47 protein-coding genes (1 of these 47 cut by a window edge) are annotated in these 57,671 nt (G+C 62.7%); 22 read left to right on the forward strand and 25 right to left on the reverse strand.

Features of this window, described 5'->3' with window-relative positions; genetic code table 11:
- Nucleotides 1-121 precede the first annotated feature (121 nt).
- Nucleotides 122-790, reverse strand: coding sequence for a DUF1080 domain-containing protein (locus JSS27_05915; GenBank protein MBS0208473.1), 669 nt, complete (start codon nt 788-790; stop codon nt 122-124).
- 141 nt (nt 791-931) lie between these two features.
- Between JSS27_05915 and gmhB the strand changes: the two genes are divergently transcribed.
- Nucleotides 932-1,486 carry a D-glycero-beta-D-manno-heptose 1,7-bisphosphate 7-phosphatase gene (gmhB, locus tag JSS27_05920; protein ID MBS0208474.1) on the forward strand — a complete coding sequence of 185 codons (555 nt, stop codon included), beginning with the start codon at nt 932-934 and terminating at the stop codon, nt 1,484-1,486.
- Nucleotides 1,487-1,653: 167 nt separating this feature from the next.
- Here the strand turns inward: gmhB and JSS27_05925 are convergent, their stop codons facing one another.
- From JSS27_05925 to mraZ, 3 genes are all read right to left on the reverse strand, one after another.
- Entirely contained in the window at nt 1,654-3,564 is a 1,911-nt protein-coding gene (locus tag JSS27_05925) for a LysM peptidoglycan-binding domain-containing protein (GenBank protein ID MBS0208475.1), read from the reverse strand.
- A gap of 115 nt (nt 3,565-3,679) precedes the next feature.
- Entirely contained in the window at nt 3,680-4,582 is a 903-nt protein-coding gene (gene rsmH / locus JSS27_05930) for a 16S rRNA (cytosine(1402)-N(4))-methyltransferase RsmH (protein MBS0208476.1), read from the reverse strand.
- 738 nt (nt 4,583-5,320) lie between these two features.
- Entirely contained in the window at nt 5,321-5,782 is a 462-nt protein-coding gene (mraZ, locus tag JSS27_05935) for a division/cell wall cluster transcriptional repressor MraZ (protein ID MBS0208477.1), read from the reverse strand.
- A 494-nt stretch (nt 5,783-6,276) separates the two neighbouring features.
- Here mraZ and queA point away from each other — a divergent pair, with 494 nt between their 5' ends.
- Together queA and JSS27_05945 are read left to right on the forward strand one after the other, a co-directional pair.
- Nucleotides 6,277-7,338, forward strand: a complete 1,062-nt coding sequence (gene queA, locus JSS27_05940; GenBank protein MBS0208478.1) for a tRNA preQ1(34) S-adenosylmethionine ribosyltransferase-isomerase QueA — start codon at nt 6,277-6,279, stop codon at nt 7,336-7,338.
- 157 nt (nt 7,339-7,495) lie between these two features.
- A complete protein-coding gene (locus JSS27_05945) occupies nt 7,496-8,131 on the forward strand; it encodes a phosphoesterase (protein ID MBS0208479.1) in 636 nt (211 codons plus the stop codon).
- Between the two features lie 41 nt (nt 8,132-8,172).
- On the opposite strand, the gene JSS27_05950 is transcribed toward JSS27_05945, so the two are convergent.
- On the reverse strand, nt 8,173-8,565 hold the full coding sequence (locus JSS27_05950; protein ID MBS0208480.1) for an acyl-CoA thioesterase: 393 nt from the start codon (nt 8,563-8,565) through the stop codon (nt 8,173-8,175).
- Between the two features lie 260 nt (nt 8,566-8,825).
- A complete protein-coding gene (locus JSS27_05955; protein ID MBS0208481.1) occupies nt 8,826-9,575 on the reverse strand; it encodes a DUF4142 domain-containing protein in 750 nt (249 codons plus the stop codon).
- Nucleotides 9,576-10,062: 487 nt separating this feature from the next.
- On the opposite strand from JSS27_05955, the gene JSS27_05960 reads away from it, so the two are divergent.
- The 4 genes from JSS27_05960 to JSS27_05975 all read left to right on the forward strand — a co-directional run bounded on the left by JSS27_05960 (nt 10,063) and on the right by JSS27_05975 (nt 15,237).
- The gene (locus JSS27_05960; GenBank protein ID MBS0208482.1) at nt 10,063-10,641 is read left to right on the forward strand and encodes a hypothetical protein; all 579 of its coding nucleotides are present in this window, start codon (nt 10,063-10,065) and stop codon (nt 10,639-10,641) included.
- Nucleotides 10,642-10,888: 247 nt separating this feature from the next.
- On the forward strand, nt 10,889-11,821 hold the full coding sequence (locus JSS27_05965; GenBank protein ID MBS0208483.1) for an alpha/beta hydrolase: 933 nt from the start codon (nt 10,889-10,891) through the stop codon (nt 11,819-11,821).
- Nucleotides 11,822-11,882: 61 nt separating this feature from the next.
- Complete coding sequence (locus JSS27_05970) at nt 11,883-13,286, forward strand: magnesium chelatase (GenBank protein MBS0208484.1); 1,404 nt, start codon at nt 11,883-11,885, stop codon at nt 13,284-13,286.
- A 235-nt stretch (nt 13,287-13,521) separates the two neighbouring features.
- Nucleotides 13,522-15,237: a hypothetical protein gene (locus JSS27_05975; GenBank protein ID MBS0208485.1), complete on the forward strand. Its 1,716-nt coding sequence runs from the start codon at nt 13,522-13,524 to the stop codon at nt 15,235-15,237.
- Between the two features lie 94 nt (nt 15,238-15,331).
- Here JSS27_05975 and JSS27_05980 read toward each other — a convergent pair whose 3' ends face one another.
- The 6 genes from JSS27_05980 to mutM form a co-directional block, all read right to left on the reverse strand.
- Nucleotides 15,332-16,363 carry a tetratricopeptide repeat protein gene (locus JSS27_05980; GenBank protein MBS0208486.1) on the reverse strand — a complete coding sequence of 344 codons (1,032 nt, stop codon included), beginning with the start codon at nt 16,361-16,363 and terminating at the stop codon, nt 15,332-15,334.
- A 108-nt stretch (nt 16,364-16,471) separates the two neighbouring features.
- Nucleotides 16,472-17,809 (reverse strand): hypothetical protein, encoded by a 1,338-nt coding sequence (locus JSS27_05985; GenBank protein ID MBS0208487.1) that lies wholly within the window; start codon nt 17,807-17,809, stop codon nt 16,472-16,474.
- A gap of 18 nt (nt 17,810-17,827) precedes the next feature.
- Entirely contained in the window at nt 17,828-18,499 is a 672-nt protein-coding gene (locus JSS27_05990; protein ID MBS0208488.1) for a twin-arginine translocation signal domain-containing protein, read from the reverse strand.
- A gap of 232 nt (nt 18,500-18,731) precedes the next feature.
- Complete coding sequence (locus tag JSS27_05995; protein ID MBS0208489.1) at nt 18,732-19,904, reverse strand: hypothetical protein; 1,173 nt, start codon at nt 19,902-19,904, stop codon at nt 18,732-18,734.
- 303 nt (nt 19,905-20,207) lie between these two features.
- On the reverse strand, nt 20,208-20,588 hold the full coding sequence (locus JSS27_06000) for a (deoxy)nucleoside triphosphate pyrophosphohydrolase (GenBank protein MBS0208490.1): 381 nt from the start codon (nt 20,586-20,588) through the stop codon (nt 20,208-20,210).
- 1 nt (nt 20,589) lies between these two features.
- Nucleotides 20,590-21,450, reverse strand: coding sequence for a bifunctional DNA-formamidopyrimidine glycosylase/DNA-(apurinic or apyrimidinic site) lyase (mutM, locus tag JSS27_06005; protein ID MBS0208491.1), 861 nt, complete (start codon nt 21,448-21,450; stop codon nt 20,590-20,592).
- Nucleotides 21,451-21,765: 315 nt separating this feature from the next.
- Here mutM and trpB point away from each other — a divergent pair, with 315 nt between their 5' ends.
- Entirely contained in the window at nt 21,766-23,007 is a 1,242-nt protein-coding gene (gene trpB, locus JSS27_06010; protein MBS0208492.1) for a tryptophan synthase subunit beta, read from the forward strand.
- A gap of 221 nt (nt 23,008-23,228) precedes the next feature.
- Here the strand turns inward: trpB and accC are convergent, their stop codons facing one another.
- Nucleotides 23,229-24,572 carry an acetyl-CoA carboxylase biotin carboxylase subunit gene (gene accC / locus JSS27_06015; protein ID MBS0208493.1) on the reverse strand — a complete coding sequence of 448 codons (1,344 nt, stop codon included), beginning with the start codon at nt 24,570-24,572 and terminating at the stop codon, nt 23,229-23,231.
- 155 nt (nt 24,573-24,727) lie between these two features.
- Nucleotides 24,728-25,216: an acetyl-CoA carboxylase biotin carboxyl carrier protein gene (gene accB, locus JSS27_06020; protein MBS0208494.1), complete on the reverse strand. Its 489-nt coding sequence runs from the start codon at nt 25,214-25,216 to the stop codon at nt 24,728-24,730.
- A 339-nt stretch (nt 25,217-25,555) separates the two neighbouring features.
- Between accB and larB the strand changes: the two genes are divergently transcribed.
- The 9 genes from larB (at nt 25,556) to JSS27_06065 (ending at nt 35,590) form a co-directional block, all read left to right on the forward strand.
- Nucleotides 25,556-26,269 (forward strand): nickel pincer cofactor biosynthesis protein LarB, encoded by a 714-nt coding sequence (gene larB / locus JSS27_06025; GenBank protein ID MBS0208495.1) that lies wholly within the window; start codon nt 25,556-25,558, stop codon nt 26,267-26,269.
- Nucleotides 26,270-26,373: 104 nt separating this feature from the next.
- Complete coding sequence (locus tag JSS27_06030; protein ID MBS0208496.1) at nt 26,374-27,039, forward strand: phosphatase PAP2 family protein; 666 nt, start codon at nt 26,374-26,376, stop codon at nt 27,037-27,039.
- 63 nt (nt 27,040-27,102) lie between these two features.
- On the forward strand, nt 27,103-28,941 hold the full coding sequence (mnmG, locus tag JSS27_06035; protein MBS0208497.1) for a tRNA uridine-5-carboxymethylaminomethyl(34) synthesis enzyme MnmG: 1,839 nt from the start codon (nt 27,103-27,105) through the stop codon (nt 28,939-28,941).
- A 469-nt stretch (nt 28,942-29,410) separates the two neighbouring features.
- The gene (locus JSS27_06040) at nt 29,411-29,992 is read left to right on the forward strand and encodes a response regulator (protein MBS0208498.1); all 582 of its coding nucleotides are present in this window, start codon (nt 29,411-29,413) and stop codon (nt 29,990-29,992) included.
- Nucleotides 29,993-30,093: 101 nt separating this feature from the next.
- On the forward strand, nt 30,094-30,789 hold the full coding sequence (locus tag JSS27_06045; GenBank protein ID MBS0208499.1) for a HAMP domain-containing histidine kinase: 696 nt from the start codon (nt 30,094-30,096) through the stop codon (nt 30,787-30,789).
- Between the two features lie 108 nt (nt 30,790-30,897).
- Nucleotides 30,898-32,169 (forward strand): efflux RND transporter periplasmic adaptor subunit, encoded by a 1,272-nt coding sequence (locus JSS27_06050; GenBank protein ID MBS0208500.1) that lies wholly within the window; start codon nt 30,898-30,900, stop codon nt 32,167-32,169.
- A 21-nt stretch (nt 32,170-32,190) separates the two neighbouring features.
- Nucleotides 32,191-32,886, forward strand: a complete 696-nt coding sequence (locus JSS27_06055) for an ABC transporter ATP-binding protein (GenBank protein MBS0208501.1) — start codon at nt 32,191-32,193, stop codon at nt 32,884-32,886.
- Between the two features lie 7 nt (nt 32,887-32,893).
- Nucleotides 32,894-34,141 (forward strand): ABC transporter permease, encoded by a 1,248-nt coding sequence (locus tag JSS27_06060; GenBank protein MBS0208502.1) that lies wholly within the window; start codon nt 32,894-32,896, stop codon nt 34,139-34,141.
- An 84-nt stretch (nt 34,142-34,225) separates the two neighbouring features.
- Nucleotides 34,226-35,590 (forward strand): ABC transporter permease, encoded by a 1,365-nt coding sequence (locus JSS27_06065; protein ID MBS0208503.1) that lies wholly within the window; start codon nt 34,226-34,228, stop codon nt 35,588-35,590.
- A 44-nt stretch (nt 35,591-35,634) separates the two neighbouring features.
- On the opposite strand, the gene JSS27_06070 is transcribed toward JSS27_06065, so the two are convergent.
- From JSS27_06070 to JSS27_06080, 3 genes are all read right to left on the reverse strand, one after another.
- Nucleotides 35,635-35,940, reverse strand: a complete 306-nt coding sequence (locus JSS27_06070) for a virulence factor (GenBank protein ID MBS0208504.1) — start codon at nt 35,938-35,940, stop codon at nt 35,635-35,637.
- 223 nt (nt 35,941-36,163) lie between these two features.
- Nucleotides 36,164-37,510: a hypothetical protein gene (locus JSS27_06075; protein MBS0208505.1), complete on the reverse strand. Its 1,347-nt coding sequence runs from the start codon at nt 37,508-37,510 to the stop codon at nt 36,164-36,166.
- 64 nt (nt 37,511-37,574) lie between these two features.
- On the reverse strand, nt 37,575-39,566 hold the full coding sequence (locus JSS27_06080; GenBank protein ID MBS0208506.1) for a PPC domain-containing protein: 1,992 nt from the start codon (nt 39,564-39,566) through the stop codon (nt 37,575-37,577).
- Nucleotides 39,567-40,493: 927 nt separating this feature from the next.
- Here JSS27_06080 and JSS27_06085 point away from each other — a divergent pair.
- The 4 genes from JSS27_06085 to JSS27_06100 all read left to right on the forward strand — a co-directional run bounded on the left by JSS27_06085 (nt 40,494) and on the right by JSS27_06100 (nt 44,136).
- Nucleotides 40,494-41,159 carry an RNA polymerase sigma factor gene (locus JSS27_06085; protein ID MBS0208507.1) on the forward strand — a complete coding sequence of 222 codons (666 nt, stop codon included), beginning with the start codon at nt 40,494-40,496 and terminating at the stop codon, nt 41,157-41,159.
- Nucleotides 41,160-41,168: 9 nt separating this feature from the next.
- Entirely contained in the window at nt 41,169-42,134 is a 966-nt protein-coding gene (locus tag JSS27_06090) for a hypothetical protein (GenBank protein MBS0208508.1), read from the forward strand.
- Between the two features lie 299 nt (nt 42,135-42,433).
- Nucleotides 42,434-43,267 carry a hypothetical protein gene (locus JSS27_06095; GenBank protein MBS0208509.1) on the forward strand — a complete coding sequence of 278 codons (834 nt, stop codon included), beginning with the start codon at nt 42,434-42,436 and terminating at the stop codon, nt 43,265-43,267.
- Nucleotides 43,268-43,446: 179 nt separating this feature from the next.
- Complete coding sequence (locus JSS27_06100) at nt 43,447-44,136, forward strand: class I SAM-dependent methyltransferase (GenBank protein MBS0208510.1); 690 nt, start codon at nt 43,447-43,449, stop codon at nt 44,134-44,136.
- Nucleotides 44,137-44,149: 13 nt separating this feature from the next.
- Here the strand turns inward: JSS27_06100 and JSS27_06105 are convergent, their stop codons facing one another.
- The 5 genes from JSS27_06105 to JSS27_06125 all read right to left on the reverse strand — a co-directional run bounded on the left by JSS27_06105 (nt 44,150) and on the right by JSS27_06125 (nt 52,255).
- Nucleotides 44,150-45,367: a tetratricopeptide repeat protein gene (locus tag JSS27_06105; GenBank protein ID MBS0208511.1), complete on the reverse strand. Its 1,218-nt coding sequence runs from the start codon at nt 45,365-45,367 to the stop codon at nt 44,150-44,152.
- Between the two features lie 219 nt (nt 45,368-45,586).
- Nucleotides 45,587-46,837 (reverse strand): hypothetical protein, encoded by a 1,251-nt coding sequence (locus tag JSS27_06110; GenBank protein MBS0208512.1) that lies wholly within the window; start codon nt 46,835-46,837, stop codon nt 45,587-45,589.
- A gap of 338 nt (nt 46,838-47,175) precedes the next feature.
- Nucleotides 47,176-48,525: a PQQ-like beta-propeller repeat protein gene (locus JSS27_06115; protein ID MBS0208513.1), complete on the reverse strand. Its 1,350-nt coding sequence runs from the start codon at nt 48,523-48,525 to the stop codon at nt 47,176-47,178.
- 165 nt (nt 48,526-48,690) lie between these two features.
- Nucleotides 48,691-49,974 carry a PQQ-like beta-propeller repeat protein gene (locus JSS27_06120; protein ID MBS0208514.1) on the reverse strand — a complete coding sequence of 428 codons (1,284 nt, stop codon included), beginning with the start codon at nt 49,972-49,974 and terminating at the stop codon, nt 48,691-48,693.
- A gap of 25 nt (nt 49,975-49,999) precedes the next feature.
- Nucleotides 50,000-52,255, reverse strand: a complete 2,256-nt coding sequence (locus JSS27_06125) for a DUF1549 domain-containing protein (protein ID MBS0208515.1) — start codon at nt 52,253-52,255, stop codon at nt 50,000-50,002.
- Nucleotides 52,256-52,409: 154 nt separating this feature from the next.
- Here JSS27_06125 and JSS27_06130 point away from each other — a divergent pair, with 154 nt between their 5' ends.
- Nucleotides 52,410-53,492, forward strand: coding sequence for a hypothetical protein (locus JSS27_06130; protein MBS0208516.1), 1,083 nt, complete (start codon nt 52,410-52,412; stop codon nt 53,490-53,492).
- 15 nt (nt 53,493-53,507) lie between these two features.
- Here JSS27_06130 and recJ read toward each other — a convergent pair whose 3' ends face one another.
- The 3 genes from recJ to lepA form a co-directional block, all read right to left on the reverse strand.
- Nucleotides 53,508-55,271 (reverse strand): single-stranded-DNA-specific exonuclease RecJ, encoded by a 1,764-nt coding sequence (recJ, locus tag JSS27_06135; GenBank protein MBS0208517.1) that lies wholly within the window; start codon nt 55,269-55,271, stop codon nt 53,508-53,510.
- A gap of 139 nt (nt 55,272-55,410) precedes the next feature.
- Nucleotides 55,411-55,575, reverse strand: coding sequence for a 50S ribosomal protein L33 (gene rpmG / locus JSS27_06140; GenBank protein ID MBS0208518.1), 165 nt, complete (start codon nt 55,573-55,575; stop codon nt 55,411-55,413).
- Nucleotides 55,576-55,909: 334 nt separating this feature from the next.
- Nucleotides 55,910-57,671 carry the 3' portion of an elongation factor 4 gene (lepA, locus tag JSS27_06145; GenBank protein MBS0208519.1) on the reverse strand. Its footprint extends 47 nt past the window's final position, so only the last 1,762 of its 1,809 coding nucleotides appear in the window; the start codon falls outside the window, past its right edge; its stop codon occupies nt 55,910-55,912.

Raw genomic sequence — 57,671 nt, forward strand, 5'->3', positions numbered from 1 at the left:
ATTCCCGCCTGCGCAGGAATGACGCTCAATCCTCGAATGCCGCTGACTGACGGGCTCGCTACGTCACCAGGATGTCGCCCGTGTGCAACTGACCACGGGCCGTTGACAACTGACAAGAACATCAGCCCTTCCCGGCGGCGACCTTCCGCACGCGGAAGTTACGAATCGCGGCGGTTGTGTTGTACGTGGCCAGGCCCAGCGGGCGGGAGCGTTCCATTTCCAGCCGGACCGAGACGGTGCGATCCTCGGTGTTGACGTTCACCACCTTTTCGTCGTCGATCCAGGCCTCGATCGACTTGTCCAGCACCACCAGCCGAATCTTGTACCAGCGTCCCGAGTCGAAGCGGTGATGGGTCGTCGTTTCGTTCTCCGAGGCGTCCTGCCCTTCCAGGCTTGACAGCCCCACCACCCCGCCCCCCCAGCCGCCCACGACCAGCGAGCACGGGTCATCGCCGACCGGGAACGTCAGCCCGCAGAAAAAGTCGCTGCCGGCGACCCGCTTGGCTTCCAGGGTCAACTCGTAGTTGATCTTGGGCAGCTTCTCGGCGGCCGCTTTGGACAAGGTGATGCCGGTCATCGGCTCACCCTGCTCGAGGATCAGCTCGCCGTTCTCGACGGTTACTTCGCGCTGACCGCCAAAGCCGCTCAGCGTCCAGCCGTCGAGCGACTTGCCGTCGAACAGCGCGATCCACGGCTCGTTCGATTTCTTCTCGGGCTCGGCAGCGAAGTGCGTACCGGCGATCGCCAGACAGGCCAAGGACACGGCGGACCAAACGAGCGTGTGACGCATTGCAGGTGCTCCAAGTAGGCAAAGCCGCGCGAAGTTCGATTCGCCCCAGGTGATTGTGACCTCAAGCCTACAAGCATTTCCGCCGCGAGCAACTATTTCGCTCCCCTTGCCGGCCGCCGGGCGTTGGCCGATGATTTGGCGATGGGACGACCTTGGATACTGCTCGACCGAGATGGGACGCTGATTGTCGAGCGGCACTATCTCGCCGATCCGGCCGAGGTTGAGTTGGTGGCCGGGGCGGGCGACGCCTTGCGCCGGTTGCGCGAGTTGGGGTGCGGCATCGTCCTGGTGACCAATCAGTCGGGCGTCGGCCGCGGCCGGTTCTCGCTCGCACAACTGGCCGCCGTCCACCAGCGGCTTGAGTCATTGCTGGCGGCCGAAGGGGCCGCGCTCGATGGCGTTTTCTTTTGCCCCCACGTGAGCGAAGATCGTTGCACGTGCCGCAAGCCAGCGCCCGGCCTGGCCCGACAAGCCGCCGAGAGATTTCAGATCGACCTGGCCGCCAGCTTCGTCATTGGCGACAAGGCCCTCGACATCGAGTTTGGTCAGGGGATTGGCGCGACGACGGTGTTGGTCCGCACCGGCTACGGCGCGGAAACCGAGCGCGAGGGCGCGGCTCGGCCCGACGTCGTCGTTGATGACCTGCCGGCGGCCGTCGTAGAGATCGAGCGAGTTCTCGCCGCGCGCGGCAAGTAACTCGGGTGACATTTCCCGGGTGGCCCAGCCGCTTGTCGGCTGGGTCGCGCAGCGACAGGAAGAAGCAAGTGGCAGCGAACTCGTACGTTTTTCTTGTTGCTTCGCAACACGGCCGACAAGCGGCCGTGCCACCCCACCGTTAGAACGAAGCAACATTCAACGATTCGTTATCGCTGCAAGCCTGCCGGCGAGCGGGTGGTGAGTGGCGCCCGCTCCTTCGGCCCCGAGTGGCCGTTGATGGTCGAGTTGTTCGGCAGCAGCAGTTCGGTGCCCGGCGTCAGGAAGTCGAAATCGTCGCCCAGCCGGTCACGATTCAGCTCGTAAATCTCGGACCAGCGCGACGCCTTGCCCAGCTCATAGCGGGCGATGTCGAACAACGTGTCCCCTTGGCGCACCTTGTAAACGCGGCCGGCGTGTTCGCTGTTCCGCGCGCTGACCGGCACGGTGAGCGACGGCTGAGCGGGCGGGTTGCGACGCTTGGGGGTCAGGTCGGCGTATTGGCGTTCCAGGGTCTCGATCGACGGCGTGGCAACCTGATCGCCGACGCGCAACTTGCCCGAGTTCGGCACCCGCTCGCGGTTGTGCTCTTCCAGAGCTTTGAAGTACTTGCCGCTGCCGTAGACTCGCTCGGCAATGGTCCAGTAGCTGTCGTTCGGCTGCACGGTATAAGCCTCGCCCGAGTGCGAACCGTGGTGATGTCCGAGATCGGCCTGAGAACCAAAGCCGGGCATGTCGCTGGGAATGCCCGTCGCGTTGGATTGCTGCTGCGGCAAGGCGTCATAGCTGCGGGCTCGCGACGGATCGGCCTCGGGCTGGATGTCACGGCCATAAGCGTCGTAGTGCGGATGGAGCGGCCTGTTGCCTGTTGCCGGCGCGGTGGGCTGCGCGGGCGTCGCGTGCTGATGGTGCGGCAATTGATACGGCGAATGGGCCGGCGGCTGATGCGGGTTGGCCGGGGCGCTTTGCTGTTGAGCGCTTTGTTGTTGAGTACTGTGTTGGTGCGTGCCGTGCGGCGGCTGTTGTTGTTGATAGGTCGAGTCGGCGGCCGGGGCGCTGGGGTGATACGGTCCATTCATCGGCAACGTCGTGCCCGGGTATGTTGGTTCCTGCGAAGCCGCGACGCCGGCGCCACCCTGGTCGGCCGAAGCCGCGCCGTAGGGGGTAGCCGTGGCGGTCGGAGGCGGCAGTGGTTGACTGTAGCTGTTCGCGCCCGCGCTACCGTAGGCCGACGTGTCGTACTGGTTGCCGCCAAAGCGGTTGGTGGCCTCGGCGGTCGGCGCGATGGGGGCATCGGTTGCGGCGGCTGTCGCTGGGTTGGCCGAGGCGGTGTCCGTGCCGTGCGGGAAGTTGTAGTGATGATGGGGTTTGCGGGCCGGTTCCTCGTGCGCCGTCGGTTGGGCGTTCGCGGCAGCGGCCAGCGGTTGCGGCTCGGTGAGCGCGGCGGTTGGAGCGGTTGGTGGCGCTGGCGCGTTCGTGGCTGCCGCAGCTTCGGTAACCACTGTCGGCGGCATCAGCGTGGCCGACGCATCGCCGGTCGGTTGTGGCGAAAGCTGAACCGCCTCGGGCGCTCGCTGCAACCGCCCGTCGACCTGGTCCGGCACGGTCGCGGTGGCGGCGACCGGTGCCGTGGTGGCCGCGACTTGCGCGAACGGATCGGCGGCGGGTGTGGACGTCGGCGTGTCGCTGGCCATTGCAGGCACAGCAACCGGCGTTGGTGGCGTCGGCACGGCAAAGGTCATTTCGGCCGGAGGATTCGGCACGCGCCGCGATGAAACGGCCGTTTCGCGGTTGAGCTTGAAATCGACGCTGGACGGAACTTGGGAGTCGTCGTGGCCTCCCAGCAGCGGCGATGATGGTTGTTCACCGCTGGTGGTGCGTTCGAGCAGGCTCGGCTTACGGGTGCTGGCCGTTTGGGCGGGCGTGCCAGAAGGATTGTCGGCGGACGCCGGCAGGCCGCTGATGTCAATGGCCGGATAGGCGAGCGAGCGCTCGTTGCGCAACCGCCAGACAGCGACCGAGACCATTGTCATGGCCAGGACGCCGAGGACCGACAGACCGACGATCTTTTCCTTGCCCATCGAAACTTCCTCCCTGAAGTTCGTTGTGGCCGCCGACGCATCATCGGGAGCCAAAGCGTATTGTCGCGCGGCCCCCGGTCATTGACCGGGGGCTAATGTCGTGGTGGTTGGCTGATTACGATTGGTTCTCGTTGGCGCGGGCCGCCACGCGCAATTTGGCGCTGCGCGAGCGGGGGTTGCGACGTTGTTCGTCGTCGCCGGGCACGATTGGTTTGCGAGTCAGGACGGTGTATCGCGGATCGTCGCGAAAGGCGTACTTCACACGGCGATCTTCCAGCGAATGAAAGCTGATAATCGCCAGCCGGCCCCCCGGCTTCAAACAATCGGGAAAGCTGGCGAGCGCTTTGTCCAAGCTGCCTAGCTCGTTGTTCACCGCGATCCTGAGCGCCTGGAACGTGCGCGTGGCCGGGTGGATCTGCTCGCCCCGGGCGTGGCGCGGCGGGTAGCAGCGACGGACAATCTCGGCCAACTGGCCGGCCGTGGTGATCGGTTGACGCTCGCGCTCATCGACAATGCGACGGGCAATGCGACGGCTGAGGCGTTCTTCGCCCAATTCGTAGATCAGATTGGCCAGCGGCTCGGCCGGCAGCCGGTTGACCAGTTCGCTGGCCGGCTGCCCCTGGCTGGTGTCGAAGCGCAGATCGAGCGAACCATCGGCGTCGAAGCTGAAGCCTCGGTCGCGGTCGGCGAGCTGATCGCTCGAAAGTCCCAGGTCGAGCACGATGCCGTCTACCTGTGCGATTGGTAAGTGGTCGAGGACGTCACGTAAGTCGCAATAGTTGGCGTTCACCGCCGTCACGGGCAATTCGCCCAGCGTTTCCCGCGCGCGGGCCACCGGCAACGGGTCACGGTCGAGCCCGATCACGCGGCCGCTCGGACCTACCCGTTCTGCCAAAGCCCGGGTGTGGCCGGCTCCGCCCAGGGTGCCGTCGACCAGAATCATGCCTGGCGTCGGCGCCAGCCACTGGACGATTTCATCCAGCAGAACGGGGACATGCTGCGAGGCGGGGGACGACACGGCGGTTCCGGTACTACGGCGCGGAGGGGGACTATACGCAGCGGGCTAGTGCGCTGCCAGATCAGGTTGGCAGAGTCGCGGCGTGCTAGCAAGGGCTCTAGCTTACAGGCCGAGGGTGGAAAAGACAGGAATCGACCACGACGGCACGACGAACACGACGCCGGAAAATGCCAGCGGGAGGAGTTGAACCGCAAAGACGCGAAGGACGCAAAGGGGAAATGTCGAATGACAAACACTAACGCCTACTGCGACTCCGTGACCTATTCCCTGATGGGAACTTGATTTCTTACGTCTTCTTTGCGTCTTTGCGGTTCCCACCCTCCTAATGCTGCTGCTCTCCGACGTCGTGACCGTCGTGGTCGAATTCCCTCGGATTCTGTAACGAGAGATAAGCAGCGGCAGAGTTGCCGTGCGGCAAGATAAAGTCGTTCGACGTCCGCATAACCACCCGCCGAGGGCGTCATCCATGACGCCCAGGTTCGGGGGTGACGAGCTCGCCACGCCTCGTGCAGGCGGGCGACTCGCTGATTTCGCAACCGGTGCATCCTGACATCCGATCCGTACAAGCTCCTGTCGAACGAGACAGGCGGGCGACGATTGGTGGCCGCTAACCGTCTTCCCTAGCCGGTACGCAATGGCGAAACGGACGGACGACTCCTGTAATTTGTTGAAAAGATTGAGCCAGCGTTGCCCAGCCGCAAGGTGCCCGATCGAGAACTGCCCGTGAATCTGCCGCGATTAGCCCTGCCGCGAAGCCGCCCCTTGTTCAAACGCTCGCTGTGCCAGTTGATCGAAGTTGGGTGAAATCCGCGCCGAGTAGTCTTCCCAGGCTTGCTTGTCCCACAACTCGACATGGTCGCCAACGCCGATCATCACCAGTTCCTTGGTTAATCGCGCCAGTTGAGCCAGTGCCGGTGGAATGCGAAACCGCCCCTGCGAATCGACTTCCACGCGTTCCGTCTGCGAGTAGAAAAGGCGACTGAAGTTGTGAACGTCTTGTTGCACGGGCGAGGCCGGCGTCAGTCGCTGGGCCATCGCCGTCAGTCCTTCTTCCGTGTACAGGCTCAGCGAAGCGTCGGTGTTGCGAGTGATGAACAGGTCACGCCCCGTGTTGCTGACCATGTCGTCGCGAAGCCGTTTAGGGAGGGCCACCCGGAGCTTTTCGTCGATCGAACGGACGAATGTCCCCGTCAGAATCATTCCGTGGTCACCACTTTTCCCCACTGCTCACCACTGGTCGCCAAAGATAACCATTTCGTGAGTCTCGTCAAATCTTTTTCTCCACGAGACGCTCGTGTGACACCCAGCCAGCGCGCGAAGTGTGTTCACAGTGAACCACTTCCGTCGACATAATTTTTTTTCAAAAAAAGGTGAGCGACCGCGACGCGACGTTCGTATTTCGCGCCCCGAGGTATGAGACTCGCTTTTCTCCGCTTGGGTAATGGTAAATCCCACCTGATGTGAGTTGTTGTAAGTCGCTTGTGTTTATTGGTTTGCGATGGCATCCTCGACGGCAGAGCCGTGGCGCGTATACTGGTCGCTTCGACCTGCGGGCGGCTAGAATTCCAGCGGAGAAACTCGGCCTTGGCCGACACGTTTTCGGCCCGTTTTTCAGTCCCCACCGTTCACCACTGCTGACCAATCAACGCCGGGCGCAAAAGCAGGTTTGCCCCGGTCAACACGGACGTTTAGACGTGAAATCCGCGACCCACACCGAGCTGGCCCATTACGACTATTCGCTGCCGCGCGAACTGGTCGCCCAGACGCCGCTGGCCGCGCGCAGCGACGCTCGACTGTTGGTCGTCAAGCGGCAGGAACAGGCGATCCTGCACCGTCACGTTCGCGATCTGCCCGACCTGCTCGATCCGCGCGACTGCCTGGTAATCAACGACACGCGCGTGGTGCCGGCCCGGCTGGTGGGCCGACGCACCCAGACCGGCGGCCACTGGGAAGGTTTGTTCCTCTCGGCCGATGAACACGGCTTGTGGCAATTGCTGGGCAAGACACGCGGCCGCCTGAGCCCCGGCGAGACGATCACCTTGATGGACGTCGAAGGGCGCGACGCGCTCGAACTGCAACTGATTGAAAAGCGCCCCGGTGGCGTGTGGATTGCCAAGCCGAACAGCGAACGACCTACGAATGATCTGCTCGACCAGGCCGGCCGCGTTCCCCTGCCCCATTACATTCGCCACGGCGAGATGACCGACGAAGATCGCGCCCGGTATCAGACCGTTTTCGCGCGTAATCCCGGCTCGGTCGCGGCGCCTACGGCCGGGCTGCACTTTACCAACGAACTGCTTGGACAATTGGTCGACCGCGGGGTGACGATCTGTCGGGTGACGCTGCACGTCGGGCTGGGGACGTTCCGGCCGATCAAAACCGCGTCGCTCGCCGAACACGCCATGCACCGCGAGGCCGGTGCCATCGACGCCAACACCGTGGCCAAGATCACGGCCTGTCGCCAGACCGGCGGCCGTGTCGTGGCCCTGGGAACCACGTCGGTTCGGCTGCTCGAAACAGCGGCCCTGAGCGGCACGCTGCAGCTCTGGTCGGGCGAGACCGAGTTGTTCATCCGTCCGCCGTTTGAATTTCACGCGGTCGACGCGATGATGACCAACTTTCACCTGCCGCGGACGACGCTGCTGGTGCTGGTTCGCACGTTCGGCGGCGATGAACTGATTGCCCGGGCCTATGACGAAGCGATTGCGCGTCGATATCGTTTTTATAGCTATGGCGACGCGATGTTGATATTGTAAGTGGCCGAAGAGACTCTTCTCCCCGCGGGAGGGTAGTGGCGCTAGCCGCCGGATGAGAGTCTTAGTGTTGCCATGCGGAGCGCGTTTACCCTCCCCCTGCCCCTCCCTGAAAGGGAGGGGTGTTTGCGAAACCAGTCACTCAACGAAAGGATTCTCCGTGTCACAAGTTGGCCAAGAACGCGTGCTGGTGGTGCCGACCAGCTTGTTTCACGAAGTGGGGCACTTCCAGGGCTTTTCGACCGAGACGGAGCGCTACTTGAAGCACCTGCTCCAGCCGCAACACATGAGCTACCGGCTGCGATCCGAAATGGAGCAGGATCCGACGTTCAAGCAGTTGATCCCTTACGTCGTGTTCCGCTACCGCGATCCGGCCGGGCGTGACCACTTGTTTCAATACACGCGCGGGCGCGGACAAGGGGAAGGTCGCCTGCATGCCAAGCGGAGCGTCGGCATCGGCGGCCACATCAGCAGCGAAGACGCCAACCTGGCTGACGCCGATCCTTACCAGGAAGGATTGCGCCGCGAACTGAACGAGGAAGTCGCGATCGACACGCCCTACACCGAGCAATGCGTCGGCCTGATCAACGACGATCAAACCGAAGTCGGCCGCGTCCACTTGGGCGTGGCGCACTTGTTCGACGTCGAGCAGCCGCTGGTCCAGCCGCGTGAGAGCGAACTAGTCGACAGCGGTTTCCGGCCGCTGGATGAGTTGCTCGGACAATTGGACCAGTTCGAGACCTGGTCGCAGATTTGCCTGCGCGCCCTGTTCGTTGACGCCCCGGCCGCGACGTGATGCAGTCGTCGTGTAGCAATCGCCGTTTCGTGGCGAGGCATTCACTCCGGATCGGGCAGGAACACTTCCGGAATCCGTTGGATTTGCCCATTGCGGTCGACACAAGCCAGCGTGCTCGACGCCTCGCACAGCAGTTCGCCGTCGCGCAGCAGTTGATACTCGTGTTCGATCTTGGCCATGCTGACGCGCTTGAGAATCGTGCGTAGCAACAGCACGTCGTCATACCGCGCCGGCTTGCGATAGCGGCATTCCAGCTTGACGACCACCATCAGATGCCCGGCCGCTTCCATGTCGCGGTAGTTCATGCCGGTGGCGCGCAGCATCTCGGTGCGGCCGATCTCGAAATAGACGAAATAGTTCGAATGATGCAGGAAACCCATCGCGTCGGTCTCTTTGTACCGGACGCGGATTTCAACGTCGTGCTCGCGGATCATGGGAATCGCCGAGGATCAAGGAAGCAACGCCAACGCGGCAACGCCGGCTGAGCGGGCCATTGTAATCCAAGAGCCTGGCATCTTTCAGGGGGGCGGCATTCGCTATCGCCGCACTAAGACTGCCGCGCGCAACAAAAACCCACTGCCGGTCGCATTTTGGTCGATGCCAAATGCCGTGTCGGCAGTGGGTCGTTGCGGTTCGTTCGCGACGCCCCGCGCGTCATGATGCAGGGTGCATGACGCGCGGGACTCGTGGCGAATCATTGGCTCGAACGGTTGCTCGATTCGAGTTTCTTGGCCAAGTCCTTGGCCATTGCCAGGTGTTGCTGGGCGGCGTGGACGCCGTCGTCAAGCACTTGCCGCAGGTTCCCCTGGGCATGGTCGCGCACCACTTCCATGGCCGCAATGGCGTGGATGTGAGCGCTGATCTGGCTGCCGACGTAGCAGCGATCGAAGTCGGCCCCGCGCTTCTGCGACAGTTCTTGCTCCGTCAGTTGTAGGCAGCGTTCGCCGATTTCATGGTGCAGGCCGAGCATCTCGTGATGTCCGACTGGGTTGGGGGCGACGGCCGTCTGGGTGTTGGTCGGAGCGTTCGCGTTGGTCTGGGGATTGGCGTTGTTCTGTGCCTCGGCCGGTGCGGCGTTTTGGACCGGTTCGTTGGCGTTGCGCGACATGGCGCGATGTTCGCGATGCGCGGTGAATTGGTCCAGTTTGTTCACCAGTTGCGTGTGCTGGTCGATCATCGTTTGAGCGAACTTCTTCACGTCGTCGCTCTGGGCGTGCTTCAGCGCAAACTGGGCCAGCTTGACTTCTCCTTCGTTTTCGCCGGCGATCATGGCCGCGAAATCGGCGTCCCGGTCAGGCCGCTGGAAGTTCTGTTCCTGGACCGTCCGCGTCGATGGTTGCGCCGGGCGCAGGGCCTGGCGCAGACGTTGGCCAAAGGCCGTCGAGGTCGTCAGCGCCGCGCACATGGCTAGCAGCGCAAGGAAAACTGTCTTCGATCGCAACATGGTTTCGCTCCTTCTACTCAATGAACCCGAGGAATAGACCTTTCGAGGCGGCGCAAAAAAAGACGCGGCCAAGCTTTCGCCTGGTCGCGCCTGAGAAAGGCCGATTCGGAGGCGCACGACCTAGCGCCCGTCCAAAGTGCGAAGTCGAATTGCCGTGAGATTGGGCACATGGGTCGGCCTCGCGCGGATCGGTTCAGGTCAACAACGCTTCATTGATTCAAGGTTCGCAAACGTCATACCAAGCAGGACTCGACACGACACCGACGCCGCTTGTCGCACCCCTGATTGGCTTTGCGATCAGCTTCGAAAAAACAAACATGTCCGCGGTCTTGAGTCGGCGCAACCCAGGCTGATGTCGCCGCGCTCAGCGCCGCTGGGCCAAGCGAATGCTTATCCCCCGATAGAAAGACCATCCAGCGTGGTGGCCAACAGCCGATAATCAATCAGAGAGAGCCTGTCCACGCTCCCCCCAGCCCCGAGGCCAGCCATGCGATCGATTCTGGGCAGCTTGACAATGGCGGCAGTGCTATCGCTCGGCGGCGCGGCGTCGGCCCACCATCATGGCTGGGGCGGCGGGCCTTACTTCTCGTTCGGCGTCTACGCGCCGCCGGCCTATTACGCCCCGGCCTACTACTACGCCCCCTACTACGCTCCGGCCCCGGTCTATTACGTCCCCCAGCCGGTCTATGCCGCGCCGGTGCGCGTGGTCGCCGCTCCGGTCGCCTATCAGGCCGCGGCACCCCAGCCGGCTCCTGCGCCCGCTGGGGTGATTACGACGACCGCGCCGGCGACCAGCGCGCCGGCGCAGCCGGTCCAGCCAGCAACCGCTACGACAAGTGCAACCATGACCGCGCCGGCGACAGCAGCGCCAGTGGCCGCCCAAGCTCCCGCTGCCAGCAGCCCGGCCCTGGTCAACCCGGCTCCAGCCACACCGGCGGCGTTGCTTCCGGCCGCGCCGACCAGCGCACCGGTGGCGGTTCAGGTTCAGCAGCCGGTCTATTACTACTACCCACAGCCGGTTTACTACCGCGCCCCCGGGCCGTCGTTCTTCTTCTACGCGCGATAGAACGGCAATTCCACATTGCACAGGTCATGGGGTGCCATGCTCAAGCCCTGAAGGCTTGAGCATGCGAAGCGTGTACCGACATGCTCAAGGCTGAGGGCCTTGAGCACCCGACGGAACTGGCGAGGTGGTTTCTGGTTCACAACCTGTCGAATGTTTGACAGGTTCATGGCCACGGTTGATCATTGCTCTGGATTGATTGTGATGAGCATCTCTGCCGCGGAGGGTGGGCCGGTGGGCCTGGTCACGCATGTCGAGCGATTCTTTGGATGCGTCGATTCAAACCAGCGCTTCGCGCATCGGCTCGCGCTCGCCCGCCACGTGGCGGCGCACCCTCGGGCGCTGGTTGTTACTTGGCCTGGCGGTCTATCTATTGATCATGGGTGTCCTGTACTTCCTGCAAACGCGACTTATCTTTCCCGGCAGCCGCTTTCAAGGGACGCGCGAGGTGCAAATGGCCAAGCCGCCGCTGGGGGCGGAGCTGGTCACGCTGAAGTCACCCGCCGACGAAACCATCCGCGCCCTGTTCGCCAAGGCGCTCGATGGCGGCGGCATGGTCCGCGCCGATGCGGCGCGGCGGCCGACCATTCTGTACTTCTATGGCAATGGCATGGCGCTGGTCGACACGCTCGACGAAGTCGACGCCTTTCGCCGCCGCGGCGCCAACGTGATGGTCGTCGACTACCTGGGCTTTGGCATGAGCGGCGGTCGGCCGAGCGAGCAGAACTGCTACGCCACGGCGGACGCGGCCTATGAATGGCTCGCTAACAACCCGGACGTCGACCGCGGGCGGATCATCATCGCCGGTTGGAGCTTGGGCTCGGGCGTGGCCGCCGATCTGGCGTCGCGCAAACCCGCCGCGGGCTTGATGTTGTTCAGCGCGTTCACTTCGGTCACCGACGTGGCCAGTTATCATTACCCCTGGCTGCCGGTGCGCTGGTTGTTGAGCTATCGCTTTGAAAGCGTCAAAAAGTTGCCCCAAGTGACGTGCCCGATATTATTAGCCCATGGCGACCAAGACACGGTCGTTCCCTACGCGATGATGGGCCAGTTGGGGGCGGTCTGCCGGCCAGTGACCGCGATCACCGTGCCGGGGGTCGGCCATCACGACTTTTGGGGGCATGTCGAGCCCGCCGTCTTGCCGGCGGTGGCCCGCCTGATCGATCAAGTCGCGGCGCCGTAACGCCTGCCGCTGAATCGCGCGCCAAAGTTTCGAGTTTCGTTTCCTTTGCATCTGGGTCGTGATGAAGCCTAAGAATCTGCGCGAACTGCAGGCCGCCGGTTGGCAGTCCAAGACAATCAAAGCCGAAGTCCAAGCTAACTTCATGCGGATGCTCTCCGCCGGCGAGGAGTTATTTCCGGGCATCGTCGGCTATGAGAACACGGTCATCCCCGAGATCAATCTGGCCCTGATCGCCGGGCACGACATGCTGTTGTTGGGCGAGAAGGGGCAAGCCAAGAGCCGGCTGATGCGCGCGCTGGTCCGGTTTCTTGATCCCGAGGTGCCGTACTTGGACTTGCCGGGCTGCCCGGTCCACGAGGATCCCTTCCGGCCGATCACCGCGCAAGGCCGCCGCGCGCTGGCGAATCGCGCGCCCGAGGACATTCCGATTGCCTGGTGGCGGCGCGAAGATCGATATGCCGAGCGCCTGGCCCCTGGGACCAAGTTCGCCGACATCATCGGCGAAATCGACCCGTCCAAACTGGCCGCCGGGGTCAGTATGTCGGCCGAGGAATCGTTGCACTTCGGGCTGATTCCGCGGATGCATCGAGGCATTTTCGCGATGAACGAATTGCCTGAATTGGACGAGCTGGTGCAAGTGGGGCTGTTCAATATTCTGGAAGAACGCGACGTGCAAATCCGCGGCTTCCCGATCCAGTTCGACCTCGACGTGTTGGTGCTGTTTAGCGCGAACCCAGCCACGTACAACCGGAGCGGTAAGGTCATTCCACAGCTTAAAGACCGGATCGGCTCGGTGATTCACACCCACTATCCACTGGCCCGCGAGTTGGGCATTCAGATTGTCGAACAGGAGGCGGGCTTCGACCTGGGGGGCGACTTCCCGGTGGCGGTGCCGTACTTTATGCGCGAAGTGGTCGAAGAGCTGACCATCGCGGCCCGGCGCAGTAAGTACATCGATCACCAGTCGGGCGTGAGCGCCCGGTTCTCGATCGCCAACTATCGGACCATGGCCGCCAGCGCGCGGCAGCGCGGGGCGCGACTGGGCGAACGGCCGGCCGTGCCGCGGATCAGCGACCTGGGACACCTGCACTCGTCGTCGCTCGGCAAGCTGGAACTCGACATGATGGGGACGCACCAGATGACCGAGGGGCAGGTGCTCGACGCCTTGCTGGCCGAAGCGATCAAGACGGTGTTCGAAGAATATGTCGAACGGCATGGCATCGAAGAGATCGCCCAGATCTTCAGCCAGGGAGTCAAGATCGAAGTCGGCGACCTGCTGCCCAGCGAGGCGTATGTCGAGCGATTGAAGCGTGTGCCGCCGGCTTGGGAGAAAGCGTTCGAGGTGAACGCGGCCAGCGACCCAGCCATGCGGGCGAGTTGCGTTGAGTTCGTGCTGGCCGGACTGTGGGCCAGCGATAGGATTTCGAGGGCCGAACGTCACGGGCGGATTGTGTACGATGTTTGAGTTTTTCGCCACGGAGGCACTGAGACACGGAGGTTGGCACGGAGAGAACGAGGGACGGGTGTTGTTTATGAATGACCAATGACCAAATCCCAATGACCAAGAAAGGCAGCGCAATGGGGTTTCTTACTTGGTCATTGGACATTGGTCATTGAGACTTTGATTTGTTTTCCGCCTTCGTGCTTAACTCCGTGTCTCAGTGCCTCCGTGGCTAAGTCTTCCTTGATAAGCGTGCCGTATGAGTCAACCGCCTGCTGATCGTCGTTCGTCGCTGGGGGGCGTGATCCACACGTACCAGCAGTACGACCCGGCGCAATTCCCCAGCCCCACTCAGCCGCCGCCGGACATGGTCTCGGGTGCGTTCGAGCACTTGCTGGCCTATGGCGACATGCGCGAGCTGACCGAGGAAGAGTTGGCCCGCGCCGTGCGGATCGATCCCAAGATGCTGTCGCGGTTGGGGCCCAGCCTGGACCTGCTGCGGGCCATTCTACTTGAGCGGAAGCGGAAGATTCTCGAGCGTTACGAGACTGATCGGGTGCAAGCCGACGCCGGCCAGCAATATCGCGAAGCGGTCGATGGCTTCGACGCGCCGAAAGACCTGCGCAAGGCGTTCAGCCGGGCGGCTCGCGACGAGCAGATTCGCGAACTGGAACAATTGTGGTATCGCGTCGGTGGCGAACGCTCGCCGTTGGGCGAGCCGTTGTTGGACGTGATTGCCGCCCTGGGCGAGAAGTACCAGGTCGAGCAATTGGCGGCCAAGTACCACTTCACCGGCCGCGAGCGGTTGACCATTCCCGAGGCGTTGGCGGTCAAAGAGGAACTGGAAAAGATCGATCAGTTGCTCAAGCAACTCGACGAGGCGCAAAAGACCGCGCAGATCGGCGTCATCGACATGGAAGCCCTGGCCGAGTTGACCGAGCCCGGCGACCGGCAAGAGCTGAACGACCTGCACCGGGCCATGCAGGAATACCTGCGCGACCTGGCCGAGCAGCAAGGGCTGGAAAAGACCAAGCGTGGCTACCGGTTGACGCCGAAGGCTTATCGACTGTTCCAGAGGAAGCTACTCGAACGAATCTTCAGTCAGTTACAAGCCGGGCGCAGTGGCCGGCACGGCGGGCCGATCCTGGGTGACGGTGCCGTGGAGTTAGCCTCGACCAAGCCATACGAGTTCGGCGACTCGATCGCCCAGATGGACATTGTGACGTCGCTGACCAATGCGATGGTCCAGCGCCCCGGCGAGCGCCCGGTGCGATTCAAGTCCGACGATATCGTCGTCCACCGGACGCGCAATCGGCCCAAGTGCGCCACCGTGGTGCTGATGGACATGAGCGGCTCGATGCGCTATGGCGGGCTGTACGTGAACGTCAAGCGGATGGCCCTGGCGCTCGACGGCTTGATTCGCCGCGAATATCCCGGCGACTATTTGCAGTTCATCGAGATGGCCACTTTCGCCAAGCCGTGCGCGGTTGGCGACATTGTGGCGCTGCTGCCCAAGCCGGTGACGATCTTCGACCCCGTGGTGATGCGGCGCTATGACATGAGCCGCGACGACGTGAGCGAGGCGCTGATCCCGCCCCACTTCACCAACATCCAGCACGGCTTGCAGTTGGCGCGGCGGTTTCTGGCGAGCAAGGACACGCCGAATCGGCAGGTGATCCTGATCACCGACGGGCTGCCGACGGCCCATTTCGAGGCCGAGAAGCTGTACCTGCTCTATCCGCCCCACCCCAACACCGAGCAGGCGACGATGCGCGAAGGAGAACTTTGCCGGCGCGAGAACATCACGATCAACATGTTCTTGCTGCCCAGTTGGTCGCAGACGTCCGAGGACGTGCAGTTCGCTTATCGATTGGCCGAGCGGACCAGCGGGCGGGTGTTCTTTACGGCCGGCCGCGACCTAGACCGGTACGTGGTCTGGGACTACGTGGAACACCGGCGGGCAATTATTGGGTGAAGAAGTTGCTGGTTGCTAGTTGCGTGTTGCTAGTAAAGGCGGGGCCAATGGTCTTATCTAGCAACTAGGAACTCGCAACCAGCAACTTTTCCCATCACTCCCGACACGGCTTACCCGCTCGATATAGCTCCGCGTGTGCTTTGATCTTGCTGACGGCGGTTGGGTAGGCGAAGCAGTATTCGAGCGCCTTTTTCAGGGTTTGCTGCGCCGCGGCGAAGTCGCCCGACTCGGCTTGCGCGGCCGCCAGGGCGTCGAGCTTTTCCGGATCGTTGAACTCGGTTAGTTCACAAGCCTTGGTGGCGTTGTTCAGCGCCTTGGCCGCGTCGCGATAGACTTCGTCGGGGCAGGCGGCGCGAATCCAGGCCGAGCCTGCGTACGCTTCAATGCAGTTCTTGTCCAAGTCGAACGCCCGCTGATAATCGAGCGTGGCGCGGTCATATTCCTGCTTGGCCCGCCAGACATGGCCGCGCAGAGCGTAGGCGATGGTGAAGTTCGGCGAGGCGCGGATCGCTTGATTGTAGTCGGCCATGGCCGCTTCGTAGTCCCCTTTTTGTTGGTACGACGCGCCGCGATTGCACAGGGCAAGACGATGGTTCGGCTCTTGTCGCAGGGCCTGGTTGAAATCGTTGATGGCCCGGTCGTAATCTCCCTTGCGATAGTACGTGTAGCCGCGGTTGTTATAGGCGATCGGTCCCGGGTTGAGCCGCATTTCGTCGTTGTAGTCGGCGATGGCCAGGTCGAATTCCCCCTTGAAGGTCCATACGGCCGCGCGATTGTTCAACGCCCAGGAAAGCTGCTCGCCGTCGTTGATGAGCCCGGTGTAATAGCGCGGCGCTTCGTCGAGCGTCAGCGCGTCGCGACGGTGAATCCACCCCTTTTGCTGCTCGCCGACATAGAGGTAGTACCCTTCGACGTCTTGCACCGTGTAGGGCAATCGCCAGGCGAGCGTGTTGAGCACGCGATTGTCGACGCCGATTTGCGCGTTGAGCTTGGGCATGATCTTGACGCCAACCCAAGAGTCTTTATCAAGCCCCTGGGCGCGCGCCGAGGTGGCCAGCACGCAAGTCGCGACGGACAAGATCACCAGCGAGATAGCGCGACGGAAAACCTGGCGTGGCGAACGCATGAGATTGGCCCTGGAGTGTGAGAAAAGATGCTCCGTAGCACTTCGGGCATCCTAACACTCGGGCCGACTCGCAACTAGCGGCTAGCAACCAGCAACTTTTCCCGCTGCTCAAGGCGTATTTGTCAGCACCTGGCCGACCAGATTGCCGTAGGGGAAGTTGCCCAGCACGTAGGTGTTGCGTCCGTTCTCGACGTTGACCGTGTGCTCGCTGCGGTGGCCCAGCAGTTGGCCCGAGTAGCCGAGCGACTGGAACGACAAGGTGTGCTGGCCAGCGGGCAGCTCAAGCCGCAGGACTTGAATCTTGTCGGGCAGCAAGCCCCAGCAGCGCGTGTCGGCCGATTCGGTCGCTTCCCAGGCCACGCCCGCCAGATCGAACAGCAACCCAACCGGCGATTCCTTATCGACGCCGACGACTTTCTTGGTGCCGTAGACGACACCCTTTTTGACAATGCGGCGGACGACCGCTTCGGCGATGACCCGGGGATAGATGGCTTCGTACTGCTGGACGGCCATCGTGCCAATGTCAGTGATTGTGGCCGTCTGGCCGATCGGCCGGCCATCGACGCCGATGCCAACCGAGCCGACTTCGTGTTCGGTGCGAACGACCTTGGGCACCTTGACCGGGGCGATGGTCGGCGGCAGCGTTTCGTCGCCGAGCGCGCTGATGATCCGGTCGGCGATCAGCAACGACACGGTACTGGCGATCTCGGCGCATTCTTCTTTGTGCGGGCCGACACCGACCAGGGCAAAGACATAGACCACGCCATTGCCCGGCGCCGAGTGATGCCCGTGCTTGGCGCGCTCCAGGTCTTGGGCCGCGAAGGGAAAGTCGGGCTGCCAACTGCAGACCATCAGGCACGAGCGCTGGACATCGTCGTAGTTCGAGTGCGTGGCCTCGCGCAGCGCGCCGCTCAGATACGCCCCCGCGGCCACGCGCTGGTAGGCGGCCTTGGGGTTGTTCCCTTCTTCGTCGACGCCGGCGTTGATGATCTGCTGCTGCTTGTCGGCCACTTGCAGCGCGTAAGCCCCGGCGTCCTGTCCATCGCTCATCAAGTTCGACAGCGAAAGGAAGACGCGGATCAGCACTTGCTCGTAGTCTTCGCCCCGATAGACGTCATGGTTGGCGTCGGTGAGCATGGAGATGGCTTTTTTGCCCGGCGCGGGGCGATCGAGCGCGTCGAAGCGGTCGCGAACGTCGCGCAGCGTCTGCTCGGCCTCTTTCGGCTTGCCCTCGGCCAGTTGCAGCATGGCCCGATCGAGCGACAAGACGTCGCGATCGCCGCGGCGGCGCATCCCTTTGTCGAGGGTCTCGTCGGCCGCGGCCAACTGGTTCATCTGGAACTGTTCTTGCACGCTGGCCAAACGGTCGGCGTACGTCGCGCAGCCCGAGACGGCCGAGAGAACGGCCAGCGCCAACCAGGCCCACGTGTGGCGTGCGGCAACCATCGCGCAGCGGCTCCGGGCTTAGTGCTTTAGACCCGTCAGGCTCAGCCACTTGGCCGGCCGCGAGTGGTAATAGCCCTTGCTGAGCGTCTCGGATTCCTTGTCGTAGGTGCCGGAGCCGATATCGATCATCTCGAGCGTCAGCAGGTAGTCACGCTGATAGTCCTTGTTCTCGCGCGTGGTCCCCGAGGTCAGCGTGGCGTACAGCAGGTAATCGAACGGCTGGCCTTGCTGCTGCATGGCGGCGGCGAACGCCCCCATGTTCTGGGGCACAAAGAGTTGATCGGGACGCAAGCGCGTCTGGATCAGACCGGCGTCGACGAAACGCTTGTTGATCGGCTGGAAGACGTGCGAGTCGACGATTCGTTGATCAATGATCTGGTAGATCTGGTCCTTGAAGTCGCCGATCTCTTCCGAGCTTTTGTTCTCGACGGCGACGAAGCAAATCCGCTTGGCCGGCGGCGGCAACTCGGTGGCCCCGGCCGGCATCACATGCGAACTGTGCCGCGCCAGCAACTTGGCCGTGGCCCCTTCGACCAGCGGCTTGAAGGTCTCGACGCCGGCCGTGTGGCTGCCGACCATGTCTTGCTTGTTCGGATCGCGGACCTCGGCGAATTGCTTGCCGCTCTTACAGCCCAACGCGGCGCCGCCGGTCAGCGCGGCGGCCAGGCCCATGAAGTGTCGTCGATTCATCGGGAATCCCTGCCCCGGGGTGTGATTCGTTTGCCGCGCAGTCCTTTGCGCGATAGCAGCGCCCTAGGAATGGCGTTTTCGTTGCATCGGACAAATCGACGCGATCGCTAAAACCTGACTACCGCCGCGCCGCGAAAAATCATGTTCCACAACAAACCGACGAACAACCCGCGAAACACGGCAGTTTGGGTAGCGTGATCACGAGCTAGCGGCAGCCGTCAGGCATCGCGTGCTAGCGTCGCAGGACTTTTGTGCTGCGCTGGGCGTAAATGCTTGGCGTGCCGTCCTGGTCATAGGCATACGGCGACGGGCCGCCGCCGGTTGCCTGGTCGGTCGAGACCGCGGCCGGCGTGCGGCTCCATTCTATTAACGTCTCGCGCGCTGGCGTTGGGACCGCCGCGGAAGCCACCGCCAGAGGCGTACGCGCCACCGGCGTCGCCGCCACGCCCGCTGGCTGCACTTCGCTGGCCGAGTGAGGCCGCCAGTTCCCTTCGATCGCGTCGCGCGGCGCGGGTGTCCGTGCCGTCGGCGTGCCGCGCGGCAAGGCTTGGCGCGCGGTCGGCGGATCTTCGCTCTGACCGCGATAGATGAGCGTTCCATTGGCCGGCGTCCGGGCGTCGGCGACTTGCGTGACGTTCACGCTCGAAGCATCGATCGCGGGGCTGCCGTCGCGGACCCAGGCCAGCCAAGTGTCCTGCAACTGGGCCAGGTTCTGGTACTGGTAATGCCGGTTCAACGCCTCGCTCCAGCGCTCGCGCTGCATGCCTTCGGCCAGAAACTTCAAAAACTTCTGCTTGCCGCCGTGGGACAACAGGAACGTCGCCAGCGAATGCCCTTGGGCATAGATCGGCAGGATGTCCTGCGGATACTCCTTCATGGCGAACATGGCGCTGAAGGGAATGCCGCGCCCGGTCTTCAAAAAGTTGATCAGCAGCTTTTGCTGCTTCGTCCGCTCGCTGTCGTGCTCGACCGTGGTACACATGCCTTCATCGGCCCAGCGTGGCAGCGGTCGACGAAAGTGGCAGGCCATGATCGTGTGGGTCACTTCATGGGGCAGGACCGAGTCGAGTATCCGCTCGCGCGAACCCTGGATGTTCATTTGCCAGTTGAAAACTTCGCCTCGGTCAAAGACGAAGCTCGTCGCCCCGCCGGCTCCGAGTTGCGGCGAAACTTCGGCGTTGATCGGGCAAGGCTGGGCCCATTGTGGCATCGGCGCGCCCAGCCACTCGACCGCCAATTCGTGCCGGTACTGCTCGGCAGCGTGGCCGATTTCCTCGGCCAACTCGGGCGTGGGGGCAGTGATCACGAAGTTGGGCGTGCGAGCATTGCCGGCGGCCAGTGCGATGCTGCCCAGCGAGACGAGTGCGCCACAGAGTGCGAGCGCACGCAGAAGTCGAGCATCCATGCTCAGCTCTCCAGCGAATGAAATACGAACCGGGGTCGCGCTGCCTCGTGCAGCGCGACGTGTGTCTTCAAGCGACGCGCGGCCTCGGGTGCAAAAGCTGCGCCCGACGCGGTGGTTGATCGTCCGTGCGACCGCGCTGCGTGCGGCGGACTCGTGATTTCACGAGCCATTGCGGCGCACGCAACTCCGGCGACGAACGATCGAAGCGTTGAAAACTTTGCAAAGACTAACCCCCGAGTTGCAAATCTCCTATAGCGGTCCTAGCCGGGGGGCAGGCGAGCGAAGTCGCCCACTGTCGCAATGCTAGCTCGACAGCAACTGCTCAATGAGCTTGGCGTTCGCCGGTGGGAACTCGTAGTCAGCCAGTTGCTGGCGCGCGACCCAACGGAACGGCTCGCGTGGCACGGCGGCCGGCTCGACGACCTGGCAGCGCAAGAAATGCAGCCTGACGTCGGCGTGAGCGTAGTCATGCTCGGCCTGGGGATATTCCCCAGCGACGCAAACCGCGAGGCCCGCTTCTTCCAGGCATTCACGCGCGGCGGCCTGGGCCGGCGTTTCGCCGGGCTTGATCTTGCCGCCAGGAAACTCCCACATGCCCGCCAGGGCCACACCGGCTGGCCGCTGGCCAATCAGGAATTGGCCGTCGCGCTCGACGACTGCGATAGCGATTTCGACACGTGGCATCTTAGCGCTTCGCACTCCGTGGCTGGCACTCGGGACAGAAGAACGTGCTCCGCTGCGCCTGGACGATGCGCACGACCGCCGTTCGGCACCGCTTGCATGGCTCATCGGCTCGGTCGTAAACCCGATGGTGGTTTTGATAGCCACCATCCTGGTTCAGGGCGTTGCGGTAGGTGCCGTCCGCGAGGGTCGAGCCCTCATAGCGAATCGCCTTGGTCAGGATCGCGCGAATCGCCGCTTGCAACGGCGGCCAGTTGGCGGCGCGCAGCCGGTCGCAGCGCATCGCGGGGTGAATGCCCGCCAGGTGCAGAATCTCGGACGCATATAGATTGCCGATTCCGGCCACGGCGGCCTGATCGAGCAACGCGACTTTGATCGCCCGGCGGCTCCAGTGCAAGCGCTCCTGTAACTCATCGGCCGTGATTTGCAGTGCATCGGGGCCCAGTCGCTCGCCGTAGTCGCGTGCAAACTCCGCGGGCGAGACCAGTCGCGCGGTCCCCAGCCCGCGCCGGTCCCAGAACAGCATCTCTTTCGGTTGCACGCGGCCATTCTTGGTCGGGCACTCGACCGTCAGGGACAGGCGCAGATGATCCTGATCGGGCGGTTCGGCCAGCAGCACCAGCCCGGTCATCCGCGGCTCGATTACCAACCGGTCGTCGCTGGCAAAGCGAAGGATCACCCGCTTGCCCAGACGTTCGATGGCGGCGATCGTTTGTCCCTCGATGCGGCGCGCGATTCGTGGCAGCGCCGGGCGGATCGAGATCGGCCGGCATGCGCAGCGGGGCTTGGCCACAGCCACGACCGTCCCGCCGACCAGGGAGCGAATCCCCCGGCACATCGTTTCAACTTCAGGCAACTCGGGCATTACTTCTCTCGAACAGGGGGATTCTCAGGCAGGATTTGAACCGCAAAGGCGCAAAGGACGCAAAGGGAAAATGACGAATGACGAATGACGAAGCCCGAATGACGAATGACCAAATCCCAATGACCAATGTCCAAACGGATGCCGGCACTCCCCCACTCTCTACACCCCCACTCCCCCACATCCTCCGGCGTCGTGCCGTCGTGGTCGAATTAAGTCGCCGCGAAAACGCCATGCCGATTGCCGGTTTACTGCCTTGTCGAAGCGGAACGTGTGGCGGATAATCACGATTTTACGCCCGAGCGAGATGTTTGCTATATGGCCCCCCCGTCGACTGCTGCCGTGAAGACCGCTGGCCCCGCCCAGGCGTCCGTCCCCGACCTCGCCGGGCGTTTTGGAACATTCGGTGGCCGCTATGTGCCCGAGACGCTGACTCGCGCGCTCGATGAGTTGTCGGTAGCCTACGAGGCGGCCTTGGCCGACACGAAGTTCAAAGCCGAACTCGACGGGCTCTATCGCGACTATGTCGGCCGGCCGTCGCCGCTGTTGTTCGCGGGGCGACTGACCAAGTTGGCGGGCGGCGCGCAAATCTATTTGAAGCGCGAAGACCTGAACCACACCGGCGCGCACAAGATCAACAACACGCTGGGCCAGGCGCTGTTGACCATGCGGATGGGCAAAAAGCGGGTCATCGCCGAAACCGGCGCCGGCCAGCACGGCGTGGCCACGGCCACGGCCTGTGCCAAGTTCGGGCTCCAGTGCATCGTCTACATGGGCGAGGAAGACATCCGCCGGCAAAAGCTGAATGTGTTTAGCATGCGCTTGATGGGGGCCGAGGTGCGGCCGGTGTCGAGCGGCTCGCGCACCTTGCGCGACGCCATTAACGAAGCGATGCGCGACTGGATGTCGTCGGTCGAGACGACGCATTACATCCTGGGCTCGGTCGTCGGGCCCCATCCGTTCCCGCGGATCGTCCGCGATTTTCAGTCGGTGATCGGCCGCGAGACGATTGAACAATCGCGACAGAAAATCGGCCGGCTGCCGAACGTGGTCGTGGCCTGTGTCGGCGGCGGCAGCAACGCCGCTGGCATGTTCTATCCGTTCGTCGAGCATCGTGACGTTGAATTGGTCGGCGTCGAGGCCGGTGGCCGCTCGGTCAAGCCGGGCGATCATGCCGCGCCGCTGTCGTTCGGCGAGCCGGGCGTGCTGCACGGCAGCTACAGCTACGTGATGCAAGACGAGGACGGCCAGACTTGCGACGTACACAGCGTCTCGGCCGGGCTCGACTATCCCGGGGTCGGTCCGGAGCACAGTTATTGGAAGGACACCGGCCGCGTCCGTTACACCTATTGCCAGGATCAAGACGCCCTGGCGGCCTTTGACAAGCTGGCCCGCAACGAGGGGATCTTACCAGCGCTGGAAAGCTCGCACGCTGTGGCCAAGGGGTTGGAAATCGCGGCCCAGCGCAAGCCCGACGAAGTGGTCGTCATTTGCTTATCGGGGCGCGGCGATAAAGACGCCTTTGAAGTGGCGCGGTTGCGCGGCGAGAGTATCGGCTGATTGTCGCCGTCAGGGTGGCAACACCTCTCCCTTTAAGGGAGAGGTCGCGAACGCAGTGAGCGGGTGAGGGTAAACGCGCCGCAGGCCAGTTGGCTTGGTGTTATGGAGATTTTCGAGCGCCGCGTCGCTCGGCCTGCGACGTCTTGACCCTCCCCCCTGCCCCTCCCTGAAAGGGAGGGGTGTTCATCGGTCGTCGCGCGCCGTCTTTCACTTGCCGTTTCCTACGACACCCACGTCCGTTCGATGAACTTGGTGTCGACGTTCCCTTCGATGAACGCCGAGTGGGCCAAGATTTCCTTGAGCCGCGGCACCGTGGTTTTGATTCCTTCGATCCGCAGCTCGCTCAACGCTCGCTGCATGCAGGCCACCGCGTCGGCGCGCGTCTTCTGGTGGACGATCAACTTGCCGATCATCGAATCGTAGTACGGCGACACCGTGTAGCCGGCGTGGGCATGTGAGTCGAACCGTACGCCGAGCCCGCCAGGGATGAACATCTGGGTGATCTTGCCCGGCGAAGGCTGGAAGTTCTTGTCGGGATCCTCAGCGTTGATGCGGCACTCCATAGCCACGCCGTTGACCTTGATGTCCTTTTGCTCGAAGGGCAACTTCTCGCCGGCCGCCACGCGGATTTGCGTCTTGATCAGGTCCACGCCGGTCACCAACTCAGTCACCGGATGCTCGACCTGGATGCGGGCGTTGACTTCGATGAAGTAGAAATTGCCGTGCTTGTCGACGATGAACTCAACCGTGCCGGCGTTGGTGTAGTTCGCCTCGCGCACCAATCGGACGGCCGCGTCGCAGATGTTCTTGCGGACCACCGGGTCCAAGTGGGGCCCCGGCGCTTCTTCGACCACCTTCTGATGGCGGCGCTGCATGGTGCAATCGCGTTCCCACAAGTGACAGACGTTGCCGTGGTGGTCGGCGATGATCTGCACCTCGATGTGCCGCGGCTGCTCGACGTACTTTTCCAGGTAGATGCCCGCGTTGCCAAAGGCGGCCTGGGCCTCGGTCTGGGCCTGTTGCATGGCTGACTTCAGCGTCAGATCGTTTGACGCCACGCGCATTCCCTTGCCGCCGCCGCCGGCCGTGGCCTTGATCAGCACCGGAAAGCCGATTTCGTGGGCGATGCGCATCGCTTCGGCTTCGTCGTTGATCAGGCCTGGGCTTCCCGGCACGCAGGGCACGCCGGCCGCGCGGGCGATCTGCTTGGCGGTGTTCTTGTCGCCGAGCGCCCGCATCGCTTCGTGCGACGGGCCGATGAACTCAATGTTGCAACTCCGGCATACTTCGTTGAAGTGGGCGTTCTCGGACAAGAAGCCGTAGCCGGGATGAATGGCCTGGACGTTGCCGATTTCGGCGGCGCTGATCACGCGATCGATCTTCAGGTAGCTTTCGATCCCCTTGGCGGGCCCGACGCAAATCGCCTCGGTGGCCAGGTCGAGATACTGGGCCCCTCGATCCGCCTCGCTGAAGATGCAGACGGTTTCGATGTTCATTTCGCGACAGGCGCGAATCACACGCAGGGCAATTTCACCGCGGTTGGCGATCAGGATCCGTTTGAACATGACGGCAAGCTACTCAAAGGGCCAGACAAGCGAGACATTCCACGGCGCGTACGCCGAACCGCGGGTTCCTGTCCCTGGCACAAAACCGAGCCAGCCGGGGCATCGATCCGATCGAAGCATCCAAGCGCCCAGGCCGCGAACCGACACCGACCGCGTTACTTGGGATCGATCTTGAACAGCGGCTGGCCGAACTCGACCGGATCGTTGTTCTTGGCCAGCACGGCCACGACCTTGCCCGAGACTTCGGCCGGGATTTCGTTGAAGACCTTCATGGCCTCGATGATGCATACCGTGGTATCGGGGCCGACGTGGTCGCCGACTTTGACAAAGGCGGGGCTATCGGGATTGGCCGAGCCGTAGAACGTGCCGACCATCGGGCTCTTGATGGTCAACAGATTCGCATCACTGGCGGGCGCATCGGGAGCGCTGGCCGCGGGGCGCGCGGCCGGAGCGGCGCTGGCGGCCGGCGGGGCCACGGCGTAGCTCGTGACGACCTGGTCTTGCCGCTTGCGCAAGCGAATCCGCGTTTCGCCGTCGCGGAGGTCGATCTCGTTCAAATCGTTTTCGTTCATCAGCTCGACCAGACGTCGCAGCCGGCGCACATCGGAAATGTCACCCGAGTTTCCGGGCGTTGAATTGGCCATTCACTGTCTCCCAGCGTTCACTGTGCCGTAAGAAATACCGTGCCGTTGGAAAAGTCGTCACGGTCGGCTTCGTGCCGACCGGGCCTGTGCGATAAGTTGAACCCCCCATCGCTGGCATCAGAAGCTGTGAACACTCGCTGGATTCGGTCGATGCGCACAACTCTAAGCCCGCTTTCGGGTTTCGGCGAGATTCTAACTAGGGAGTTTTGGAGCGTCAAGCGGCCGTAATCTGGTGCGCCTCGGCTTATGCTCGGCCTCTCGCCCATCACGCTATCGCGTTGCTACATTGGCGCTTGGGCTTTGTCGAACTGTTCATCGCACGTGCCAGGAACTTCTTGTATGACCGCTGAACCGTTGCCGGGGGGGCGCACCGCGGACGTGGGCGAGGCCAAGGTCGATCTCGACCGGCGGCGGCGCTGTGGTTATCCCGAGGTGATCTATGGCGCCGGCAAGACGGCGGCCACGCTCGAAAAGATCATCGACGCGCAACTGGCCCACGGGGACGAAGTGTTCGCCACGCGGATCAACGCATCGCAGGCCGAAGTGATCGTCGCCCGCCATCCCACGGCCCGCTACAACGCCACGGCCCGGACGTTGCGTGTACCGGCCCTGGCCACCGCCGCCAAGGAAGCCAAGCCCGCGAAGGTTACCGGCCGCGTGGCGATTGTTTCGGCTGGCTCGTCCGACCTGCCCGTGGCCGAAGAGGCCCGCGAGACGGCAGCCTGGATGGGTTGCGAAACGGTCGAGATCGTCGACGTCGGCGTGGCCGGCCCTCACCGGCTGCCCGAGCAGTTGGACAAGTTGTTGAGCGCCGACGCGATTGTGGTCGTGGCGGGCATGGAGGGGGCGCTGCCCAGCGTAGTGGCGGGCTATGTCGCCTGTCCGGTGATCGCGGTGCCGACCAGCGTGGGCTACGGAGCGAACTTTGGGGGCGTGGCGGCGCTATTAAGCATGCTCAATAGTTGCGCCGCGAATGTGGCCGTGGTGAATATCGACGCGGGGTTCAAGGGGGGCTACCTGGCGGCGATGATTGCCCAGCGCAAGCACCACTGAGATCGCCCCATTTCAGGCGGCGGCTGAGGAATAATGCCCTGGTTGCTATGAGGCCGGCGCAGGTAAGATTTTCGCCACGTCTCGCAAATCGGGCCAAGGTTGTCATGGATCGACAGCAGCCAAATACCGCCGCCGTTGCTCACTTGTCGCTCTGCGGGCGATGGTGGATCTGGTGCGCCGCGCTCGCGGCAGCTTCGGCGGTGGCGCTGTGGTTCGATGTGCCGCTGGCCCGTTGGTCGATCGACGAAAGCTCGTTCCGCTTTCTCGCCGGGCTGTTCCACGTGGCCGAGACGTTCGGCAACGGGATTGGTGTGGTGATCATCGTCGTGGCGGTGGCCATGCTCGACCCGGCCGCCCGGCGGTCGATTGGTTGGCTGCTCGGCGCCTCGATCGGCTCGGGACTGGCGGCTGATCTGCTCAAGCTGTTGATCGGTCGGATGCGGCCGCGGCATTGGCTCGACCCGCGGCAGAATCTCTCGCCCGAGGCGCTCGACACGTTCGTCGGCTGGCTCCCTTTTGGCCAAGGGGGAAGCGGCCTGCAAAGCTTTCCCTCGGCCCATACCGCGACGGCCGTCGGGCTGGCCCTGGGATTGTCGGCGATTTATCCCCGTGGGCGGGTTCTGTTTTTCGCGCTGGCGGCCTTGGTGGCGGCCCAGCGTGTCACCAGCGACGCGCATCATCTGAGCGATGTGCTGGCCGGCGCGGCCGTGGCGTGCCTGATCGCGCCGTGGTGCGTGGGGAAGCTGCGAATGATGAATGCTGAGTGCTGAGTGCTGAATTGAGACACTCATCATTCATCACTACGCATTCATCATTTCTGGTATGATGCTCCCATGCCCGCTTCGACCTACCAGTACGACGTCATTGTCATCGGCGCTGGCCATGCCGGGACCGAGGCCGCGGCGGCGGCGGCGCGGATGGGGGCGCGGGCCGCGCTGCTGACGACGAATCTCGATACGGTCGGGCAAATGAGTTGCAACCCGGCGATCGGCGGCGTGGCCAAGGGGCAAATCGTTCGCGAGGTGGACGCCCTCGGCGGGTTGATGGGGCGAGCGATCGACGCCACGGCGATTCAGTTCCGGCTGCTCAACCGGCGCAAAGGCCCGGCCATGCACAGCCCGCGGGCCCAGGCCGACAAGAAGGCCTATCAATTCGAAATCAAGCGGCTGATCGAGTCGCAGGCCAACCTCGATTTGCGTCAGGAAGTCGTCGAGGATTTGCTTGTCGAGACCGTCGATGGTCAGCCTCGCATTGCCGGCGTCTGTGTCCGCGGCGGCGCCGAGTATCGCGCCCAGGCGGTCGTGATCACGACGGGGACGTTTTTGCAGGCGCTGATGCACACCGGCGAATGCAAGACCCCCGGCGGGCGCGCCGGCGAAGGGACGACCACGGGCATCAGCGGCGCGTTGGGCCGCTTGGGTTTTCGCCTGGCCCGGTTCAAGACCGGCACCCCACCGCGACTGAATGGCCGGACGATCGACTACAGCCGTTGCGAGTTGCAGCCGGGTGACGACGACCCGCAGTCGTTTTCGTTTTTGACCGACGTGCTCGACAAGCCGCAGGTTCCCTGCTGGATCGCGCACACGAATCACGCGGTTCACGAACTGATTCGCGCCAACCTGCACCGGGCCCCCATGTACTCGGGGCAGATTCGCAGCAGCGGCCCGCGCTATTGCCCGTCGATCGAAGACAAAGTGGTGCGTTTCGCCGACAAGTCGCAGCACCAGTTGTTCTTGGAGCCCGAGGGACGCGCGACGCACGAAGTGTACGTGAACGGCATTTCGACCAGCCTGCCGCGCGACGTGCAGGACGCCATGTTCAAGCTGATCCCCGGCTTGGAACAGGCGCAGATCATGCGCTATGGCTATGCCGTCGAGTATGACTATGCCCCGCCCGATCAGTTGCGGCCGTCACTGGAAACCAAGCTGGTCGACGGGCTGTTTCTGGCCGGTCAGATCAACGGCACCACCGGCTATGAAGAAGCCGCGGCCCAGGGACTGGTGGCGGGTGTGAACGCCGTGCAGCGGCTGCGCGGCACCGAGCCGATGATCCTTGGCCGCGAGCAGGCATATATCGGCGTGCTGATCGACGACCTGGTGACGCGCGGCGTCGATGAGCCGTATCGAATGTTCACGAGCCGGGCCGAGTTTCGCTTGCTATTGCGCCACGACAACGCCGACCGGCGGCTGACGCCGTTGGCCGAACGGCTGGGTCTGGTCGATCGTGAACGGGCCGAGCGACTTGCTGGGAAGCAAACGGAGATCGCCCGCGTGTTGCAGTTGCTGACGGCGACGCGCGCCGGTGACACAACGCTCGAGAAGTTGTTGAGGCGGAGCGAGTCGAGCTGGCAGGATGTTGTTGACGTTTGCGCGGAACTATCGCAGGTCGCGCGCGAGGTGGCCGACCAGGTGACGCACGACGTGAAATACGAAGGCTATATCGCGCGCCAGCAAGTCGACGTCGAGCGGCAGCGCCGGCTGAGCGATAAGCGGATTCCGAGCAGCTTCGACTTTGCTGCGCTCAAGCATCTGCGCATTGAAGCGCGCGAGAAACTGGCCCGCATTCGGCCGGTCACGTTGGCGCAAGCCAGCCGAATCAGCGGCATCACGCCGGCCGATTTGGCGCTGGTGATGGTGCATTTGTCAGGCGGCGGCAGCCCCGACAGCGAATGATCCGGGCGTTCGCTTCGCGCGCTTTGCTGGCAAAAATGGGCTCGAAAAGGCCTAACAAGAAGCTCGTTTTAGGGAAGATGGGAGAGTTGCGAGATATTAATTTATGCCCATTTTTGCGTATGCTTTGCCCTGGATTTGCCGCTTCCAAGGATTGTACGATCTCCTAAGTCGTTTGTACGTGAGATTTTATGATTGTCGAATCTGTATTGACGCAGTGGATGAGGCCGCTATAATCTCGCGTGTGAACCTTGGAAGCCTTGGAAATTGCGGTTGTCATTGACGATTGCAAAGGCGTTAATAGGTAGAAGGTTTACGTGATAAGCGCGCTAGGGCGAAGCTGTAGCTGAGCGTTCCACGGAGGATTAGGTATTCTCTTGAGTCTGAGTGCTCTCACAATGCTGAACCAGACACAGGCGAGTCCCGCTGTACTAGCTAACGACGTTAGCTGGAGGAGAGGTGGTCAATCGTCATGAAGACCGTTTTTACCACAGGCGAAGCCGCCAAGATTTGCAAGGTCAGCCAGCAGACCATCATTCGCTGTTTTGACTCGGGCCAACTCAAAGGCTTTCGCGTTCCTGGCAGCCGCTTCCGCCGCATTCCGCGCAATGAACTCTTCAACTTCATGCGCGATAACGGCATCCCGACCGACGCCCTGGAAAGCGGCAAGCGCAAGGTGCTGGTCGTCGATGACGATTTGGAACTCGTCGAGCTGATGGTCGACGTGCTCGACAAGGATGGACGCTTTGAAACCCGCACCGCCAACAACGGCTTTGATGCTGGCATGCTGGTCAAGGAATACCGTCCCGACGTGATCATCCTCGACATCATGCTGCCGGACATCAACGGCAAGGAAGTCTGTCAGCGCGTCCGCAGCGACAGCACGATGGACGATGTGAAGATCATCTGCATCTCGGGCATGGTCGAAGACGACAAGATCGCCGAGTTGAAGGAAGCTGGCGCCAACGACTTTCTCAACAAGCCGTTTGAAGTCGAAGCGTTGATCGATCGTGTGTGCCGACTGTTGGATATCGAAACGGCCCACGCTCGTTAATCGTCAGGCTCGTTTTCCAGCGCGATCGCGGCCGAAACGCCGCCCGACCATAATGGCGGTGCGCACGCATGGCTGAATCCGACGACGCACCGGCAGCCCCCATGGATGATCGTGCGGCGTTGGAACGCGAGAAGTTGGCCGCGCTGGCCGAGTTCGCGGCCGGCGCAGGGCACGAGCTGAACAATCCCTTGGCCGTTATCGCGGGCCGGGCCCAGCTCTTGTTGCGTGGCGAGACCGATCCCGAGCGGCGCCGCGATCTGGCGACGATCTGCGCGCAAGCCCAGCGCGTCCACGAAATGATCGTCGACCTGATGCTGTTTGCTCGGCCGCCGCAGTTGCAGTTCGCGCAAGTCGACCTCGTCGCGCTAGTCAAGGAGTTGACCATCCAGCGGATGGCCGAAGCCGCCGAACGCGAGATCGAGTTCCGCGTCTCGCTTCCGCCCGAGGCGACGATCAGAGCCGATGCGTCCCAGTTGTCGGTGGCGCTCGGCGCCATGCTCGACAACAGCCTGCGAGCCGTTGACCGGCGCGGCACGATCGAGATTCTTGTCGCCGCGGCGGCCGAAGGAGACGCGCTCGTCGTCAGCATCGGCGACACCGGCCCTGGTATTCCGCCCGAGGCGCGCCGGCATTTGTTCGATCCTTTCTATTCGGGGCGCTCGGCTGGGCGCGGGCTGGGCTTCGGGCTGTCGAAAGCCTGGCGCTTGATCACCCTGCACGGTGGTTCGATCGCTGTCGACGAGCAATCAAGCGGCGGCGCGCGCTTGGTCGTGACGGTTCCTCGCCACCACGGCTAATTGGTCCCTCGGGGGCCATTGTGATACGATGCACGGGTAAGCTTGCGGCGCCGCCGGGGGATGGGCGGCTCGGTTGGTCGACCACGCTACTCGGGGGCGCTATCGCATATGTCGGAACGCTTGGCTTCAAAACACCCGGCCTCGGCGGGTACCGCCCCGTTGACGACCGAGGCGCAGCCTAGTGGCGCCCCCGGCGCCGGCTCGGCCGACGCCGCGCGGTTGCGCGAACGCGTCCAATCGCTCCGGCTGCCGGCCACGATGACGGCCCAGCGCTCCGGGGCGTCGCGCTTGCCCTGGCTGCTGACGTTCTTGCTGGCCGTGGCGGTCGGTTGGCTGGCGTACCAGCTTTACGTGAGGCCGGTGGCTCAGCCCGCCACTGGGCCATCGGCGCTGGTGCCCGACGCCCCCGTGGCACCGGAACTGGGGGACGTCTCGCTGGAATCCAAGGGGTACATCGTGCCGGCCCACCAGGTGCTGGTCAGTCCCCAGGTCAGCGGCCGCGTCGAAAAGTTGTTCATCGAGGAAGGGCGTCGCTTCCATCGCGGCGACGTGCTGGCCGAGTTGGAAAAGACCGAATACCTGGCCGACGTGTCTCGGGCCCAAGCGGTGCTGGCCGCCATGCGGCAGAAGCTGTTGGAACTCGAGCGGGGCAACCGTCCGGAAGAAATCGAACAGGCTCGGGCCGAGTTGGCCGAGTACATCGCCCAGCGCGACCAGTTGAAGGTCGATTGGGAACGCAATCAACGCCTGCGCCCCACCAAGACCGTGGCCGACGTCGACTATGAGAAGTCGGAAAGTTCGTTCCACGCGATGGACGCCCGGGTCAAGAAGCTGCAAGAGTCGTTGAAGCTGATGATCGAAGGTCCGCGCCAGGAGCGGATCGACCTGGCCCGCGCCGAGGTCCAACAAGCCGAGGCCGACGTGGTCAAGACGCGCTGGCGGTTGGAGAACACGACCATCCGCGCGCCGGTCTCGGGCACGATTCTCAAAAAGAACGCCGAGGAAGGAAATATCGTCAACTCGCTGGCCATGAACGGCAGCTTCAGCCTGTGCGAGATGGCCGACCTGTCGGACCTGGAAGTCGATCTGGCCATTCAGGAGCGCGACGTGGCCCAGGTGCGCCAGGGGCAGCGTTGCCGCGTGAAGTCCGACGCGTACCAGGACCGGGTCTATGAAGGGGTCGTGTCGCGGCTGATGCCGATTGCCGATCGAGCCAAGGGGGCCGTGCCGGTGCGGGTCAAGGTGCGCGTCCCGGCCGATGAAGAGGGCGTTTACTTGAAGCCCGAGATGGGGGTGCTGGTGTCGTTCTTGCGCGAAGGGGCCGCTCCCCCACTGGGAAATGCCGCGAGCAAACCAGCGGCGTCGCCCGTTCCCCAGTAACTCAATCGGTTTCGAGCTGCCATGATTCGCCGGCCTATCGTTCGCGTTCACGGCGTACACAAGTACTTTGTGCGCGGCAGCGAGCAAGTCGACGTGCTCAACGACTTGAACTTGGAAGTGCCCGAGGGGGAGGCGCTGGCCTTGATGGGGCCGAGCGGGTCGGGCAAGACGACGCTGTTGAACCTGATTGCCGGGCTCGATCGGCCAAGCGAAGGAGAAGTCTGGGTCGGTGACCAGTTGGTCTCGTCGATGAACGAAACCGAGTTGGCGCGCTGGCGGACACGCCACGTCGGGTTCGTGTTTCAGTTCTATCACCTGCTGCCGGTGCTGAGCGCTTACGAGAACGTCGAGATGCCGCTGCTGCTGTTGCCACTGTCGGCGGCCGAGCGACGGCGGCAAGTGTTGACGGCGCTCGAACTCGTGGGGCTGCAAAACCGCATGTCCCACCGGCCGGGGCAGCTCTCGGGGGGCCAACAGCAGCGCGTGGGCATTGCCCGGGCGATTGTCACCGATCCGACCTTGATCGTGGCCGACGAGCCGACGGGAGACCTCGACGCGAAAAGCGCGGACGAGATTCTCGATTTGCTCGAGGAGCTGCAGCGCTCGCTGGACAAGACGATCATCATCGTCACCCACGACGCGCGGGCGGCCCAGCGCGCCCATCGGATTCTGCACTTGGAGAAAGGCCGGCTGGTCCGCGAAACGTCGCCAGTTTGATGCCAGCATGAAATTCCTCGTCATCATCTTGAAAAACCTGCGGCGGAATCTGCTGCGGACGCTGCTGACGGGGCTCGGCACGGTCGTGTTGGTGTTCGTCGTGACGTTGGTCTGGTCGGTGCTGGCGTTTCTGGACGAAGTCACGCGCGAAAAGAGCAGCAACCTGAAGGCCATCGTCAGCGAGCGCTGGCAGATACCGAGCCAGATGCCGATGTCCTACGCCACCACCCTGGCCGAAGCGGCCGTGCGCCACCCGGGGGACATCCACCCGGTCGACTCGATGACCTGGCAATTCTTTGGCGGCACGCTCGACCCCAAGAATCGCGTCCGCGAGAACATGGTCTTCGCCATCGCCATGCAGCCGCGCAAGATGACGACCATGATGGACGAATTGGATAGCCTGAAAGGGGAACAGGCCGCCGAGTTCGAGCGCTTGATCAAGGCCATGGAGAACAACCGCCGCGGGATCATCGTTGGCCGCGACCGCTTGAAGGCTCTGAACAAGCGCGTCGGCGAGCGGTTCGTCGTTCACGGCATGAACTACAAGGACATCAACTTGGAGTTTGAAATCCTCGGCACGTTTCCGGCGGCGCGCTATGACCAATCGGCCGTGATGAACCGGGACTATTTGAACGAAGCGCTCGACGATTATGCCCGGACCCATCGCGGCCAGAAGCATCCGATGGTGATGAAGACGCTGAACCTGGTCTGGCTGCGCGTGGCCGACCAGTTGAGCTACAGCCGAGTCTCGGATCAAATCCTGAAGTCGCCTTACTACAGCATGCCCGCCGTGAAGATCGAAACCGAGTCGTCGGGCGTGTCGGCGTTTTTGGAGTCGTATCGGGATTTGATCTGGGGCATGCGCTGGCTATTGTCGCCGGCGATTCTGGTCGCGCTGTCGCTGATCATCGCCAACGCCATCAGCATCAGCGTCCGCGAGCGCCGGCTCGAAATGGCCGTGCTCAAGGTGCTGGGCTTTCTGCCACGACATATCGTGCTGCTGGTGCTGGGCGAGGCGGTCTCGGTCGGCACGTTATGTGGATTCGGCAGCGCCATCGTCACCTGGTACGTCGTCAACGACGTGCTCGGCGGCTTAAAGTTTCCGATCGCGTTCTTTCCGGCCTTTTTCATTCCCCAAGCGGCGATTATCTGGGGGACCGCCATCGGGTTGTGTACCTCGCTGGCGGGGAGCGTCTTGCCGGCCTGGTCGGCCCGCTCGGTTCGCGTGAGCGATGTGTTCGCGAAGGTGGCGTGATTGGGGGAAGCGATTAGCGATTTGCAAGAGCATAGCGCGACAGGTTTTAGAAGATGGGACGCCCGAGAGTATGACTCCCATCGAATGCATCGTGTCTTGGAATACCAGCAACCAGCAACTCGCAACTTTTCAGTGAAGACTTTCCTCTACATTTCGCTGGCCTTCGACGTGCTGCTGATCATCGTGTTGGCGGCCATGGGGCGGGTGCCGCTGCGCTATAACTTGCGCAACTTGGTTGTGCGCTGGCGGACGACGCTGCTCACCGCCATGGCCTTCACGCTGGTCGTGTCGTTGATGACCGTCATGCTGGCGTTCGTCAACGGCATGCAACAGATGACCGAGCAAAGCGGCCATCCCGACAATGTGATCGTTCTGTCCGATGGCGCGACCGACGAAGTGTTCAGCAACCTGGGCTTTGCCGATTCGAGCGACATCGAGCGTCAGCCCGGCGTCCGCCGCGACGAGGAAGGCCGCCCGCTGTGCAGTCGCGAGACCTACGTCGTCGTCAACCAGCCGATCGAAGGGGCCCAGCCCGGCCAACCTCAGCGGCGGTTCATTCAGGTCCGCGGCATCGAAGACCCGCAGATGGCGGGCCGCGTGCATGGTTTGCGTCTGCTTTCCGGCGGGCGCTGGTTTTCCAAGTCGGGCGTCGAACCAGCGCCGACGGACGACGCGCAACCCGGCGCGCCCTTGATTCAAGCCGTGATGGGCGAAGGCGTAGCCCGGCAATGGGGCATGGACCATCAACGCCCGCCGCTCGATGTGGGGGACGTTTTCAGCCTGGGGGGCCGGCGGTGGATCGTCAGCGGCCTGATCGCCTCGGAAGGCTCCACGTTTGGCTCCGAGGTCTGGGCCAAGCGAGCGATCATCGCCCCGATGTTCGGCAAGGAGACCTACTCGTCGATCACGTTGCGCGCCGAAAGCGAAGCCTCGGCCAAAACCCTCGCTGACGATTTGACCGCCCGGTTCAAAAAATCGGCCGTCCAGGCCAAGACCGAGCTGGAATACTTCTCGGCTCTGGCCGAAACGAGCCGGCAGTTCCTGGTGGCGATTATCTTTGTGGCGGTGGTGATGGCGATTGGGGGCGTGTTCGGCGTGATGAACACGATGTTCGCCGCCATCAGCCAGCGGATCAAAGACATCGGCGTGCTGCGGATCATCGGCTATGGCCGTGGGCAGATACTGATGTCGTTCCTGCTCGAATCGCTGGTATTGGCGCTCATCGGCGGAGCGATTGGCTGTCTGATCGGTTCCTTTGCCGACGGGCTGACGGCGCGCAGCATCATCAGCAGCGGCCAGGGGAGCGGCAAGTTCGTCGTGCTGCGCCTGGTGGTCGACAGCAACATCCTCGCGATCGGCATGTTGCTGTCGCTGGACATGGGCCTGGCCGGCGGCTTGCTGCCGGCCATCTCGGCCATGCGGCTGAAGCCGCTCGACTCGGTGCGATAGAAGAAAACTGAGCAACTCGAAGCGAACGGTGAGACCAAGCGCCCCTATTCGGAAGCAGCCTGTTGTACGGCGTCCATTAAGTTGTTTTGCTCTTCAATTCGTAACATACGAATATCGCGCACTGATTGCGCAAACCATGAAAATGTTCGAGAGACGTCCATGATTGCCAATACACAACTAACCGCATTGACCTTGGCTGGGTCACCGAAGTAGACGCTTCCTTGCTGCCAGTTAAACCCGTGCTTTGTGGTCAGCAGCTTCTTAATATCGCCGTAAGCATTGTTGTATGAATCGTTGCCGTACGTCTTTCTTAAGATGTCGGTATCCAGATCAAACGCGACGGCATACATCGTGAGCTTCTCAGCAACCGGGAGTAGGGGGCGGCGCTTAGAGGGTTCAGCAGGATCGGCAATGCATGGCTCAAGAACATTGATAGACATTGCGATTTTCCTCTCTTTCACGCCGTAAGTATAGCCGACTTGCGGACCATTACCAATTCTAGTCAACAATTGTCTAACGATTATAGGGAAAGCGACGGAGAAACTAACATCTGTTTGCTAGATGCCGGGTGCCCTATTTCCCCGGCGAGGCGACGAACTTCACTAACTGCTTGCCGTCTTCGGCGTTCCAAATGCGCACTTCGCCGTCGTAGCTGCCGCTGGCCAGTTTCTTGGTCCCTGGGTGAAAGTCGATCGTGTAGACATGATCGGTGTGGCCGCTGAAGACGCGCGGCGCCTTCTTGGCGTCGCCGGTGTCGAACATGCGGATCGTCTTATCGGCCGAGCAGCCGAACAACTGCTTTTCGTGCAGCAGCACCTTGAACACTTCACCGCCAAAGCCGGCGAACAGGGCCGCTTGTTTGGCGTCGTCGGTGCTCCAGGCGTGAATCTTCCGATCGCCGCCGCCCGAGTAGACCAGCTTGCTGTCCGCGCTGACCGCCACGCCGTACACCACGTCGGCGTGCGTCGAGTAGACCAACAACGCCTCGCCTTTGTCGGCGTCGAGCCACTTGGCGCTCTTGTCGCGGCTGCCTGAGGCGAGCCGGTTGGCTTCTTTGTTCCAGGCGACCGCTTGGACCCAGTCGGCGTGATCTTCCAAGACCTTCAACGGCTTACCGGTCGTCAGGTCGAACGTCCGAATCGCCCGGTCGGCGCCGCCACAGGCCAGCTTCTTGCCATCGGGCGAGACGGCCACACAGAACATCACCTCGGCGGTTGTCGTCAACGTGCGCACGCGGCGGCCGTCGGTCGTATCGTACAGCGAGACCTCGCCGGTTTGTCCCGGCGTGCCGGTGGCCGCGGCGACGACGGTGCTGCCCGGCAGGTAGGCCATGCCGTAGACTCGCTCTTCGACATCGTGGATGCGTCGCAGCAGCTTGCCGTCCGCGACGTTCCAGATGGTGATCTCGTGGTAACCGCCCACGGCCAGTTCTTTGCCATCGTTGTTAAAGGCCACGGCCGTCACCGGCAGCACGGCCCGGTACTTTTCAGGAGCCTTGGGCTGCGCGCGGCGCGGAACCATCGTGACCAGCATGGCTTGCTTGTCCGGGCCGTCGAACTTGGCCCCTTCGCTGATCCAGCGCTTGACCAACGCCACCTGGTCGGCGGGCATGGGGTCGGCGTCCTTGGGCATCCGCTCCGCTTCGTCCTGGCTGCTGATCAGCGTCAGCAAATAGCTGTCGGCCGGCCTGCCGGCGGTGACCGACGCTTCGCCGCTCTCGCCGGCTTTGCTCAGCGCGGCAAAGGTGTGCAACTGGTAGTCCCCCTTGGGGTCCGACTGGCCGTGACAGGCCAGGCAGTTGCGCACCAGGATCGGCGCGATGTCGTTCTTGAAGCTAACCGGCTTGTCTTCGGCCCGTGCGGCCAGCGGGGCGCACAACGCCAAGGTGAAAGCGGCCAGTCGCAGCGTCAGGCGATGCATGATGCAATCCTTTTACTCAGAGACGGTTCAATTTGGTGCGATGCGCTGCCGGCGTGGCCACCAGCTATTTCGGGCGCTTCAGTTCAATCTGTAGATCGTTCAGCACTACTTTTCGGGCGCGGCCTTGATGTTCGTACAGGCCGACCACTTCAAACGCGAGCGAATCCCTGGTTGTATCTTCGACGAGCTTGATTTCGATCGTGGCCGAGTCCTTGCCTTTGTCGATTTTAGCCTTTTTCAACTCGAACTCGTTGGGCAGGTTTCGTGCCCGCAGCTCGATCGCCCCGTCAAAGCCCGCTTTGCGCTTGGCGGTGACCTTCAACTGGGTCGGCTTCCCCAGCGGCTCGACGAGGACAGTCTTCGATTCAACATTCAATTCGACCATCGGTGGCAAGGCCGGACCAACCACATAGTACAACCCGTGCAGCAACTCGTCGGGCGGATTATCGAGCTTGCGCATCTCTTGTTGCACGGCCGCGCGTTGGGTCACGCCCCACTGCGACTTGCCGCCATCGACCTGGGCATTGCCGATGAGATAGAAGCTATGAGCAAACAGCGTTGGCTCGTTTTGCTTCGGCTCGATGCGGATCGTCGCCGAGTCCTTTCCTTCGGGAATTCCGTCGAGCACTCGCCAGCCCGCGACCGAGCCGGCCAGGACGAACTTGATCGGGCCCTGGAAGCCATACTTGCGTTTGACCGTGACCGGCACGGCAATCAATCCATCAGCCGAAATCTGAAACACCGATTTTTCGGTGGTCAAATCAAACGATCGCTTGACAGGGCCGATCATCACGCGATAGGCGAACTCGGCGCCGCCACGCCCGGTCAGCTCGTCAACCACCAGCCGGTAATCCCCTGACTTCGGCGCGCGAATCGCGATCAGGTAATCGGGATCGCCGCCGGCAACCTCGTCGCCCCTCGCGATCTCTTTGCCGTTCGGATCAATCAGCCGCAGCACCAGGTTCGTTGGCGTGCCAAACGACCGCGTGTTCGCATGGATTTCGATTGGCGCCTGCTCGGCCACCGTGAAGCGATACTGGTCGCGATCACGGGCCGCTTGAAAACGCCCGCTGACGCCCGTGCCATATGCGACGCGCTGGGCGTTGTCGGGCGTATTGTTCGGCTCGACTTCGACGATCTCGCGATAGCTGCTCTTGAAAGTGCGGAAGATTCCCGAGCTTTGCCCCCCGGCGCGGCGCGCGGCGCGCTGCAGCCATTGCTCGCCGGCGCCCGTGGGGGGCATTTGCAGTTCCAGGGGCGCGACGTCCGACACCTCGGGGCCGATAATGTCTACAAGTGTCTTTTTGCCCTGGATGCCAGCCAAGGGATAGCAGCTTGAGACCAACGGGAAGTCGCCGATCCGCAGGCGATAGCGAAACGCGCCGTTGCCGCTGTAACGCGAGTCGCGAATCTCGATGACGTAGTCTCCTTCCTCCTTGAAGCGGTGGGCGAATCGCGCGTCGGCCCCCAGCGACTCGTCATCGTCGGAGTAGGCCAACTCGTTGCCGCGCGCATCGAGCAGCCGGATCAAAGGATCCAGCGGCGAGCCAATCCGCCGGGCCACGGCCTCGACGCTTAGCAATTGCCCGGCCGTGGCGTGAATCCGAAAGCAGTCGGCCTGGTCGGCCGTGACAGCCCCTTCGATGGCCGACGGTGTCTTTACCGGTTGTGCCTTGGCGGGTGTCGTGTGGGCACCGTCCTTGAGAACCGTGGGAAGGTCGTCGACCATCAAGCCGATGGGGTTCGAGATCCCTTCCTGGTTGCTGACGCGAAAGGCGTAAAAGCCCAGCGGCGTCTCGGCCGGCACATCGACTTCCAACTCGACACGCGACGGGTCGGTGCCAGGGTAGCCCTGAACGACGTGTACGCGCACCAGGCAAAGGTCGTTATGAACGATCATCGCCCCCTTCAGGTTCTGCCCGTGCAGCGTCACCTTGCGCTGGGTTCCCGGGGCGAAGCCGTGCCGTGTCAGTTCGGCCGCGCGCGGCGGCTCGGCCGATAACTGGGCCGGCAAGGCCACGAGCGCCAGGCAAAAAGCCGCAAGAACACGGACCATGGCGGCAACCGTTAACCGGGTGAGCGTGCAAAGGCGGGAGGCGGTCAGGGCGGGCGCAAGACATGGCGCTGAGACATGTTTTGCTCAAATAAGACAGTAACGTCCCAGAGGCCCGATTGTCAAAACGGGACGGCCACTGGGCCGCCTCGCGGAACGAGAAGAATGTGTGTCAGGTCCGCGACACCGCGCCATCAGTTTGATTACACCGAATTCCGTTCTGAGACGCCGAATAAGCCCAGGGGGTTACATTGTGGAAAGCTGCGAGAAATGTGGCGCAATGTAATGTCGCAGCTCAGGCGTGGCAGGTATCGGCAGTCATTGGCCTGCGGCCTTTGAATGGCTCGTTTTGTCACTTTGAAGGAACTTCCAAACTAGTTTCCGGTCCAGAGAAGATTTGGAGTCAGTTGTCTTGTTTCGCTGTAAGTATCCGCAATCAATAGTGTTGCGTCGATGTTTCCATAGGCTGGAAATTCCGCCCCGTTTACCGGATCGAAACAGTCACCGGCGGCATCTAAAGAGTGAATCACGACGCTGGTGGTAATTATTTCATGGTGTCAAGGCCAGTTTTTCAGGCCGCCACAACGCTAGCGGTTGCCTTTAGTCGAACGACGTAAAGCATTGATGTAAAATACCTTGTGGCATCCATTCCTAAGGAGAATCGCACGGGCAAAACGAATGGTTCTAAGTTCTGGCATGGTAGTTGCGATTATGACAAGCCAAGGAGTCAGACGGAAAAAAACGGCCAAACTGACAGATCGACGGTAAGGTCCGCAGGTTTGGCAGGTATGTGTCAGTTGAAGGGTCTTATACCTAGGGCAAATGAGAAAGGACCAGATGATGCAAGTTCTAGCCGTAAATAGCGTTAAGGCGATCGCCTCGCGTCGGATCACAGGGACGGACGAACTCACATCGTCGGGAAACGTAGCAATGAAGAGCATCACGTTGGAGAAGCGTGCGGCTTCGCGTCCGGTCAGTTGGTCGGATCTGAGCGACGAAGAGCTGCTGAGCCAGTACCAGAAGTCCGGGGTTCGGCACGCTTTCGACGAGTTGGTCCATCGCTATGAACGGGAGCTGTTCAACTACCTGCGGCGGTATTTGGGAGACGCCTCGCTGGCCGAGGACGCCTTTCAGGCCACGTTCTTCCAAATCCACCTGAAGTGCGAACAATTTGAGGAAGGGCGTAAAGTCCGTCCTTGGCTGTATACGATTGCCACCAACCAGGCGATCGATGCCCAGCGCCGCAACAAGCGGTACCGGCTGGTGAGCCTCGATCGCCGACAAGGAACAGCGGCCGATGAAGAGGGAACCTTGCTGCAAGTGCTGCAAGGCAACGAGGCCGAGCCGACCGAGCTGCTCGACAATGACGAACGTCGGCACTGGATGCAAGACGCCGTCACCGAGTTGCCCGGTCCACTGCAAAGCGCGGTGACGTTGATTTACTATCAGGGTTTGAAGTACCGTGAAGCAGCCGACATTCTCGGCGTGCCGGTCGGCACGGTGAAAAGCCGGCTCCACTCCGCCATTTTGAAGCTGAACGCGTCGTGGAACAAAAGCCATTCGGCCGATGATCAGGCCCGGCCGCTCAGCAAATAGTCGCCAGCCATGCATGAGCAGTTAATCGGCTACCTGCTGCACTCACTCAAACCTGAAGAGCGGCAGGCGCTAGAAACTGAGTTGCGACGCAATCCCGACTTGCGGGCCGAACTCGAACGGCTTCGCCAGTCGATGTTCCCCGAGGACCGCGCGTCCCAGGTCGAGCCCCCGCCCGGGCTTGCCGCGCGCACCTGTAGCTTTGTCAGCGATCGGGTCGGTCCCAAGCCCGGCCAGTTCGGCTGTTCTTCCCAGTGGCGCGTGCAAGATGTCGCCATCGCGGCCGGTGTGCTGTTTGTGATCGGAATGTTGCTGTTTCCAGCTTTCGCTCGCAGCCGGTATCACGCCCAGTTGCGTGGCTGTCGGCATAACCTGAGGGAACTCAGCCAGGCGTTGCTGCAATTCAGCGATCAACACGGCGGCTACTTTCCCGAGATTCCGGCCGAAGGAAAGCTGGCTGTGGCGGGCATTTACGCCCCCAAGCTGATCGAGTCCGGCTGGCTCGACGAACGCCACATTCATTGTCCCGCGATGAAGCGATCGAGCGAGGCTTCACTCAAGCGGCCCACGCTCGTCGACCTGAACGCGGCCAGCGGCCAGCAACTGCAAAAGCTGCAAAAACTAGTCGGCGGTAGCTACGGGTATAGCCTGGGCTACGTGTCCGACGGTCGCTATCACCGCGTCTTGAATCGCCAGCGGAGCAGCTATGCCCTGATGGCCGACGCGCCGGCCCAGCATGCGATCGACTCGACCCTGACAGTCAGCTCGTGGCACGAGTGCCGCGGGCAGAACGTCCTATTCGAGGATGGGCACGTCGAATGGCTCACCTCGTGCCACGTGGGGGACGACGGCGATCATATCTTTACGAACCGGCTGGGAGTGGTCGGCGCCGGCATTGGCCCCGACGACGCCGTCATCGGCGCGAGCGACGCAACCCCCATCTCGACGCCGGTGCTGCTCAAATACGAGCGGCCGTAGTTCCTTCTTGCGCGACTCGGCGCGGATGATGCTTTTTCGCAACACGGTGGGCCTGCCAAATGTTGCTGCGGGTCACCCGATCGAGTTACATCGCGGCGCCGCGAGTCGTTTGCTTGTCGCCGTAACTCATTGTTGCAGTGGGCTTTTTGTCGTGCGTGATGGGCTGCGAATCGTCGCTGGCATCGGCTTTGCGTTGAGCCCCTAGCGAGCGTTTCGACTGCCGCGGCGCATGACGCCCAGGGCAGTCCAAAGCGGCGTTTCATTTCAGGGCCGGACGACGACACCCAGGAACGGCAACGATGCACGCGCGGGAACTGATCGAATTGGCGGCTTTTCTGACCACGCAAGGGGACTGGCTCGTCGCCAATCCCGATCGGCTCACTGACGCGGCCCATTTGCGCTACACGCGCGCCTCGCGGGCTCGCCTCGAACGCTGGAATCACTCGTTCGATGCCTGGTCGCGCGAAGGGGTACACGACCTCGAACGCAGTGAGCTCTTGTCCTCGTGCGAAGAGCTGATCACCAGCGACGTGCTGCTGCGCGTCTGGTCAACGCTCGTGGTCACCGTCGCGCGAACGCGCCCCGGCACCGAGCGCGAGCGAGAAACGCAAGATTTGTTCCACGCGCATCAACTGGCGGCCCAGCAGGTTTACGCGGCCCTGCTCGACGAATCGTTGGTGGCGTCGCACGACGCGCTCAGCTTGAACCGACTGCGTCGTCGCGTCGAAGGCTGGGCCGACGTGCTGGTCGGGCATTTGATCTCGGTCGGCTGTGTCGACCTGTTCGCGCCTCACCGCGATCGGGCCATCGAGTTCTCCCGCGAGGCGCGCAACCAGTCTGAACAAGAACCGCAGGCCTGGCGGCTGGTCCTGGCGTCGTTGCGGCTGGCCTTCCGGCCGGCGGCTGGGCGCGCGCCCCATGCCGCGCTGAACGCCGAAATCGCCGCGGCGATCGTTAGCGTTTTCGAGTCACATCTGTTGGCGTCGAATCCAAGTTTTGCCTCGCTGGGTCACTCGCTAGCCGGCGACCTCGACACCTCGGCTTCTGCGACGATCAGCGACGACGGCTGGCCCGTGATCGACGCCTCGCAGGCGTTCCTGATGACCGGCCGCTGGGACAGCCTGCGTCCGTAGGCTCAGCTTAGCTTGAGCGGCGCGAGCTCAACCCTTCTCCCTCCGGGAGAAGGTGGCCGAAGGCCGGATGAGGGTCCACTCCGCGCGCACCCTGGACAACGCGCCATCTTCAGCGACAATCGTCGCATCAAATCGCGTTCATCAGCGCGTTTCTCCCACCTCCACAACAACAGCAACTCATGTCGCAACCAGCCACCCACGCCTCGATCCTGCCCCGTGTCCTCGAACCCGAGTCGATGGACACGGCCGAGGAAGCCGCCGACTACGACGCCATGGATCACCGCGAGGTGAATGCCCGGTTCGTGGCCGATCTGCTGACCCAGCAGCCAGCAGAGAGCGAGATACTGGACCTGGGATGCGGCACCGCCCAGATTCCGATCGAGCTTTGCCGGCAATCGACGACCGCGCGGGTGGTGGCCATCGATCTGTCGGCCGAGATGCTGGCCTTGGCCAAGCGGAATCTGGCAGCGGCCGGCTGTGCCCAGCGAGTGCGCATCGAGCGCGTCGACGCCAAGGAGTTGCCCTATGGCGATGGTCGCTTCGCCACGATCATGTCGAACAGCATCGTCCATCACATTCCCGAGCCGCGTTTGCTGTTGGCCGATGCGTGCCGGGTTCTGGCGCCGGGTGGGCTGTTGTTCATTCGCGATCTGATGCGCCCCTATGACCAGGCCGCCATCGATCAAATCGTGGCGACCTACGCGGCTCACGATACCGAGCGGCAACGGGCCTTGTTCGCCGCATCGTTGGCGTCGGCGTTGCCGCTGGAAGAGATTCGCTCTCTGGTGTCCGAGTTGGGCTTTGCCCCCGAGACAGTCCAGCCGACCAGCGATCGGCATTGGACCTGGGCCGCGCGGAAGCCAAAGTAACCGCGCTCGTCGATCACTTGTTGTCCGCGTTGTCGGGTTGCGGGGCCGGTTTCGGATCGGCTGTGAGTGGTTCTTCGGTCGCCTTGGGCGTCACCGGCTCTTCGTAGTACGGCTTTCCTTCTTTGTAGAGGGCGAGCCGTTTTTCTCCTTCCTTGTGGTGCTTGTCTTTCCCCTTGGGGGTCAGTTCAATCGCCTTGGTCTGCCAGCGCACGGCATTCTCGAAATCGCCCAACTCGGCGCAGGCCGCCGCCAAGGTGGCGATCGGCAGCGCCTCGGTCCAGTGCGAAAGTTCACAGGCTTTCATCGCCATTTCCTTGGCCCGCTTGCCGTCGCGCAACTGGGCCCACGGCGAAGTGGCCCGAATCTGGGCCCAGCCGTAATAGCCCGGCCATTCGTGCGGCGCGATCTTCAACGCCTTGTCAAAGTCGGCCAGCGCGTCGGGATAGTCTCCCTGCTTGGTCAGCACCTTGCCCCGGTTGCAATAGGCCGATGACATCTCGGGGTTCAGCTCGATCGCCTTGTTCAAGTCGGCCAGTGCCTCGTCGAGCTTGCCTTGATCGCACATGTTGCAGCCCCGATTGGCGTAGGCCAGCGCGTTTTTGGGATCTTTGCGGAGCACCTCATTGAACTGCGAATAGGCGCGCTCGAACTCCCCCATGGCGTTCAAGGTCGCGCCCCGGTCGTTGTACGCCACCAGATTGCCTGGCTCGGTGCGAATGGCTTCGGTAAAGTCGGCCAGCGCGTCGTCGTAGCGGTGGAGCTGATAATAGGCCTTGCCGCGCAGCAGCGTCACCGTGGCGCTCCCAGGCTCCAATCGCAGCGCCTCGTTAAAATCCTTCAGCGCGTTTTCGTACTCGCCGTTCAGTTGCCAGGCGATGCCGCGCAGCGCGTAGGCGATGACGTTGTTTGGCTGGCGCTTGATCAGCCCGGCAAAATACTCAGGGGCGTCCGGTACGAGCAACGCCTCGTTCTTGGTGACCCAGGTCTTGTTCCCCAGGCTTAGCCAGTTGTCGCGGACCTCGCGAACCACGCCGGGGAGCGGAACGGCGTTCCAAGTGACGCGCTTTTCGTTGACCCACGGCCGGGCGGTTTCCTTGAGCAAAATGGCCCGATCGGTCCAGCCGTCGTCCTCGTCGGCCGCCCGCGCGTTGGGGGCCGCGGCGAGCGAACAAGCCAGGCATAGCCCCAGGAGACAAACCTTAAGCCGAGCGGCAAGCAGTGTTGCGTTCACGTGGACGGTCCTCACGGGGAGGTTCGCACCGCGAAGGGACCAGCGTAGGTCAGTGAGCCGGCACAGGGCCGATCGCGGCGGGTTCGTACTGTTGTATACGAAACCCGCCGAGATTTGGTCGGAAAAGTGAGCCGCGTTTGGCCGACGGTGCGCCAGAATCGGCAACGCCGGACGCGAAGATTACCGCCCGGTTAGACTTCTCGCCGGACCAGCCCGCGTTTACTGACCGCTCGATGCGCCGCGGGCCAAATACCATCCGCTGGCCAGTGGGTTGGTTTGCATAAAGTTCAACAGCAGCCCGGCTACCTTGGCCTGACCCGATTGGCTGGGATGGGTGCCGTCGCCGGCCAGATCCTCGCGCAACCAGACCAGCTTGTCGCCGCTGCGGGGCTTCACGCCGTCGCCCCACAGGTACGGCCCCCAGACCACGGCCGGCGCGACGACTGTCCCCTTGGCCGGGTCGCAATTCAGCCGCACGTCCCCCTTGGCCTGGTTTTGAATCACCCAACGATCGGCAAAGGCGCTTTCATAGGCATACGGCTCGGGGTTGAGCTGCGTCGAGGCATAGCCGGCATAGATGCGGCTCGACAGATACGCCATGCGTAAGTTCGGAAAGCGTTGCTTCAGGCGCTCGATCGTCAGGGTGATGTTCTCGGTCAATTCCTCGGCGTGCTTGGGAAAGTCGCCTTGCGCGGCCGGGTTGGCCTGGGCGTGCTTGATCCAGGCGGCCTGGACCTGGTTGGGACTGACGCCGGCCGATTGCAGCCGCTGGTCGAGGACCGGCCAGGGATCGACACCCTGCGGCGGTCGTATGCCCGCTGGCACGCCAACGGCGCCGCGAGCCCACACCGACGCCACGCGGCCACCCTGCGCCCCGTCGACCAGCACGACCTGCTTGGACTTCTTGGGGTCGTCGGCGGCCGCGCGCATGAACGCCGAGAACTCTTGCGTGGTATTCGACATGCCAATCGAGACCAGCACGATCTTGCCATCGGCGGCAGGTTCGCCTTGCGCGTTCAGCGGTTGAATCTGCTTGAGCTGCTGGTCGATCATGGCGCAGTGCTCGGAGGTCGGTTCGTTTCGGCCGCCGCCGTAGAGTCCGCCGTCTTGCCCTTTGTATTGATTGCTCCCCAACTCGGTCAGGGGCGTCATCCCGGTCGATTCCTTGGCCGGCGGCGCGTTGCCATTGGGGGAATTGCCCCCCGGGGCGTTCTGGCCTGGACCGCCGGGTTGATTCTGTCGGCCGGGCTGATTGCCGGGGCCGCGCCCGGCGCGCATTTCGGCCTTGGCCCGGTCGTAATAGGCCTGTTCATCGGCCGACAACTTTTCGCCGCTGGTGGCGCGCTGGTGAAGCTGCCGGGCCCGGTTCCAGTCGATCGGCGTCGATTCTTGGGCCGCCAGCCAAGCCGCAGCCGAGAAGAACAACACGCCGCCCATGACAAGCGTTGACAAGGATCGCGAGCGTAACATCGCATCGACTCCCGGTTTGAGAAGTGAGGAAGAGTTTATGTGAGCCGCCATTTTCATGCGGCGCTGGTTTGGCACAGCCCTCACGATGAAACCCCGCCGGGGGCGAATCAGACCGCGGAATTGTCCCTCCTTTAGCCCCCGGTCAATGACCGGGGGCGCGCGACATTGCGCAAGAATCAATGCTGCAATTCTCGGCACACGAAACGAGTACCGGGATCACCTTGGTTTGGACGCCACACGCTTCGCTGATTTGTGGTGTTGGCAAACACAAAGCCCCCGGTCATTGACCGGGGGCTAAAGGTTCAGTTCGTTAGTTAGCCAAAAGCCTGACGCCGAGATTACGACTTGATGTCGTAACACAGTAACGCGTCCTGCTCGCGCAAATATAGCTTCCCGCCCAGCACCACCGGGTGGGGCCAACTCGGCTTTTCCGAGTCGGGAATCTTGAAGGTTCCCTTCAACTTGTAACCATCGGGCGACGCTTCGATGAGCGCCATCGTGGCGTCCTGGTAGCGGAAGTACATGTGCCCGTCGGCATAGGTCACCGCCGCCGAACCGCTGCCGACTGGGCGTCCTTCGACTTGCCAGACGATCTTGCCGGTCTTCCACTCGACACACATCGGGATCCCCTTGTTGTGTCCGTGGCCCAGAAAAATGTAGTCGCCCAGCATCACCATGCCGCCGTGGTGGTTCTGCATTTCCTTGCCGGGATGGTAATAGACCTCCTCGGCTTCAAACTTGGTCCCTTTGCGCGCGATCTTGAGCAGCGCGGTGCCCCCTTCTTTGTAGCCGCTCGACGCGAACACATAGTCGCCGTTGACGATGGCCGTCGGAATCACCGCGGTCGGATTGGTGATCCGGTTATAGTGCCACAGCAGCTTGCCGTTCTTGGCATCGACGCTGATCACGCCGCGTCCGACCAGGGTGATGTACTGCTTCACACCGCCGGAGTTCGAATTGACGATCGACGAGTACGCCGCCCCGTCCTTGCCACCTTCGCCCAGGAACGGCTTGCCCTCGGCGTCGTTCGAGGGAACTTCGGTCGCCCAAATCTTGGCGCCGGTCTTCTTGTTCAGCGCGGCGACCATCGCGTTTTGCGCGCCCGGGGTACACAGCAGCTTGTCCCCATCGACCAGCGGCGACTCGCTGAAGCCCCAGCCCGACATCATCTTGCCACCGAAATCCTTCTCGAAGTTCTTCTTCCAAACGGTCTTGCCGGTGGCGGTTTCCAGACAGATCAAATCGCCGCTGGTACCCACGGCATAGAGCAGGTTCCCATCGACGGTCGGCGTGCAGCGCGGACCCGAGTAGTTGGCGTCCTTCCACTTGGGGCCGATGACCGTCGCCCACAGTTCCTTGCCGTCCTGGCGGCTCAGGGCAAAGACCAACTGATCCTCGCCCCGTTCGCCCATGGTGTAGATGCGATCGCCGGCGATCGAGATGCTCGAGAAGCCGGTCCCCAGGCCGGAGGCTTTCCAGAGTAGCTTGGGGCCGTCGGTGGGCCACTCGCGCAGCAAGCCGGTGTCGGTGCTCAGATCATCGCGATTGGGACCGCGCCATTGCGGCCAGTCGAGCAAGTAGTTTTTCTTGGACGAGTCAGCGGCCAGCGCGGTCAACACGCCGCCGGTGACGACAACGCCAACCAGGCAGATCAAGACACGGACGAAACTCGATTTCGGGCGGGTCATCGTTCCGGAATCCTTTATGGCAAGGCGGGGATTTGGGCAGGGTGTGAACAGTTTAACTCCGGCCGCGGCGACCGGGGAGAGTGATTCGGGATTTCAGCGGTTTGTAGGCCTCGGGGATGGGTTCCCTGAGCTTGTGCTGCTGGAACTGTAGTGGCTTGGCGAACATTAGTTTTTGGCTTGGGCGGCCGCCGGAGCGCCCCCCTGTTCGAGCCGGTACAAGGCCGCGTCGGTTCGCAGGTAAAGGGCCCGCCCCAGGACCATGGGCGAGGCCATGTGCCGAGCGCCAAGTTGATTCTCGGCCAGCAGCTTGTACTCGCGACCCGGCGCCAGGACGTAGAACTTGCCTTCCTCGCTGCCAAAGTAAATCTTGCCGTCGGCGAACACCGGCGAGGCCGAGAAGTTGCCCCCCAGCCGTTCAGTCCAGACCGACTCACCCGTCTTGGCGTCGACACATGAAGCGATTCCCTTGTCGGCCACCATGTAGATCAAATCGCCAATCAACAACGGCGAAGGGTTCTGGGGCACGGCCTTGGGAAACTTCCAGGCGGCATTCGTCTCGGTGATGTTGCCAACTCCCTCGGGGCGAATGGCGTACAGCGTCGTCTTGTTGTAGCCCGAGCAAATGTACAGCAGCCCGTGACCGAACAGCGGCCGCGGCACGTTGGAAAAGCCCGGCTGGTAGTCAAAGACCCAAACTTCCTTGCCGGTCAGCGGCTCATAGGCAAACACGTGCCAGGCGGCCGGACTGACCAGCAGGTCGCGCCCGCCGACGTTGATCACTAGCGGCGTGCAGTAACCCTTGCGAAAGTCATCGCGCTCGGCCAGTGCAGCCGAACGGGCCGTCTTCCAGGCCAGCTTGCCAGTACTCTTATTAAGCGCGGCAATGAACTGCACGTCGGTGCCGTCGCCGTGGAAGATCATCAGTTCGCCGTAGATAATTGGCGAACTGCCCGGGCCTTCCTTGTGGTCGACAGGCAAGTCAGTGTTGGTCCACAACACTTTGCCAGTCTTGGTATCGACGCAGGCCGAGCCATAGGTGCCAAAGTGCGTGTAAAGCCGATCCGCTTCGAGTACCGGCGTGGGCGAGGCGTGCGAGTTCTTGGTGTTCTTGGGCACGGCGACGAGCGTTGGCAACAGCTCGATCTCATGCACCAGCTTGCCACTGGCCACGTCAACGGCTAGTGCCCGCAGGCTGAGCTTGTCTTCTCCGACCGGGACCGCCGTGGTCATCCAGATCGTCCGACCGTCACTGACCGGCGACGACCAGCCCTCGCCCGGCAGCGGGCAGCGCCAGACGACGTTCTCGGATTCGCTGAACGCGGTCGGCAGGCCAGTTGCTTGAGCGTGCCCCTGCCCGCCCGGCCCGCGAAACTGCGGCCAGGTGTCGTCGGCGCGTGCCGTTGCACAAACGGCGAGTATCAGGCCAAAAATGGCGATGAATCGTCGCATACAGCAGATGCTCGCAGTGATGCCACTATTGCCGCAGCAAGAACTCTTTCGAGTTCACCAGGCTCCACAGCACGTCTTCCAGTCCTTGGCGGCGATCCTTTTGCTGGGCCACGTGCGAGGCCAGCGCGCCGCGCACCTCGGCGCTCGGCGGCCGGCTGAGCGTGGCCCAGAACAATTGGTCGATAATCTGGTCGTCGCTTTGCTTGTCAGTAATCGCCCGGGCGATCCGATTGTCGGCCGCGGTCAACAGCTCGTTCACCACGCCCCCCGAGACCATCTGGAACGTCTGTCCCAGCGTCACGTCGCTCGACCGCTCGCATTCGCACGACAACTGCCGGGCCGGCTTGCCGAACTTGAGCAGGAATTGCTCCTCGGGGCCGATCGCACCGTTGCGCGATTTGTCGGTTCGCAAGCCCGGGATCTGCACGGCGCGCAAGCCCGCCGGAAACCCCTTGAAGCGGGACGGCGTGCCGGTCGCCTGGTGCAGCGCGTCGAGCAATGGTTCGGCCGACAAGGCCCGGGCCACCTGGTGCGAGTAATTCAGCTCGTCATCGGCGTTGGTGCTGTTGGTTTCGGACGCCATCTGGTAACTGTGCGAGTTCATGATCAAGCGGATCAGATGCCGCAAGTCGAAGCGGTGCGACTTAAACTCAGCGACCAATGCGTCGAGCAGCTCGGGATGGCTGGCCGGATTGGTGGCTCGGAAGTCGTCGATCGGCTCGACCAGCCCGCGCCCCATCAGGTGGAACCAGATGCGGTTCACTTGCACCGGCGCGAACAGCGGATGGTTCGGCTGGCGAATCCAGTCGGCCAGCGATTCCAGGCGGTCGGCCCCCGAATCGAGCGGCTTCTTCGTGGCCAGCAACTGGGCCGGCACGTCCTTGCCGGTGTCGGGATTCTTGACCTCGCCAGTTTCCGTGACGTAGACGATCTGCTCGCCGTCAAACTCATGTTTGTCGTTGCGGTCATTACGGCGGTTTTCGACGATCTTGTAGTCCACTCGGGCAAAAACGCCTGCCCAGCGGTAGTAATCGTCTTGCGTCCAGTGATCGAACGGGTGGTTGTGACAGCGGGCGCATTGCAGCCGTACGCCCAGGAACACCTGGCCAATCGCCTCGGCGCGGGTGATCGGGTCGCGATGAGCGCGATAGAAATTGGTCGGCGGGTTGCTGTACGTGCTGCCCCGCGCGTCGAGCATGTCGGCCGCGAACTCGTTCAGCGGTTGCCCTTCGGCAATCGCCTGCCGAATCCAATGGTGAAAAGCCTGAACCCCTTTGCGGTCGAGCGTTCGCTCCTCGGCCCGCAGCAAGTCTGCCCACTTCATCGCCCAAAAGTCGGCGAACTCGGGCTCCTCGAGCAATGCGTCGATCAGCCTGGCCCGCTTGTCAGCTGCGGTGTCGGCGGCAAATTGCCCGGCCTCGTCAATCGAGGGTAAACGACCGAGCAGGTCGAGGTAGGCTCGCCGGGCGAACACCGTGTCGGTACACAGCTGTGACGGCGCAATGCGCAAGCGTTCGAGCTTTTGCATCACGAACTTGTCGACGACGTTTTTGACCGGCGGGTTCGGCCAGCGGAAATCGGCATGTTCCGAGACAAAGGCCAGGCGCGCCGTCGCTTGCTGGTGCAAATAGCGCACCAGCACCGACGTCTCGCCGAATTGCTGGCGCGTGACAACGCCATCGGGCGAAACCGTGACGATCGGCGTCGACGGTGTATAGACCGCCCAGCGTGTCACGTCGCGCTCGGCGCCATCGGCAAACTTGGCGACCGCTCGGATGGGCACTTCGGTCTCGTTGGCTGGGACGAATCGCACGCGCGGCTCGACCTTGATGCCGACGAGTTTGGGGAGATCGGCCGGGTCGCTCGGCGCGCCCTGGGCGATCCAATCGCGCAGAGTGTTGTATTCCAGCGAGCCGGGCCGGAACCGCGCGCCGCCCCCGTGGGGCACGGCCGCGATGGCCTTCAACAGCAGCAGGCTCTGCTCTGGTTGCTCGACGTTGACGCGGCGATTGAATTGCTCGCGCAGCAGAATCCGGTAATCGATCTCGGGGGACTGGCCGCGCAGCGAAAGCTTAAAGCCGTTCTTGCCGTTCTGGTTGCCGTGGCAGGCCCCCTGGTTGCAGCCGGTGCGCGACAGCACCGCCATCACGTCCCGCTCGAAGCTAACCGTGTCGGCCGCGCGAACCGCAGGCGCAGTCCACGACATCAATGCGATCGTCAGCAGCAACAGCGCCAGACGGGCGAACCCCAAGGGGCGATGGCGCAAGCGAGGGGCACTCATCAACGGCTCACGGCGGGGGTAAATGCGGCAGGCGGGCAGAACCTTAGTCTAGTTGAGCCGCCCGGTTTCTGACAACCTTTTCTGGGCCATTGTCGGCCGGCCGGGTGTGAACCGAGCTTGACTAATAGCAATGATTTACGTACTTTCCGGCCCCATGTTTCGCCACCGCCTCATTGTGATCGCTTGCCTGTTGACGCTGCCCGCGCTGGCGCGCGCGCAACAGCAGATCGATCTGGCCCCCATCGATGGTGTTCTGATCCTGGCCAATGGCCAGACGATCCATGGCAAGATCGCCCGGGCCGGCGACCAGTACATCATCGCCATCGACACCGGCGAGATCAGAATCAAGGCGGCCGACGTCGACCTGGTTTGTCGCAGTCTGGAAGAAGCCTACGAGCGGAAGCGCGCCGCGATCACCAACGCCGAAGCGCACGAGCACCTGGAACTGGCGCTGTGGTGCGTCCGCTACAAGCTGTTCAACCCGGCGGCGCGTGAAATCAGCGTCGCCATGCAGCTCGATCCGACCCATCCCAAGATTCCGTTGGTCGAACGTCGCTTGCAGTCGGCCATGACCGAAGTCGACGATGCACCGCCCGAGGCCACCAGCGCCAAGAGCGTCTCGAACGAAGAGCTTGATCGCCTGGTCCGGTCGTTACCCGAAGGGACCGTCGACACCTTCACTCACTCGGTTCAGCCGTTGTTGATCAACAGTTGTACAACCACGGGTTGTCACGGGCCCAACGCGACGAACAGGCTGAGCTTGTTCCGGATTCCCATGGGGCGGACGCCAAGTCGCCGCCTGACCCAGCGCAATTTGCACGCGGCCATCGCTCAGGTCGACATGTCGAACCCCGCTGCGAGTCCGCTACTGACCGTGCCTCTCAAGGAGCACGGGGGTCGCAAGACGCCGCTGTTTACGAGCCATGAAATGACCCAGTATCGGCAGCTTGTCGCCTGGGTCTATCGCGTGTCCCGTTCGTCGGTGCCCCTGGACGCGCGGCCGCAACAAACCGTCAAGCGCCCCGACGAACGCGGCGAGACGCTCTTGCAGAACTCACCGGCCCGACCGAACGCGAGCCTGTTGGACACCGCCGTGGTCGACAACGCGCCGGCCAAAGAAGGCGAAGCGCCAGCCAAGTCGGCGACCGCCGCGGCCGCGAAAAATGATGCGGCATTCAAGCCTCGCGATCCCTTCGACGCCGATGTCTTCAACCGGCGATACCACGGCGCACCGTAGGGCCGTTCGATTCGCCTAGCTCAGCGCTTCGGCTGCTTTCGTCGCTCGCCAGTCACTGATTTGCACTTCGACGCGCCGCGCGCCTTGGAAGGTGTTGATCGTCGGGCGGAAGACCACGTCGATCGGGCCATCGATCGCCGTTAGCTCTTCGAGCCATTCGCCGCCTCCGAACGCCACGCCGCGCATGCGAACGCCGTCCTGTTCAAGCCGTAGTGACAAATGCCGCCCGCCGCCGCCGATTTGCTTGGGAGGCTCGCACAGCGACAGCCCCGTGGCGCAAAACAACGGCCGGCGATTCCCCTGGCCAAACGGGGCCAGGCTTTCAATCTGCTCGACCGTGGCATGCGTCAGCAGGCCCAGCGGCAACTCGGCATCGATCAGCAGTTCGGCTTGTCGCGCCGGCGCTTCTTCCTGGTCGAGGACCAGTTGGCAGAACTGTTCGCGGAACGTGTCGAGCTTCCGCTCTTCGACCTTCAGCCCCGCCGCCATCGCGTGACCGCCGTGACCGACCAGCCATTGGCTGCAGCCGGCCAGCGCTTCGTGCAGCGCGAAACCTGGCACGCTGCGGGCCGAGCCGGTTCCTGGCTTCACCCCCAGCTTGTCGAGGGCCACCAGGATCACCGGGCGGTGGAACTTCTCGACCAAGCGCCCGGCGACGATGCCGATAATGCCCGGGTGCCAATCGTAATCGGCCAGCACCAGGGCTGGATCGTTCTCAGGATCGAACTTTTCCTGGGCCTGCTTGTTGGCCGCCAGGTAAATGCTCCGCTCCAGGCTCTGGCGGCTGGAGTTCAACTCGTTCAGGTATTCGGCCAGCGCCGTGGCGCGCGACTCGGAAGTGGTCGTCAGCAGCTCGATGCCCAGTTGCGCCTGCCCCAATCGGCCGGCGGCGTTCAACCGCGGGGCGATTGTAAAGCCAATGTCTTCGGCGTCGAGGGCGGGCTTGTCGGCAAGATTGGCCAGCTTCATCAACGTCGTCAGCCCCAGCCCGGCGTTCTCTTTCAGCGACCGCAGGCCGTACTGGACCAGGACGCGATTCTCGTCAACCAGCGGCACGCAATCGGCCACGGTGCCGATGGCCGCCAGGCCGACCGCTTGGACCAGGAACGCCCGCATCCGTTCCGAGACCTTGGTCGAGTTATTGGCCCGCTGGCAAATAGCCCAGGCCAGCTTGAACGCCACGCCGGCGCCGCAGAGCCCGCCGAACGGATAGTTCGTGCCGGGCAATCGCGGGTGAACGAGCGCGACCGCCTGGGGCAACTCGGGGCCCGGCTCGTGATGATCGGTGATGATCAGCTTCAGGCCGATCTGGGCCGCGGTGGCTGCTTCGCTGGGGCTGGCAATGCCACAGTCGACGGTGATGACCAGCTTGGCCCCTTGTGCGGCCAATGTGCGCAGCGCCTCGTCATTGAGCCCGTAGCCTTCTTCCATCCGGCTGGGGACGTAGGTGCCGACGTCAGCGCCGAGCAGTTTCAAGCACTGTGACAAGATGCTGGTGGCTGTCATCCCATCGACGTCGTAATCGCCATAGACGACGATTCGCTCGCGGGCTTCGATGGCCACGTAGATCGCTTCGGCCGCGGCTGTCACGCCGGGCAACAGCGACGGGTCGCGCAAGTTGCTGAGCTTGGCTTCCAGAAACAGCCGGGCCGTTTCGGCCGTATCGACGCCACGACTGAGCAGCAGTTGGGCCACGATCGGCGAGACACCGGCGGCACGCTGTAGGGCGTGTTGGCGGTCGAGATCGCGCGGGGCGATGCGCCAACATTTACGGGTCATCAGAACCGATTCCGTGGTTGCTGTTCGAGCAGCGAAACTGACCGCGTGGGAAGAATGCTCGCACTGGGGGAGCGTCGGCCCCCGGTCATTGACCGGGGGCTAAAGGACATTCGCCGCGCGCGATCACGCGCGGCGAAATTTACTTCTTCTTTTCGGTATGGGGCGTGTGCTTGCGCAGCCGCGGACTGTACTTGCTGAGCTTCAGCTTCTCGCCACCTTGCTTGTGACGAATGGTGTAGTTGTAGTCGCCGGTTTCGTCGCAGACGAGAAACACGGTTTCGACCTTCTTCTTCGACTTAGCCATGACACACGACCCTGAGAACGGAATGCGATAAAAGTTGACCTACAAACGAATTGCGTAGTTTAGCCGATCGGGCCGAAAGACGGAAGAGGGTGGAATGTGCGGAGGAAACGATAAACGCGAAACGATGAACGATAAATGGGGGACGCAAGCGTGACGCTGAGCTGGCTAATCGGCGACCACGATCACCGCCATTTAAGATTCAGAAGCGATATCGACGAGCATCCAAATCACGCCAGCAAGCGCCAGCCAGCCGCAAATTAAGACAGCTCGTCGAAATACTCGCCATCCTGTTGTCCGCTCGTTCATCGTTCATCGTTTCGCGTTGATCGTTCCCTTATGTCTCGTTGCCCGTTTCGAGCACGGCCAGGAACGCCTTCTGGGGGATTTCGACGTTGCCGATGGCTTTCATCCGCTTTTTGCCTTCGCGCTGCTTGGCCCACAGCTTGCGCTTGCGCGTGATGTCGCCACCATAGCACTTGGCCGTCACGTTCTTGGCCATGGCCGACAACGTCTCGCGCGCGATGATCCGCGAGCCGATGGCCGCCTGGATGGCCACCTCGAACATGTGCCGCGAGATTTCCTGACGCAGCTTTTTCACGATCGCTCGGCCGCGCCGCTCGGCGTCGCGCCGATCACAAATGATCGATAGCGCGTCGACCTGGTTTCCCGCCACCAGGATGTCGAGTCGTACCAGGTCGGCCTCGTAATAACCCTTCAGCTCGTAGTCCATCGTGCCGTAGCCGCGGGTGACGCTCTTCAGCTTGTCGTGCAGGTCGTAAATCACCTCGGCCAGCGGCAGATCATAGACCAGCATCGCCCGCGTGGTTCCCAAGTATTCGGTCTTGATGTAGATGCCGCGGCGGTCGGTACACAACTGCATCACCGGCCCGATCTGATCGACCGGGATGACAAAGCTGACGCGAACGATCGGCTGGCGAAACTCCTTGATCGAGCCCGCGTCGGGCACCTGTTGCGGATTGTAAATTCGCAGCAACTCGCCATTGGTCAGCAGGATTTCATAGGTCACGTTCGGCGCGGTTTGCACCAAGTCGAGGTCGGCCTCTTGTTCGAGTCGCTGTTGCACGATTTCCATGTGCAACAGGCCCAGGAAGCCGCAGCGGAAGCCGAAGCCCAAGGCGTCGCTGGTCTCGGGCTCGAACTCGAAGCTGGGATCGTTGATCGCCAGCTTGTCGAGCGAATCGCGCAGCTCCTCGAAGTCTTGGCCATCCGAAGGGTACAAACCGCAATAGACCATCCGCTTGGGCTCTTGATAACCCGGCAACGCCTTGGCCCCTTCGTCCCCTGGAATGGTGACCGTGTCGCCGATGTGGACCTGGCCCAGCGATTTGATGTTGCAGATCAGGTAGCCGACCTCGCCGGCTGCCAGTTCGTCGCACGCCTTGCGCTGGGGCACGAACTGGCCCAGTTCCAGGACTTCGTGCGTGGCTTCCCCTTTGAGGAAGCGGATCTTCTGGCCGCGCTTGACGGTTCCCTGCATGACGCGGACATAGGTGATCGCCCCGCGGAACTCGTCGTAGTGCGAATCGAACACCATCGCTTGCAGCGGCGCGTCGGCGTCTCCCGACGGCGGCGGCACCCGATCGACGACCGCTTGTAACAACTCGATCACACCTTTGCCCGTCTTGCCGCTGCACGGCAGAACCTCGAACGGATCGATGCCGAGGGTGCTTTCCATCTCGGCCATCACCTCGTCGGTGCGCGCGTGGACCAGGTCGACCTTGTTGACCACCGGAACAATCGTCAGGCCGGCATTGATCGCGGCATAGGCGTTGGCCATGGTTTGCGCCTCGACACCCTGGAAGGCGTCGACCAGCAGCAGCGCCCCTTCACAGCAAGCGAGGCTGCGTGAGACTTCGTAGTGAAAGTCGACGTGGCCTGGCGTGTCGACCAGGTTCAGCTCGTATTGCTCGCCGTTCAACTCGTAACGCATCGACACGGCCCGGGCTTTGATCGTGATGCCGCGCTGCCGCTCGAGTTCCATGTCGTCGAGCAGTTGTTCCTGCATCTCGCGCTTCGAGACGGTGCCGGTCAGCTCGATGAGCCGGTCGGCCAGCGTGCTTTTGCCGTGGTCGATG

This window comes from Planctomycetota bacterium (genome assembly GCA_018242585.1).
Taxonomy (GTDB): domain Bacteria; phylum Planctomycetota; class Planctomycetia; order Pirellulales; family PNKZ01; genus JAFEBQ01.

Excerpts from the sequence above, each read along its gene's own strand:
- JSS27_05965 (MBS0208483.1), top strand. The coding sequence starts at position 10,889 with ATGTCGAGCGATTCTTTGGATGCGTCGATTCAAACCAGCGCTTCGCGC.
- JSS27_06060 (MBS0208502.1), top strand. The coding sequence starts at position 32,894 with ATGAAATTCCTCGTCATCATCTTGAAAAACCTGCGGCGGAATCTGCTG.
- JSS27_05925 (MBS0208475.1), bottom strand. The coding sequence starts at position 3,564 with ATGGGCAAGGAAAAGATCGTCGGTCTGTCGGTCCTCGGCGTCCTGGCC.
- JSS27_06125 (MBS0208515.1), bottom strand. The coding sequence starts at position 52,255 with ATGAGTGCCCCTCGCTTGCGCCATCGCCCCTTGGGGTTCGCCCGTCTG.
- JSS27_05955 (MBS0208481.1), bottom strand. The coding sequence starts at position 9,575 with ATGTTGCGATCGAAGACAGTTTTCCTTGCGCTGCTAGCCATGTGCGCG.
- JSS27_06120 (MBS0208514.1), bottom strand. The coding sequence starts at position 49,974 with ATGCGACGATTCATCGCCATTTTTGGCCTGATACTCGCCGTTTGTGCA.
- mutM (MBS0208491.1), bottom strand. The coding sequence starts at position 21,450 with ATGCCCGAGTTGCCTGAAGTTGAAACGATGTGCCGGGGGATTCGCTCC.
- JSS27_06075 (MBS0208505.1), bottom strand. The coding sequence starts at position 37,510 with ATGCATCGCCTGACGCTGCGACTGGCCGCTTTCACCTTGGCGTTGTGC.
- JSS27_06045 (MBS0208499.1), top strand. The coding sequence starts at position 30,094 with ATGGATGATCGTGCGGCGTTGGAACGCGAGAAGTTGGCCGCGCTGGCC.
- JSS27_05990 (MBS0208488.1), bottom strand. The coding sequence starts at position 18,499 with ATGAATCGACGACACTTCATGGGCCTGGCCGCCGCGCTGACCGGCGGC.
- JSS27_05980 (MBS0208486.1), bottom strand. The coding sequence starts at position 16,363 with ATGCGTTCGCCACGCCAGGTTTTCCGTCGCGCTATCTCGCTGGTGATC.
- JSS27_06115 (MBS0208513.1), bottom strand. The coding sequence starts at position 48,525 with ATGACCCGCCCGAAATCGAGTTTCGTCCGTGTCTTGATCTGCCTGGTT.
- JSS27_05915 (MBS0208473.1), bottom strand. The coding sequence starts at position 790 with ATGCGTCACACGCTCGTTTGGTCCGCCGTGTCCTTGGCCTGTCTGGCG.
- JSS27_06130 (MBS0208516.1), top strand. The coding sequence starts at position 52,410 with ATGTTTCGCCACCGCCTCATTGTGATCGCTTGCCTGTTGACGCTGCCC.
- JSS27_06000 (MBS0208490.1), bottom strand. The coding sequence starts at position 20,588 with ATGCCACGTGTCGAAATCGCTATCGCAGTCGTCGAGCGCGACGGCCAA.
- JSS27_05985 (MBS0208487.1), bottom strand. The coding sequence starts at position 17,809 with ATGGTTGCCGCACGCCACACGTGGGCCTGGTTGGCGCTGGCCGTTCTC.
- trpB (MBS0208492.1), top strand. The coding sequence starts at position 21,766 with ATGGCCCCCCCGTCGACTGCTGCCGTGAAGACCGCTGGCCCCGCCCAG.
- gmhB (MBS0208474.1), top strand. The coding sequence starts at position 932 with ATGGGACGACCTTGGATACTGCTCGACCGAGATGGGACGCTGATTGTC.
- mraZ (MBS0208477.1), bottom strand. The coding sequence starts at position 5,782 with ATGATTCTGACGGGGACATTCGTCCGTTCGATCGACGAAAAGCTCCGG.
- JSS27_05960 (MBS0208482.1), top strand. The coding sequence starts at position 10,063 with ATGCGATCGATTCTGGGCAGCTTGACAATGGCGGCAGTGCTATCGCTC.
- JSS27_06100 (MBS0208510.1), top strand. The coding sequence starts at position 43,447 with ATGTCGCAACCAGCCACCCACGCCTCGATCCTGCCCCGTGTCCTCGAA.
- JSS27_05970 (MBS0208484.1), top strand. The coding sequence starts at position 11,883 with ATGAAGCCTAAGAATCTGCGCGAACTGCAGGCCGCCGGTTGGCAGTCC.
- JSS27_06095 (MBS0208509.1), top strand. The coding sequence starts at position 42,434 with ATGCACGCGCGGGAACTGATCGAATTGGCGGCTTTTCTGACCACGCAA.
- rpmG (MBS0208518.1), bottom strand. The coding sequence starts at position 55,575 with ATGGCTAAGTCGAAGAAGAAGGTCGAAACCGTGTTTCTCGTCTGCGAC.
- JSS27_06070 (MBS0208504.1), bottom strand. The coding sequence starts at position 35,940 with ATGTATGCCGTCGCGTTTGATCTGGATACCGACATCTTAAGAAAGACG.
- JSS27_06110 (MBS0208512.1), bottom strand. The coding sequence starts at position 46,837 with ATGTTACGCTCGCGATCCTTGTCAACGCTTGTCATGGGCGGCGTGTTG.
- JSS27_06030 (MBS0208496.1), top strand. The coding sequence starts at position 26,374 with ATGGATCGACAGCAGCCAAATACCGCCGCCGTTGCTCACTTGTCGCTC.
- JSS27_06055 (MBS0208501.1), top strand. The coding sequence starts at position 32,191 with ATGATTCGCCGGCCTATCGTTCGCGTTCACGGCGTACACAAGTACTTT.
- JSS27_06040 (MBS0208498.1), top strand. The coding sequence starts at position 29,411 with ATGAAGACCGTTTTTACCACAGGCGAAGCCGCCAAGATTTGCAAGGTC.
- JSS27_05975 (MBS0208485.1), top strand. The coding sequence starts at position 13,522 with ATGAGTCAACCGCCTGCTGATCGTCGTTCGTCGCTGGGGGGCGTGATC.
- JSS27_06065 (MBS0208503.1), top strand. The coding sequence starts at position 34,226 with ATGCATCGTGTCTTGGAATACCAGCAACCAGCAACTCGCAACTTTTCA.
- JSS27_05950 (MBS0208480.1), bottom strand. The coding sequence starts at position 8,565 with ATGATCCGCGAGCACGACGTTGAAATCCGCGTCCGGTACAAAGAGACC.
- JSS27_06080 (MBS0208506.1), bottom strand. The coding sequence starts at position 39,566 with ATGGTCCGTGTTCTTGCGGCTTTTTGCCTGGCGCTCGTGGCCTTGCCG.
- JSS27_06090 (MBS0208508.1), top strand. The coding sequence starts at position 41,169 with ATGCATGAGCAGTTAATCGGCTACCTGCTGCACTCACTCAAACCTGAA.
- JSS27_06085 (MBS0208507.1), top strand. The coding sequence starts at position 40,494 with ATGAAGAGCATCACGTTGGAGAAGCGTGCGGCTTCGCGTCCGGTCAGT.
- JSS27_06050 (MBS0208500.1), top strand. The coding sequence starts at position 30,898 with ATGTCGGAACGCTTGGCTTCAAAACACCCGGCCTCGGCGGGTACCGCC.
- accC (MBS0208493.1), bottom strand. The coding sequence starts at position 24,572 with ATGTTCAAACGGATCCTGATCGCCAACCGCGGTGAAATTGCCCTGCGT.
- mnmG (MBS0208497.1), top strand. The coding sequence starts at position 27,103 with ATGCCCGCTTCGACCTACCAGTACGACGTCATTGTCATCGGCGCTGGC.
- larB (MBS0208495.1), top strand. The coding sequence starts at position 25,556 with ATGACCGCTGAACCGTTGCCGGGGGGGCGCACCGCGGACGTGGGCGAG.
- accB (MBS0208494.1), bottom strand. The coding sequence starts at position 25,216 with ATGGCCAATTCAACGCCCGGAAACTCGGGTGACATTTCCGATGTGCGC.
- recJ (MBS0208517.1), bottom strand. The coding sequence starts at position 55,271 with ATGACCCGTAAATGTTGGCGCATCGCCCCGCGCGATCTCGACCGCCAA.
- JSS27_05995 (MBS0208489.1), bottom strand. The coding sequence starts at position 19,904 with ATGGATGCTCGACTTCTGCGTGCGCTCGCACTCTGTGGCGCACTCGTC.